This is a genomic window from Leucobacter salsicius M1-8 (genome assembly GCF_000350525.1).
GTDB classification, from domain to species: Bacteria; Actinomycetota; Actinomycetes; order Actinomycetales; family Microbacteriaceae; genus Leucobacter; species Leucobacter salsicius.
This window is the reverse complement of record NZ_AOCN01000012.1, coordinates 1-57,671: the sequence shown is the minus strand read 5'-3', so window position 1 is coordinate 57,671 and position 57,671 is coordinate 1. Positions and strand designations below refer to the sequence as shown.

Sequence of the window (57,671 nt, the reverse complement as noted above, 5' to 3'; positions counted from 1 at the left end):
GACGGCAACCGGCCCGAGCCGCTCGCGTGCTCTGAGTGTTGCGGTGAGATTGTCGGGCCTCGTCGACGTCGTTACGACTGCACCGGGTGCGTCAAGGATTGCCGGAATGACGATGTGGAGACCTTTACCTGAGCGCGGTGGACCGATCAGCAGGATCGAGTCTTCGACGCTGGCCCAAATCTGCTTGCCACGTGACCGGCCCAGCAAGTAACCCACGTCCTCGGGCATTGGCTTCTCCAGCGAAGGACGAAGCGTGGCAGCGCGGTGCAAGAGCGACTTCGCGGACGCATTGACCACGACTTCGTGGCTCGTGGCAGTGCCCGCGAGCTTGTGCGGATCGGCATCCGAGGCTCGAGAATAGCGACGCCACCTCATCCAGGTCCAGCCGATCGCGCCACCGAGTCCAAGAAGTAACGTCATCGCCACGGCCCAGTAGATGATCGCGTTGAGCGCGGGCGCTTGGAGCGCTGCCGCCGGGTCCAACGGATCAAAGAGAACGTTGACACCACCGGCAATTCCGACATCTGGTTGCGTTGCCCCAGTGAGGAAGGCAGCAATCGAACCTGCTGCTCGCAGGACTACGGCAACACCAAAAACAGCGACAAGTGCAATCATCAAGACATTGGTCAGCTCATCACCGAGCCCACGACCCTGCGCGTGTGGAGCGCTCATAACGGCAGCCGTTCCGAGATGATCACGCCCGAGACGCGTCCAATGAGCATGATCTCTGAACGGTGATCCGCCAACTGGCTCAAGTCGACGAGCCCACGAGCCTTTCCATCAGCGGATCCCTCGGCGCTGGACACTTCCAGCGCAACGGTGACGTCTTCGCCAGGAATGAACCCGGACCCGGTAATCTCGAACAGCTGACGCGCTGGGCGGTGCCGCGCTCGCCGCATCGAACTGGGATGCCCGGCATCGACGGCGGTGCGTTCGTTTTCTGCCGCATGAATGATGTCGGTGAAGACGGAGCCGTCAAACTCATGGACTTCGATTCGGACTGTCCGCGTCCGGTGGGCGGAGATCGAATCGAGCAGATCCCCAAACCGTGCCCTGATCCAAGGAGGGTCTGGTGTCAGAGGTGGGAAGTCACGACCGTCGTAGCTGACGTCCATGGTGCCGCGCTCATCGACCGTGACGACGGCGAGCGGAAGGTTGACGTGTGATTCAGAAAGTGTTTCGACATGGATGTTGCGATCGCTCATGCCACAGAGGTGTACTTCCGCGCACGCTCGCTCAATTGTTCAAACCACTAGTTTTAAACCCTAGGGGATTGCGCGCGCGAGATCAGGTCGTGTGCGTGTTCAGGAGGGCGAGGAACTCGTCCGCCATCCCGAGCTGTTGGGCGAGCTTCTCGCGTCGCTCCTGTGCGTCTTGACGGAAATCAGCCAGGGTGCGGCGGGCACCTTCCGGATCAGTGCTTGATGGCAAGGCGTTGTGGAGGGCGTGTAGCAGGTCCCCCATCTGCTCGAGCGAATATCCGAGAGGCTTCATGCGCCGGATTAGCATCAGTCGGTCGTAGTCGTCTTCCGTATACAGGCGAAATCCGCCCTCAGAACGGCCTGAAGGCGTGAGGAGACCTATCTCGTCGTAATGGCGGATCGTGCGCAGTGAGAGACCTGTGCGTTCCGCAAGCTCGCCGATGTGCATCGTTACAGGTTCAGGCATCATCCATACTCCAAACTCGCGTCAACCCTCACGTTACGTTAGTGTTTGTGAGTGTACTCCGCTTATCAGGGTACCTTCCCGCCCGTTTCTGGGCCCGCGCGATCACGCGAACGCAGACACTATCCATGCCTTCACGACGAAGGCACCCACCCCAAACACGGAGGACCCGCATGGCCTTTGCCGTATCAACCGCAGACGAGAAAGTCCGCTACCGGCCGGAACCCTCAGTGCTCACCGCGCTGAAATCGCCCCGCCTCTTGACTCGTGAGGCTCTCGCCGGTCTCGTGGTCGCACTCGCCCTCATTCCGGAAGCAATCTCGTTCTCGATCATCGCAGGCGTCGACCCAAAGGTCGGATTATTCTCCTCGTTCATCATGGCGGTGACGATCGCGTTCGTCGGTGGAAGGCCCGCCATGATCACCGCCGCGACGGGTGCAATCGCGCTCGTCATCGCCCCGGTAGCACGCGACTACGGGATGGACTACTTCATCGCGACTGTGCTTCTGGCCGGGGCGCTGCAAGTCGCCTTGGCCGTGTTCGGGGTCGCGAAGCTTATGCGGTTCATTCCGCGTAGCGTCATGGTCGGCTTTGTGAACGCGCTCGCGATTCTGATTTTCATTGCACAGCTGCCACAGCTCATCGACGTACCTTGGCTGGTTTACCCGCTCGTCGCGGTGGGCCTCGTGATCATGGTGTTCATGCCGAAGATCACGAAAGTGATTCCTGCACCGTTGGTGTCAATAGTGATCGTCACAGCTGCAGTAGTGGTGTTCGCCATCAATGTGCCAACCGTCGGCGACCAGGGCGAGCTGCCCCGGAGCCTCCCGGAGTTGTTTATTCCGAACGTGCCACTCACCTGGGAAACGCTCACGATCATCGCCCCGTACGCCCTCGCGATGGCGCTTGTCGGACTCATGGAGTCGCTCATGACTGCGAAGCTCGTTGACGACGTCACCGACACCCACTCGAACAAGACCCGCGAATCCTGGGGGCAAGGAGTTGCGAACATCGCGTCAGGCATGTTCGGCGGTATGGGTGGCTGCGCGATGATCGGACAGACGATGATAAACGTGAAAGCATCGGGAGCGCGCACCCGCATCTCGACTTTCCTCGCAGGCGTATTCTTACTGATTCTCATTGTCGTACTCGGTGATCTGGTCGCGATCATCCCAATGGCGGCACTTGTTGCGGTGATGATCATGGTCTCGGTTGGCACATTCGATTGGCACTCCATCAAGCTCTCGACGCTCAAGCGGATGCCAAAGAGCGAGACGACTGTTATGGTCATCACGGTTGCGGTGGTGGTCGCGACCCATAACCTTGCGATTGGGGTCATCGTCGGGGTGTTCGTCGCCGCGATCATGTTTGTGCGCCGCGTCGCGCATCTCGTGAACGTGGATCGTGAGGTCACCGAACAGTTCGACGTCCAGACCGCGCACTACACAGTTGAAGGGCAGTTGCTCTTCGCCTCAAGCAACGACCTCACCACCCTGTTCGAATACACGGATGATCCGGAACGTGTCGTGATCGATTTGTCGAAATCGCATATCTGGGACGCCTCGACCGTCGCAGCACTGGATGCGATCGTCACGAAGTATGAAAAACACGGCAAGAGCGTCGAGATCATTGGGATGAATAAAGCCACGACCGAGTTCCACTCCCGACTGTCGGGCGGACTAGGCGCGGGCCACTAATTGGTAGCAGGGGGCGATGGTAGCCTGAACGTGATGTCTTCGAATCCGTTCCGCTTGGTCTTTTCACCGGCCCAGTGGGTGCTGCCGCACCCGGGTACAAACGGATACATCTCTTCCTGGGGTGCGATGTTGTCTGGCACCACTCCCGCCGTCAGCGCAGCGTAATCACGGCTCGGCAGCTTTCGCACGCCTAGCGACGATGGCACCACTCTCGTTCGAGTCGATCATTCCTGCCTACGAACGACCCTGGGAGAAGCATGACCCCCGCACCTGAAACTACAAAGCACACATTTCCGCGCTACGGCACCTTCACCGAAGCCCGACGCATCGGCGCGCTGCTGCGCAAGGAGACCGTCGGCGGAGTCTTGCTCGTTATCGCGGCACTGATTGCGATCGTCTGGGCTAACTCACCCCTTGCGGATTCCTACTTCGCATTGCGCGATTTTGAAATCGGCTATGAGCCCTGGCATCTCCGATTGACCTTGGGGGCGTGGGCAGCAGACGGGCTGCTTGCGATCTTCTTTTTCTTGGTAGGGCTCGAGCTCAAGAAGGAGTTTGTCGCTGGCGACCTGCGCCGGTTCCGCACGGCAATCATACCGATCGCCGCTGCCGCCGGAGGGGTTGCTGTACCCGCGCTCATCTATGCCGCGATCGTGTGGACTCATCCTGAACTCCGGCAAGGGTGGGCGATCCCCACCGCCACCGATATCGCGTTCGCGGTGGCAGTGCTCGCGATCATTGGCTCCCATTTGCCAGCTGCGCTCCGCATTTTTCTGCTCACTCTCGCCGTGGTCGATGACCTGCTTGCGATCAGCATCATCGCCATTTTCTACACCGATGACGTCGCCTTCGTGCCACTGTTGCTCGCGTTCGCGGTGATTGTGGTCTACGGGTTCATCGCGCAGCGATATCGGGGATTCTTCGGGGTGCGCCCGTTTGCAGCATGGCTGATTCTGCTCCCCATCGGAGTGGTCGCGTGGGCACTTATGCACGCCTCTGGGATCCACGCCACCATCGCAGGCGTCCTGCTGGGCTTCACGATTCCGGTCCTGCATCGCAGAAGAGATTCCAAGCTATCTGCAGACCGTGTCGGGCTTGCTGAGGAGTTCGAGCACCGATTCCGGCCACTGTCTGCCGGTGTCGCCGTGCCGGTGTTTGCATTTTTCGCTGCAGGCGTTTCTGTCGGAGGGTGGGAAGGTATCCATGCCGCGATGACCCATCCCATTACCTTCGCCATTGTCGCGGCTCTCGTGCTCGGCAAGCCACTCGGGATCGTCACAACGACTTGGATCATGACGAAGACCATGCGCACCAAGCTCGACCCTGAACTGCGATGGATCGACATGATCGGTGTCGGACTCCTCGCAGGCATTGGGTTCACCGTCTCGCTCCTTGTCGCGGAACTCAGCTTTACCCCCGGCTCAGTCGAGCACAACTACGCGAAGGTCGCGATCCTCACCGCTTCCGTGCTCGCCGCCGTACTCGCGGCGGTTCTGCTTGGAATCCGCAACCGCCAGTACGGGCGCATCCGACACCGTGACCGTCTTGACGCGAACCAAGACGGCATCCCTGACGTCTATCAAGATGGCTCGGGTGCGCAGCCGAGAGGCTGATACTCGTACTGGCAATTCGAGATTCTCATCGAGAGGCGCTCCTGAGCTACTGGGTTGGCTGAGGTGCCAACCTGCGGGTAGCCGCCGCGAGCACAGACATGACCGGACTGTAGTAGGCCCATCGGCCGCGCTGCTGTCGAGTGACGAGTCCGGCCTCGACGAGTTGCTTCATGTGGTGTGAAACCGTAGGTTGCGAGAGTCCGATTGGTTCCGTGAGGTCACACACGCACATCTCGCCGCTGGCGCTCGCAGTAATGAGTGAGAGCAGCTTCACTCGTGTCGGGTCGCCGAGAGCCTTGAATACTTTCGCCAAATGCTGGGCATCCACATCAGTCACGACATTGTGGTCAAACGTCGCGCAGCAACTTGACGACAAAACTGGAGGCGCAGCATCCTGCAAATTGTTCATATCACCATTCTGCCCAACATATTGACAGTTGTCGATGTGAGGCGATAGGTTTTTCATATCGATGAATGTCAATGGATGGAGAAATGTAATGCACGAAGTCGTCGTGATTGGAGCAGGACCCCAGGGGCTCGCAGCTGCTGCCCATTTGCTGGAGCGCGGAGTTGAACCACTGGTGCTGGAAGCGGGCGATGGCCCGGCCGTAGCAGTATCGGAGTGGGCGCACGTGCGCTTGTTTTCGAAATGGTCTGAAGTGATCGACGGTGCGAGTAAGCGTCTCCTTGAGGCAACTGACTGGATCGAACCCGCTGAAGGCTACCCGACGGGGGCACAGTGGATCTCTGAGTATCTCGCGCCCCTTGCCGAGACACTTGCGGAGCGGGTGCGTTACGGCGTTCGCGTGACAGGAGTCAGCAAGAAGGGGCGGGACCGCTCGGTAGATGCAGGCCGGTCAGATCAACCGTTCACCATTCATGTGGTGAATTCGGATGGTGGAGAAGAGCGAATTGAAGCTCGATCCGTAATTGATGCTTCGGGAACCTGGAATACACCAAGTCCAGCGGGTGCGGACGGTCTCCCCGCATTGGGAGAGCAAGCTGTCGCGGCAGCAGGCATCCTCAGTTACCTGATTCCGACGCCAGAGGATGCCCGTGCGCTCTCGGGTAAACACGTCGTTGTCGTTGGTAATGGTGCGTCGGCGAAAACAGCCATTACACAGTTGGCTCGGATCGCCCGGCGCGATCCTTCTACCCAGATCACCTGGGTGCTGCGCCGCGGTATAGTCGGTAATACGTTCGGCGGTGGCACTGCGGATGAGCTTCCAGAGCGTGGCGCACTTGGCCAGCTTGCAGAAAAGTACGTCGCTGACGGGCTCGCGGACCTTGTCACGGGATTCAGGGTTGTAGAAGTGAATCGTGACGGTGATCGTGCGATTTTGGTCGCGGAAGACGGTCGGTCGCTTGCCCCAGCAGACCAGATCATCGTGCTGACCGGGTTCCGCCCTGACCTGTCGATTTTGTCGGAAGTTCGATTGGAGATCGATCAGCGTCTTCAGGCACCCGCACGTGTGGCGACCGAGGTAGATCCCAATTTGCACTCATGTGGATCGATCCGTGCCACTGGTGCAGCGGATCTTGCCCACCCTGAAGAAGATCTCTACATTGTTGGCGCGAAGTCCTACGGGCGCGCCCCAACATTCTTGGCGCTGACGGGATTCGAACAGGTGCGCAGCGTCGCCGCGGCATTAACGGGCGACCTTGTGGCTGCACAGCGCGTTGATCTTGTGCTGCCGGATACGGGTGTGTGTGGTGGTGCTGGCTTGTTTGATGCTCCTGAGGAAACGTCGGGCGGTAGCTGTTGTGCAACCGCTCCTGCACCGATTGAGCTTGTTACCTCACTCAACCGCTAATTCCCTTGGGGAGTGACGTCTTCCGTTTCCAATCGTCTGAACTGTGCCGGGGCAGTGCTCATGTTACTGAGCCCCACCCCGGCGCAGCGCTAACTAATCGAGTAGCGACGCCACCAACTCTTCGATGCGCAGCTTGATGTCGTCACGAATGGGGCGCACTGAGTCAATGCCCTGCCCCGCGGGGTCATCAAGCTCCCAGTCCTCGTAACGCTTGCCTGGGAAGAATGGGCAGGCATCACCGCAACCCATCGTGATCACTACGTCAGAGTCCTGCACAGCCTCAGTGGTAAGCACTTTGGGTTGCTCGGCGGTGATGTCGATGCCTTCTTCGCGCATGGCGGCGACGGCTGTGGGATTGATCTGGTCGGCGGGCATCGACCCGGCGGAGCGTACCTCGATGCGATCGCCAGCGATGTGGCGTAGGTATCCCGAGGCCATTTGCGAACGCCCGGCGTTGTGCACACAGACGAATAGCACGGAGGGCTTGGTTTGAGTGGTCATTGAAGTTTTTCCTTATGTGGTGAGCGTGTCAAGCAATGTGTGTACGCGGGTGGCGAGGTCGTCGCGGATCGCTTTGGCACCGTCATCAGAGGCGAGTGCAGGGTCTCCCACTGCCCAATCCTCGTAGCGCACACCGGGAATGATGGGGCAGACATCACCGCAGCCCATGGTGATGACGACGTCTGCGGCACGCACCGCGTCATCGGTGAGTGGCTTTGGAAATGCTGTTGTCGCATCTTTGTCACCCTCAATTTCTGTGAGGAGCGAACGTACACTCGGGTGCACATCGACAGCTGGGTTCGATCCGGCCGAGCGAGCGATAACGGTGCCACCCGACAACTGATTCATGAGGGCTGCCGCGAGCTGCGAACGCCCGGCATTCGCAACACATACGAACAGCACCTGCGGAACAGAAGTCTCACGGTCACGCATCAGGTCAGCAAGACGTTGTCTCGCGAAGCGTTCAGTGAGGGGAATCATGTGTTGGGTAAGTTTCGCAGACCTGACGAGACCCGCATACGATTCCCGTACGATCGCGGTTACCAGGTCGCGATTCAACTCGGAAAGTTCGTCGGCCAGTTCATCCGCGAGCCGCGTAACGCGAGCATCCATAGTGCGCAGCGCGACAGTGCGATCCTGTTCGCTCTCAACATCTTCAAGGAGGGTCGCCGGTGCAAAGGAATCTAGCAGCGCGGTGACAGCATTTTTGCGAGATGCGACGACTCGATACCAGACCCAGGTGCCACGACGTTCTGAGGCGAGCAACCCAGCGTCCTTCATGACTTTCAGATGGTGAGACACCGTGGGCTGCGACACGTCAGTAAGCTCAGCAAGATCGCACACGCACGCTTCACCGCGGGGGTCTGTGGCGATGGCAGAGAGCATTCGCAGGCGGAGTGGCTCAGCGAGCGCCTTGAGTGTGGTTGCGACAGAGGAAGCGGCTGCAGCTCCCATCGCGTGCTCCACTGTAGGTGTGCATATTTCTGGGTTGCGGAGCGCGGTGTCCGGGATCATGACTTGCTCGTTTCAGTCGCGTATGGGTCAGTCTTAAACCAAACTCTCGCCAGCCACAGGGAGACGTACACCAGGCCGACGAGCACCGGCACTTCAATGAGGGGGCCGACCACACCCGCGAGCGCCTGGCCAGAGGCAGCACCGAACGTGCCGATTGCGACTGCGATCGCGAGCTCAAAGTTATTGCCTGCTGCGGTGAACGCAAGGGACGTGGATCGGGCATAGCCGAGACCGATCGCTTTACCAGCGATCATGCCGACAAACCACATAATGGCGAAGTATGCGAGCAGTGGCACCGCGATACGAGCAACATCAAGCGGGTTATTTGTGATTGCTTCGCCCTGGAACGCGAAGAGCAGCACGATGGTGAAGAGCAGGCCGTAGAGCGCCCACGGGCCTATCCTCGGGAGGAACTTCGCTTCGTACCATTCGCGGCCGCGACGCTTCTCGCCGACCCACCGCGACATAAACCCTGCAAGCAGTGGGACGCCCAGGAAAACCAGCACATTGAGCGCGATCTGCCACACCGAAACGTCGAGGCCCTGAGTGTCGAGGCCGAGCCAGCCGGGGAGTACCGTGAGGTAGAACCAGCCGAGCACGGAGAACATGACGACCTGGAACACTGAGTTCACCGCGATCAGTACCGCGGTTGCGTCGCCGTCACCGCATGCCAGGTCGTTCCAAATCACGACCATCGCGATACAGCGAGCAAGCCCAACGATGATGACACCGGTGCGATACTCGGGGAGATCCGCGAGGAAGATCCATGCAAGGGTGAACATAAGCGCAGGGCCGACGAGCCAGTTAAGCACGAGCGATGAAATGAGCAGCTTTTTGTCCCCGGTGACTGCTGCGACTTTGTCGTAGCGGACCTTCGCGAGCACGGGGTACATCATGACGAGTAGCCCGAGTGCGATGGGCACGGAGATGCCACCAACCTCAAGTCGTGTCAAGAGTTCGGAGAGGCCGGGGATGAAACGGCCGAGCAGGAGGCCTACGATCATGGCTAGCCCGATCCAGACTGCGAGCCACTTGTCGAGAGCCGACATGCGCTTGGGTGTCACCCGCGACGGAGTTGCCAAGGTATTCGTCACGAGAGCAATTCCTTAATCTTTGCCGCGATAACTGGTCTTGGGTGTGCCCCGATAAGCACATCGACTCGCTCTCCAGCCTGGTAAAAACCGAGGGTCGGAATCGAAATGACACCCGCCGCAGATACGGTGGCAGGATTCGCATCCGCATCAACTTTGACAATCTTCACTTGGCCCGAAAACTCGGCTGCTAAGTCTTCAAGCACTGGTGCGATCGCCTTGCACGGGCCGCACCAGGTCGCCCAGATGTCGACAACAACAGGGAGACCTGACTGGAGCACTTCGTGTTCAAAGGTGTCATCGGTGACGTTGACGATACTCATATGGCACTCTCCAGAACGAGATCCGAGCGTTGTTCAGATGGGATGAGGCTTGATAAAAATTGCTGTGCATCCTGCGCTGCGGCGCATCCTGTACCTGCAGCGGTGATCGCCTGCCGGTAAGTGTGATCGACCAAGTCGCCCGCCGCGAACACGCCTGTGAGGCTCGTTCGGGTGGATGGATGCTCAACTTTCACGTAGCCGTCGCTATCGGTTGCCACCTGCTCTGCGACAAGCGCGGATCGTGGGTCATGGCCGATGGCAATGAATACCCCCGTCACATCTAACACTCGTTCCGAGCCGTCAACCGTGTTCTTGAGCCGGAGTCCATCGGCCTGCTCCTCGCCAAGGATTTCAGCCACTTCGGAGTTCCAGGCAACTTCAATCTTGGAGTCAGCGAGCACTCGATCGACCATGACCTTTGAGGCGCGGAACTCATCACGACGGTGGACGATCGTGACCTTTGACGCGAATCGCGTCAAAAATAGCGCCTCTTCCATCGCGGAATCACCGCCTCCAACTACGGCGATCTGCTTCTCGCGGAAGAAGAATCCATCACACGTGGCACACCACGAGATACCATGGCCAGAAAGACGATCTTCCTCGGGCAAGCCGAGCTTGCGGTACTCGGACCCCATCGCCAGCACTACAGCACGAGCGGCATAGGCCTCACCGTTACCGGTCTTGATCGTTTTGACGGCACCTTGAAGGTCGATGCTTACAGCATCGTCGTTGATGATTCGCGCACCGAATCGCTCGGCCTGGGCGCGCATCGCATCCATCAGGTCTGGGCCCTGAATCCCGTCGATAAAGCCGGGAAAGTTTTCGACCTCGGTTGTTGTCATCAGCGCGCCGCCCGCAGTTACGGATCCTGCGAGGACTACCGGAGCAAGGCCCGCACGTGCTGCGTATACCGCGGCCGTGTATCCAGCAGGTCCGGAGCCGACAATAACTAGCTCTACTTCTTGAATCGACATGTATCTATATTGGCAAACTTCGATACATGCTGCAACCTCGTGTGACGAAATTCACTGACTCGTTAGGTGGTGTTCAACTATAAGGTTGCGGGTGCGCCATGGCCCCGCTGCGGCTAGCGAGCGCGCAACGCTTCACGAGAGGAGCGCTGGGACGCGGAAACTCCACGCCGCCGACGATCCGTGGAATCACGCGCGTGATGGCGATTGTCGGGATCTTCTCTGAGGTTCCAGCCAAAGCGTCAGCTCATAGGTCACCACTTGCTGACTGTTCATCTAGGACTGTATAGTTCAGCACATGCTGACTATTGCTTCTCGTGTGGACGTGATGAACCGGTTGGGTCGCGCCATGGCTGATCCGACGCGGTCGAGGATTCTGTTGACATTGCTTTCGGGACCAGGATACCCAGCGGAGTTGGCGCGGGAATTGGAGCTGACACGGACGAATGTGTCGAACCACCTGGCCTGTCTGCGCGGGTGCGGGATCGTGGCCGCTGAGCCCGAGGGCCGCAAGACTCGTTACGAGATCGCCGACCCTCACCTGACGGCGGCATTGACGGCACTGGTGGATGTGACCCTTGCAGTCGACGAGCAGGTTCCGTGCATCGATCCGGCCTGCACTGTTCCCGGTTGCTGCATCACCGTGGACACCGCTGAGGCAGCCCATTGAGCGCGTCGTGTTGCGAGCTGCCCAGCACAACAGGGGCTGAGACGGAGGAGATGGAGCGCCCATGGTGGCGTGATCTAGCGATCCTGATTCCACTGGCTTCTGGACTTTTCTTCATCGTGGGCCTGGTCACCGAGTGGACGACGGGGAATAATCCGACCGCTGAAATGGTGGCGTTGGTGCTGTTCTGGATTGGGCTACTGCTCGGGGCATACACGTTCGTGCCCGGGGCGCTGCGGGGTCTATTCACCAAGGGCAAGCTCGGCATCGCGCTACTCATGACGATCAGTGCCGTTGGGGCGGTGATCCTCGGGTATGTCGAGGAGGCCGCGGCGCTGGCGTTCCTGTACTCCATCGCCGAAGCGCTCGAAGACAAAGCGATGGATCGGGCCCGGTCCGGCCTTCGCTCTCTGCTCAAGCTGGTACCCGAGACGGCGACCATCCTTCGCGCTGGCATACCTGTCGAGATTCCTGCACGAGAGATCCGGGGCGGTGATGTGTTGCGGGTGCGGCCCGGTGAACGCATCGCAACCGACGGCACGGTCGCTCGGGGTGCGAGCAGGCTGGACACCTCGGCGGTCACTGGGGAATCTATCCCCGTGGAAGTTACCGCTGGCGATCAGGTCGCGGCGGGGTCGATCAACACCTCCGGGTCACTGGAAATCACCGCCACCGCTGATGGCACAGACAACTCGCTGACTACTCTCGTCGGGCTCGTGGAGCAGGCGCAGCAGGACCGAGGTCAGCGCGCCCGCCTCGCGGACCGCATCGCACGCCCACTTGTACCGGGCGTGATTATCCTCGCTGTGCTCGTCGGGACGATCGGGTCGTTGTTCGGTGACCCGGAGACGTGGATCATTCGCGCTCTGGTTGTGCTTGTCGCGGCCTCCCCGTGTGCACTCGCGATCGCGGTGCCGGTCACAGTCGTTTCCGCGATTGGTGCCGCGAGTCGCTTTGGAGTGATATTCAAGAGCGGTGCGGCGTTCGAACGCTTTGGCACCTTGCGTCGTATCGCTGTCGATAAGACCGGCACCCTCACCCGCAACCAGCCTGCAGTCACCGCGGTCGAGGCAGCCGACGGTGTTTCCCGCGAAGAAGTGCTCGCCTGGGCAGCGGCCATCGAGCAGCACAGCACCCATCCACTTGCAGCCGCTATCACCGCCGCGGCCCCGGGTACACCCGCCGCATCCGGGGTGAGCGAAACACCCGGCCACGGCGTCACCGGCCATGTCGACAGCCACAAGATCACCGTCGGGAGCCCCCGCTGGATCACCCCGGCCGGTGACCTCGCGAGTAGGGTCGCGGCGATGGAATCAGACGGTCAGACCTGCGTCATGGTCACCCGCGACGGGCACACTGTCGGTGCGATTGGTGTCCGCGACGAGCTCCGGCCCGAGGCCGCCGAAACCGTTGCCTCACTCCGTGACCTGGGGGTCGAGGTAATGATGCTCACTGGCGATAACTCCCGCACCGCGAACGCTCTCGCGAAGATCGCTGGGATCGCTGACGTGCGCGCGGAACTACGCCCCGAAGATAAAGCCCGTGAAATCACCGACTCAGTGAAGCAACAGCCGACAGGCATGATTGGTGACGGTATCAATGACGCCCCCGCGCTGGCCTCGGCCACCGTCGGCATCGCAATGGGCGCAACCGGGTCGGATGCAGCCATAGAGTCTGCCGATATCGCCTTCACAGGTCATGATCTTCGCCTCATCCCACAAGCGCTGCGCCATGCGCGTCGCGGGCGAAACATCATCAACCAGAACATCGTTCTGTCTTTAGCGATCATCGTCGTGCTGTTGCCACTGGCGATCACCGGTGTACTCGGTCTTGCCGCCGTCGTCCTGGTTCACGAGGTCGCCGAAGTTTTTGTCATTGCCAACGGGTTACGCGCTGCCCGTACCCGACGACCGCGCCTATACCCGATCGCATCAGAGCAGAACCGCAATGCAAAGACCACACCCGAAGTGAAGAACGAAGGAGTGGATGCATGAAGGTTCAGGTATTACATATCGAAGAATGCCCCAGCTGGGAGGAGGCCGGGGCACGGGCCAGACAAGTACTCGACGGTGCAGGTCTGGCGGATGTGGCTGTTGAGTTCGTCGTTATCCGCACGCCAAACGAAGCAGCGAGTACTGCGTTCGCTGGCTCGCCAACTATCGTCGTCGACGGTGAAGACCTGTTTCCGTCCGATGGACAGACCACTTCGCTCGCCTGCCGGGTCTATTTCACTGAATACGGCCTTGCCGGAACGCCCACCCGAACGCAGATCGAGCGAGCACTCCAGAATCACCTGTAACTGACATAGAGGAGAATGAGAGCCATGCGAGCCGGGGTCGAGTGGATGGAGCGATTCCAGGTGCGGCTCTACTTGGTGGCCCTCCTTGTTGGACTTCTCGTCTGATTTGGCCTGGTTAAAGTTCCGATCTTTTACAAGGATAGGAACACCATGGCCAAGAAATACGAACCCGAGTTCCGTGAGCGCGCCCTCCGCATGCTCACCGAAGCTCTACCCGAACACGCAAGTCTTCATGCGGCGAGTAAACACATCGGCGGGCTCCTTGGAGTCTCGCCCGACACGCTTCGCGTCTGGCATCGCCAAACCCAGGTCGACGCTGGCGCGAAGCCCGGTGTCACCACCGATATGAATGAAGAGAACCGTCGGTTGCGCCGCGAGAATGCGGAGCTTCGGAAAGCGAATGAAGTTCTCAAAGCTGCGAGCATATTTTTCGCGCAGGAACTCGACCGGCCACGATCGAAATGATCCGATTCATCGATAAGTATCGTGATCGTTTCGGGGTCGAGTTCCTCTGCCGCACGCTACGTGCGGCAGTCCGTGGTTTCCTCACCTCACGCGGGTATCGGGCAGCGAGGAACCGGCTGCCTTCAGCTAGGCACCTCCGTGATGAGATCCTCATCCCGGAGATCACGCGCCTCCACCACAAGCATTACGGCGTGTATGGTCGCCGCAAAATGCATGCCCTATTGCGGCGTGAGGGCTGGGAAATTGGCCGTGACGCCTGCGAGCGGCTCATGAAGATCGCTGGAGTACGCGGCGTGCAACGCTCGAAACGGGCATTCACCACGAAGAGCGACCCGGCGGACCGGCTGCCAGGTGATCTCGTGAATCGGAACTTCACTGCGGCAGCACCGAAGCGGTTGTGGGTCGTCGACATCACCTATGTTGCGACGTGGTCTGGGTTCGCGTACGTATCGTTCGTGACCGACGTGTACTCGCGCAGAATCGTCGGCTGGAATGTCGCTTCAACACTCAAGGCCGAGGTATTGCCGTTGCAAGCGCTTGAGATGGCGGCCTGGCAGGCCGGTGGTGATCTCGAGGGGTTGGTGCATCACAGCGACCACGGCTCGAATTATATGTCGATGGTCTACACCAACCGGGTCGCAGAGCTCGGCGCGGATCCCGTCAACCGGGACAGTCGGCGATAGCTACGACAATTCGATGGCTGAAGCAGTGAACGCGCTCTACAAAGCCGAATTGATCAGGCAGCAGGGGCCTTGGAAAACGGTCGAGCAGGTCGAGCTTGCGACGTTGGAATATGTGTGGTGGTGGAACAACGAACGCCTTCACGGGGAGCTTGATATGCGTACCCCTGCAGAGGTTGAAGCGGCGTACTACGCTGTCACTGAACCGTTGCCCGCACTGACGATGTAACGGACAACCATGTCGGAACTTTAGTCAGGCCAAATCACTCCTGAGCACTCACGCCTGTGCGCTGCAGATGGAGAACTGATGCTCGCGGCCATCGGTTCAGCGCTCGCCCCTGGCGGGGTAGCGTCGTCATCCTTTGGTGGTGGTCAGTCTCGGGGCGAGGCTCTGGATGCGGTCGGCGATGTCTTCGAAGGCCGCATCGAATGCAGCATCGGACCCGTCGCGCACGGGGTCAGGCACGGACCAGTGCACCCCGCCCGTGCCGGCGAGTTCTTCGTGGGCGGTGTCGCAGACGGTGACCACGAAGTCGTCCGCCTCGGCCACGTCCTCCAGTGCGCGCGGCCGGGTGGCGCGGAGGGTGAGGCCGTGCCGGTTCGCGGCGGCGATCGCGCCGGGCTCGATGGCGTTTGCCGGGTGGGTGCCGGCCGAGGCTGCCGGGATGTCGCTGGCGTCGTGCCAGAGGGCGGCGGCGAGCTGGGAGCGGGCGGAGTTGCCGGTGCAGACGAACACCACCCGCCGCACCCCGAGCCCCGGCGACGGGGTCAGCCCCGAGAACGCGTCGGGGGCGAGGTGCAGGTAGGTGCGGCGCCGGTCGGCCTCAGACCGAGTGCGCACCAGGAATCCGGCGTGCTCGAGCTGGTTCAGGTGATGCGCGAGCAAGCTGGACGAGATTCCCAGCCCGGCTTGCAGCTCGACCGGGGCGACATCGCCCAGGGTCAGTAGGTCCATGATCCGCAGTCGCACCGGATCGGCCAGCGCCGCATACCGCGCCACTCGCCCCGTCAAGTCAGTTCGCTCAATGTTCATTACCTCAATAGTGACTGAGCAATGTATCGTCGTCAAGGTGAACCACGAAACAAGCGCAAGATCGACCTCCTCGCCGCTGTGGCGGCGCGCGATCGCCGAGTTCCTCGGCACCGGACTGCTGGTGACCGTCGTGGTCGGCTCCGGCATCGCCGCCCAGCAACTCTCGCCAGATGACGTCGGCCTGCAGTTGCTGGAGAACTCGCTGGCGACCGCGCTCGGCCTGACCGTGCTCATCCTGATCTTCCAGCCCGTCAGCGGGGCGCACTTCAACCCGGTCGTCACCCTCGCCGACCGGCTCCTCGGCACCCGACACCGGCCGACCGAGATCACCGCGTACCTCGTCGCGCAGATCGCCGGAGGGATCGGCGGGGCGGTGCTGGCGAACCTGATGTTCGACGCCCCGACGACGATCGCCACGACGGATCGGTTCTCGGCAGGGCATCTGCTCGGCGATGTCGTCGCCACCGCAGGCCTCGTCCTGCTGATCTTCGCCCTCGCCCGCACCGGCCGCAGCGCCCTGGTCGCCCCCGCGGTCGGCGCCTACATCGGCGCCGCGTACTGGTTCACCTCCTCCACGTCATTCGCCAACCAGGCCGTGACGATCGGCCGGATCTTCACCGACACCTTCGCCGGCATCTCCGCCGCCCTCCGCGCCCGCGAACTCGACCCCAGCACCGACGTGACCGTGGTGGTGGCGGATGAGTATCCGAACTTCTCCATCTGCGGCATCCCCTACTACTTCACCGGCGAAGTCCAGCCGTGGCAGTCGCTCGCGCACCGCACCGCCGCCGACCTGGAAGCGACCGGGATGAGCCTGCGGCTCAACACCTTCGCCACGGACATCGACGTCGCAGGGCGGCGCCTCACCGTCCGCACCCCTGACGGCCGCACCGAAGACATCGGCTACGACGAACTGATCGTCGGCACCGGTGCCCTCCCGTCCCACGCTGGCATCGCCGGCCTCGACCAGCTCACCCCGGTAGACGGGGTGCATGTCATCCACTCGATGGGCGACACCTTCGCCCTCGACCACGACCTCACCGCGCGGCAGCCGCAGTCCGCGATCATCGTCGGCGCCGGCTACGTCGGCCTTGAGATGGCCGAAGCCTTCATCACCCGCGACATGACGGTCACCCAGCTTCAACGCGGCCCCGAAGTGCTCTCCACCCTCGACCCCGAACTCGGCACCCTCGTCCACGACGAGCTCACCACGCATGGGGTCGAGGTCGTCACCGGCACGACCGTCACCGGCATCGAGAAGACCCCGGCCGGCCTCACCGTCACCGGCACCCGCGCCGGCCAGCCATTCACGCAGACCACGGACCTCGTCCTCGTCGTCGTCGGTGTCCGGCCGAACACCGAACTGCTCGAACGGGCCGGGGCACGCCTCGGCGCGGGACGCGCCGTGGTCGTCGACGAGCACATGCGCACCGGGCTCCCGCACGTATGGGCCGCCGGCGACGGCATCATCACCCACCACCGCCTCCTGGGCCAGACGTACCTGCCCTTGGGTACCACGAGCCACAAGCAGGGCCGCATCGCCGGAGAGAACGCGCTCGGCGGCAACCGGGCCTTCCAAGGCTCCGTCGGCACCCAGGTCGTCAAAGTCTTCGACCTCGTCGCCGCCCGCACCGGCCTGCGCGATCACGAGGCGATCGCCGCCGGATACACGCCCTCGACGATCGCGGCGGCGGCCGACGATCACAAGCGGTACTACCCCGGCGCGCACCCCATCCACTTCCGCATCACCGGCAACACCCGCGATGGCCGATTGCTCGGCGCGCAACTCGTCGGCAGGCGCGGCACCGAGGTCGCCAAACGCGTCGACACCTACGCCACCGCCCTCTACGCCGGGCTCACCATCGAGCAGATCACCGAACTCGACCTCTCCTACACCCCACCCCTCGGCTCCCCATGGGACGCCGTCCAGGTCGCGACCCAGGCATGGGAAGCGCAAAACCGCCTCGCCGCGACCCCAGCCTGACCCGCACGAACTCACGGGTCCAGATACGCTGAAACAGCACCTGGACCCGTGAGTTCCCACCATTTCAGGGTTCACGAATCGTGAACTTACGGGAGTCGCCAGTCATCCTGGTGGTGGTATCGAAGAGTTCCAGTTCCCCGGGATGCAGTTGGTGCTGGCATACGAAGGAACGGTCCTTGATGCGCCAAAGTCCTTGGCCCACACCGAGCCCGGGCAGGAGCTTCTGCTCGGTGCCGGTTAGTCCAAGTGCTTTCGCCGTGGCTCCGAGCTGGTCGGACTCCTGGCGGTAGATGATCCGCGTTTCGGCGTTCGCGAGCAGGCTATTGGCCAGAGCTCGCATTGCGGATCCTTGATCTCCGACGTTCTCCAGATCGGTCAGCTTATGGAAAATGAGCATGTTCGCGATTCCGTAGTGCCTCGCCAGCCGCCAGTGAGCATCCATGCGTCGCAGCAACGCCGGATGAGACATGAGACGCCATGCTTCGTCATAGATACACCAGCGCTGGCCGCCGTTCTGGTCGAGCAGCGCGGACTCCATCCAGGCCGACGAGCACGTCATGAGCACCGACATCAGCGTCGAGTTCTCCGTCACCCGTGACAGATCAAGCGAGATCATCGGCAGCGTCGGATCGAATGTGACGGTCGACGGGCCATCGAAGAGCCCGGCGAGATCACCCGAGACTAACCGCCGCAGTGCGTGCCCAACGAGACGTCCGTCTTCGGCGAGACGCCCATCGAGATCCGCTTCCGAGGTCGGGGCAAGGATGTGGTCGACGACCATCGGAAGGATCGGTACATCGTTGCTGCGTACGACCTCAGTCAGCGCTGTATCGATCGACGTGTGTTCCAGCGGAGTGAGAGGTCGCGTCAGAACTGTCTCCGCGAGTGCACCGATCAGATCGCGTCGTCGCGCGGAGACGGTGGCTGACCAGCTCTCCTCACTCATACCTGTGGGCCGATAGCCCTCGTCGAGAGGATTCAGCCGGGTAGAGAGTCCGTGACCGAGCACGATTGCTTTGCCGCCGACGGCTTCGGCTACCGCAGTGTGCTCACCCTTCGGATCGCCAGGAACGTAGACACGACGGCCGAACGGGAGCGATCGTGTGTAGAGGCTTTTGGCCAGACTGGATTTTCCGGAACCGACGATGCCCGCGAGCACGAGGTTTGGCGCGGTGATGAGGCCGCGTGCGTAGAGCACCCATGGGTCGTAGACGAAGGACCCACCAGAGTACAGGTCCTGACCAACGAAAACCCCGTCAGGTCCGAGGCCGCCTTCGGCTAGGAATGGGTACGCGCCAGCGAGGGTTGCCGACGTGTCTTGATGCCGCGGTAGGCGAAGCTTTCCGGAAGAACGCAGCTGGGCAGTGCCAAGCTCTCCAGCTGCCGGGAGATACGTGGCGGCCCGACGTTCTGCCAGTTCGGCGGCGTACTTTGCGCGGGCGGCCTTTCGCTCCGACTGCTGCTGCTCAGCCTGTAACTTCGCGGCAGCCTGACTGCGCTGCCTGCGCACGCGCCGCTTCTCAGATGCTGGAGCGACGAGGACCGACGTGTGCAGGCGTTCGGCATCAACGTGGCTCATAGTCCCAGGCCCCTTTGCTGCTTGATCGCCGTGATGCTGGCGGGCTCGAACCATGACGTTTGCTGCTGCTCACGCGTCGGTCTCGATGCCGACGGGGCACCAAGGGTCCGTTTGTCATCGGGTAGCCGGTCAGCTGGTGCAACACCATGGAGTCGGTACAGGGCGACGTGCTCGAAGCTGTGGCTGTAAGCGAGATGGCAGTCGCCATCTCGTACCTCACGCTCAAGTGGACCGCTCGGCGGAACGTCGTAAACGTATCCGTTCTCCATTGCCGCGCTTGTGGTTTCGTCACCGAAGTCCCAGGATTTCAGATGGTCGAGCCCGGCAAGAGCGCCGTCTCTGTCGATCATGTCGAGAACCTCATCTGCCTCTGGGCCTTGCAGGAAGACGACACTGATCCATCGAGCAGCCTGGGGTACGTTTGCGGCTGGGTCGTCGCGCCAAGCAACGCGGCTCGTAGCCGCTGCCGCTGCGTCGAGTCGCTCTTCTGCCTGGTCGATCAGGCTCGCGGCCTGATGGAGTTCGTCGGCGGACGCAAGAGCGTCCTGTGACCCGATGGTGTGGTCACCATGATCACCAACCGCGCGCGGCCGATTCTCGACATGGGCGGTGGCGAGCTGATCGAGCACCTGTTTGAGTGATCGCACGCCTGACAGCAGGTCGCCGAGCACCCCGTACAGATCCTGTGGATTCTCGAATGAACGAGTAGCGTGCGCGAGCCCGCGCAAAGCTTCGGATACTTCCCCGGCATCAGCGCCGGGGTCATAGAACGTGGGCATGGTGACCTCCTGGAGTTATGGCTGCAGTTGCCAACCAGGTGAGCGACGACACCCGAGGCAGTGTCGGAAGCGTTGGATACCCTTGAACACATGAGCTTTGGTGCAACTGTCCTCCGCGTAATGATCGCGTCGCCGTCAGACATCCCCGATGCCCGCGATGCTGTCGAAGCCTCGATCAACGGTTGGAACAATGCAAATGCAAAGAACAAGCAGATCGTGCTGTTGCCGTGGAGATGGGAGAGTTCCTCTGTTCCAGTCCTGGGAGACCATCCACAGTCGCTGATCAACTCTCAAGGCGTTGACGAGTCCGATATAGTCTTCGCCTTATTTGGCAGTCGATTGGGCTCTCCAACCCCAGACGCAGTCTCCGGAACCGTCGAAGAGATCGAACGGGCAGTCTCCAGTGGAATGCCGGTACACCTCTACTTTTCGACGGCCTCGCTACCGAATGATGTGGATACACGCCAGCTGGATGGCCTCCGTGAGTTCAGGGCTGAAGTTAGCCAACGTGGCCTGCTGGGCGAGTTTGCGACCGCAGCTCAGTTAGGACATGAAGTTTGGAAGGCTATTGAGTTTGATATCGCTCAGCTGGATCTCGAAGCACCAACACTGATTTCTTCGAAGCGTGGCGTTCAACTTACCGCTCAGCCGCAACAGGAGCGTGAGGTTAAGAGCTTCGACAACAAAGGCAAGCCTCGATACTCGAACAGGCACTGGATTGAGATCACTAATACTGGTGACGAAGACGCACACGAGGTCACGTTTGAGACGGTAGGTGATAACTCAAGCATGATGCTGGGTAACGACAGTACGCCAACAGTGATCCATGCAGGCCAAACCCGACGACTCACCGTCATGCACCACATGGGTGGAGGCGACCCGGATGTTCTTCGAATCCGCTGGAACGAGGACGGCGAGCTGAAGGAACGAGACTTTCACGTCGGATAAGGGATGCTTCAGACGGTGCGGCATAACGGCAGTGCCGCCGCGGTGAACGCCTGAGCCTGCTGGCCGACGAGGAGACGAGTCTCACACGATGCCTGGATGGCGGCCTGCTCGATCGCGGCGACGGCTGCGTCGAGTTCGTCAGCGGTCCGTGCGGAAACTGAGATGAGCCCCGTGTAACGCAAGATTCCGTGTCCCGCGGTGAGGTCGGCTTCCTGCTGGAGCACATCCTGAAACTCAGCGGTCTGCGAGGCATCCTCGATCTGGCCGATGCGCTGGCGCTGAGCCGCGTCTGAGATGTACTCGGTCTTCTTCTTGCGGATGTCGCGTGCTGCCTGATCCGACCGCATCGGAGTGCATAGCAGCGAGAAGGAACGCTGGATCCCTGAGGACAAAAGCACCGGCGCTAGGAAGCCGGGATAGACCATCGAGCGGGGCCACTCTGAGATCCACAACACCGCATGAAACGCCGAGTCTGTGCGTAACCTTGACCATGACTCATTCACGGCGACCGGCCCCGCGGTGGCGAGTGACTGGCCGAGTTCACCGTGGCGTTCGAGCGTCGCTGCGATTGCGGGGTCATACGCAGAGCGCAAGATCACAGCGATCTCGCCGCACGACAACCAATCCGACGGAGCGAGGTCGGCTGATCGTAGCGCAGCGATCAACGTGGACATCTCTTGGCGAAGAACAGCTGCAGCACCGCGAATGCCGCCACCGGCAGTGCGGATCTGTCGTGCAGCTGCGTGCATATCTAGCGAGAGGGAGAGTGTCGTGGCGTGGCGCTCACCCGCTGGCCCGGCGCGCTCAATTAGTTCGGCGTACGTCGTTGACGCCCATGAATCATTGGCGTTGCCATGTGATGCCCACCATTCAGCGAGCCCGGTGCCAGAATCTGGCAGCGTGCGCTCAAGTATTTGCAGCATCGAGAGTCGACCAGACCTACACACGGTTGCGAGCACACGACCCCAAGAGCTGACGCGCCGATCCTGCTCGCCGGGATCGAGGAGCACGAATGCTGGATGCGAGACGGCAACGATGACTGTGAGAGTGCTCGCGGTCGGGTCATGAACCATCGCGGCGCCAGTGATCGGATCCTCATACTCACGCAGCCGCGCCATGTCGCCGGGTAGCGCGAGTGAACCCGCAGGCCGTGGCCTCACAACGCGTCGCCGATAGAGCAACTGGCCACCGGTGCTCTTCCAGAGCCACCAGAAAACAACGGGAATCCATTCGACGATTGCCCGTCCAGAGATCCGGATCCACACCGTCGCCGCGGCGGAGAGCCACACGGGTGCCGAGAACGCGATGAACATGCCGCCTCCGGCGTAGAACGCCCACACCAGTGAGCCGACGCCAAGTCCGAGTGCGATCAGCTGCGAGAGTGACAGGCCAAGCAGGACGCCGCGTCGCGTCAGCCGGGAGAACTTCACCGGGACGAGATCACCGGCTCGTTGATCGTCATAGTTCTTCGACATGGTGGGCTATTCCTTTCCTGCCGTGCGCGGCTGTGGAGGCTGGGTGCTGGGCGGTGCAGGATCGGTTCGGGGCGCGGGAGGCTGAGGCGTTGAATGAGGTGCGGCGGAAGCCGCGGCCGGTCCATCCGCACCAGCGGTAGCTGATTCGGCCGTCCCAGCAACAGCGCCGCCGAGCTGAGGTCCGGCAGTCGCGGCACCTTTGATGACCTCCGCGCCGATAACGACCGCTGCCGCGGGGCCGGCAGCCGCGGCAGCACCACTGGCCCCCGCGCCGGATCCTGCACCTGCACCGGCAGCTGATCCGCTGGATGTCGCTCCAGTTGAAGCAGAGGTGCTGGGCGCACCGGTTGCTGCGGGGGTGGCGTTCGGCGTCGCACCGCCGCCGGAGCCACCATCGAGCACCTTCTTGACTCCGTCGCTCTGCGGTTTCGACGGCACGGGAACGGGCCGGTTCACGGCGCTCTTTGCTTCTTGCTCGCTTCCCATCGCGTGGTAAAGATCGAAGCCGAGGAACGAGATGAACCGGTAGACCATGTATGGCGCGAAGGCTGCAATGAACAGCAGCACGATGCCTGAGATCGGTTCAGTCACGGAAGACAAATCGGCCTCAATCGGCGTTGAGACCTGCGTGATCGCGATGAGGAACACGACGACGAGGACGAGTTTGGAGATGATGAGCGCGACAACGAACGCGGCCCATTTACCGATCCATCCGCGGGTGACATCCCAGGCCGCTCCAGCGAATGCGATGGGTGCGAGCACGATCGCGACGAGCAACAACGCTTTACGGATCAGGAGCGAGAACCAGACAATCGCGACCGCACAGATCATCAGCCCGGCGAGGAAGATCGTAACGATCGCACCGACGCCTGGGGCCGCGATGTTGATTGTGGTGAGCCCGGCGGTGAGGAGCGCGATCTTGTCGCCCATAGTTTCGGTGGTTTCTCCTGCCGCCTGGACGACACCGATGCACAACTGATCCACGATCTCCAGAGCAGTTGCCGTCAACATGATGACGACGAAGGAGCCGAGAACGGCTTTGGCTGCGCCGAGTGCTGCGCGTGAGAGCGCGGCGGGCTCCCGTCTGATGAGGCCGAGGACGAGTTGGAAGCAGAAAAACAGCAAGACGATGAAGACACCGATGCCAAAGAGCAGGTTGTAGACGTCGAGGTAGCCCTCGGATTGGACGTCCACGAGGGTCGTGCTGTCAAAGACAGTCCACATGGCTTCGATGAGCCAGCCCGCGGCTTGACCCATCGTGGAGGCGAGCCAGTCAAAAGGGGCCGACACCAAGGTTGCGGCGCCTTCGCCGACGGCATCGCAGACGTTGGATATGACGGGGATATCGCAGACACTCATCGCAGGCCTCCCTGAACTAGTGGGTGGTGGGCCTCAGACCTGCTGTCCGACGTTCCAGAAGAAATTGATCAAGGTCACGGATGCGCCACAGATGACTGCCGCACCACACGAGATGAGTACGCCGAGCTTGCCGCGACCTGCGAGATGCGGATTGGACGAGTTCGATCCGAACCCCCACACGATCGCGGAGATAATCAGCGCGAGTACGGAAAGGATGAGCCCGACAGTCATGACGGCACCGACAATGGTGCGCAATTGCGCGATCCCCGGCAGACCGGAGTCATTCGGTGTGATGTCGATGTCCATCGGCAAGACTGCGGCGATGGTCGTGATGAGTTCAAACACGGTGGCTCCTTGGCGTGAACACCGCCGACGGCGGCAGACGAAACATGGTCGAGAGCCAGGTGCACTATCGGTGCCGGGTGTTCCAGAGGCTGCGGAGCCCACCAACTTGGTCAATCGAATTAGTCAGTGGCAAGCAGTAGTGTGATGTTACTTAGCCGAAGTCGGTTCTTGTTCAGCAGCTTGGAGCTTCATTTGGAAAAAGACTTGTTCGCATCTCATCAGATATGGGGAGCGCTGAAAGATATCGAATCCGCACTTACCCAGATTGACGAGCTCGGAGACGCCGTCATTTCATCAGAACTCGATGAAGTTCGACAAGTTCGTGCCTACGCTGTTGCGCTTTCAGAAGCAGATCAACTGTTCCTTATTGGTGCACCCCTCCTCGATGAGCTGAACGCCGCTTGGTCTCAAGTCGGCACGAGTTTGAACAACTATCTCCAGAACCCTGCAGGTCATAAATCGCATCTTGACAACGCAACTGGACCGTATCTCGACGCGGTTCGGAGTTCTCTCTCGCGGTTCCCACGGGCGGATGAGGCCGGAGCAAAGAAGGCAGCTGCTACCCGAGCGGCATCGGCGTACCTGAGTCAACTTGATGAGTCTCGGGAGCTATTAGCAGCTCAAATCCAGGCGCTGAAAAGTGATCGCGATCAGATGATCGAGCGGCACAAAGTCGAACTGGAAGAGCAGACCATTGTTGTAGAGAATCTACGTTCTCAAATATCTGCTTTAACTTCTCGAATTGGTGAGGACGAAACCCGGATATCAACGGCACTCACCGAGTCAAACGAGGCCTTCAATAAGGCTCAAAGTGAGCGCCAAGAGCGCTTCGGAAAGTGGCTTGAACAACAAGAAGAAAGATTCGATGAGGAAGCGCGCCCGCAGTATGAGAGCATAATGGCTGCTGCGAACAGAGCTGATGAAGCTTTGAAGGAAGTTGAAGAACTGAGGACGAGCGTCGTCAACGTGTCTAACATCGCTTCCGGAGATATTCTTGGGGACGAATACAAGAAATCTGCTCGTTGGGATCGAGTCGCTGGGTACATCGGTTACGGGGTGGGCATACTTGCGGGTGCGATGGGCATTTGGATTCTTCTTTTTGCCTTCGGTGACGCGCAAGCCGGGCTCGAATGGCCCCAAGTAGCACTCAAGCTTGGGTTGACTACGGGTATCGGGGGTGTTGCTGCTGTGGCGTTCAGATTCGGCGGCCAGTCTCTCTCACGTGCGACTGCGTTCAAGCGGCAGGAGCTTGAACTCCGCGCGCTAACTCCGTTCCTTCAGGGAGTCCAAGGTTCTGATGAAGCGAAGCTTACTTTCGTGCGGCAGGCCTTTGGCCGGGCGTGGGTTCCAGAACAGAAAGCTGACCAATCATCCGATTCGACCCCAAACGCGGAGCTAGTCAAGTTGGTGCAAGCTGCAGTCGAGGCCATCGCGAAGACCTCAAAATAGTGATCACGAGAGACATGTTTCGCTGCCTAGCTAACAAGAGTCTTGAGTTATAAGCTCGCACCGACGCTAATGAGCCAGTTCAGCCAGGTCACACCGCCGCCTGCGAGGATCGCGGCGCCCAGAGCTACGAAGACCCCCGCGCGTGCCTTAGCAGCGACCGCGGGGTTGCCGCTGGAGGTCGAGATGGCCCAGATGATGGCGCTGACGATGATCATGAGGACGGCGACAACAAGGATGATCGTGAGCATCGCTCCGATGACAACCTTGAGTTCACCGATGCCGCTCATGCTGCCGAAGTCTGGAAATACATTCATGACGTGCCTCCTGTCATCGCAGAACATCCAGCACCAGCGGTCGCCTCTGGGAGATCAGCGGCATCGTGATCGTTGAGCCATTTCGCCGCATCGATCGCCTCCGCATAGGTGCCGCCTGGACGGACTTCAAAATGCAAATGTGGTCCGGTTGAACGCCCCGATGAACCGACATCACCGATGTGCTGGCCGGCGATGACACGGTCTCCGACCGTGACGTGGATGCCGGTTTCCCACATGTGCGCGTACGCGGTGGCGACGGTAGTGCTGTCGATGTGGTGTTCGATGACGGTCAGCCCGCCCCAACCACCGGAGAACTCTGCGACGGTCACCACTCCATCCGCTGCAGCGAGAATCTGAGTTCCGTCGGCGGCCGCAAGATCGGTACCGGTATGGAAGGCGTTCTCGCCGGTGAGGGGATCGACGCGCGGACCAAAGTCACCCGTGTGAACCCAGGTGCCTTCCGGCAGCGGAAACACGACACGAGAGGTTTTCGTCACCGCGCCAGGTGATGGTGCTGGGGGAACCGCCGGTGACGCCGTCGCTGACGACGTCGAGGCACCGCTCGTGAGCGTTGCGAGAATCTTCTCGGCAACGGGTTCGTAGTTGTTGTACCGATCCGGGTACGCAGACACCTCGACAGCTTGTGCGGCTTCGCCCTTGCCCATGCTCTGCCAGCCGGGGATATCGAGCAGGCCGCGAGGCGATGGATAGTTGGGCCCGGACGATCCACCGAAGAAAGCAGCAACCTGATATTCGGGGTCCATCAGGTCGGCGACAGATCCCCAGCCCGATTGCGGGCGCATTTGAAACAGGCCGAGCGAGTCATGATCGGATCCATTTCCATCGTTCGGGTAGTCCCCGGATTCCGGGTAGGTGCCCGTGTTCGCGAGCTGCCGCAGCGTTGACTCGGTGAGAGCGGCCATGATCGCGATCTGCACTCCATCGCGTGTGACACCTTCGATGCTTGAGCCCACGGTGATGATCGTTGCGGCATGCGTCAACTGTTGCTTGTTGAGCGTGAACGTCTCCCCATTAGCAGTTGTCACCACGAGAGAGTCCGGCACGTTACCGAGCGTGAGACTTGACGATGAGAGACACGCAATAGCGGCTGGATTCATCACGAGACCGACGGTGACGAGCCCCAGCGTCGGTGCGAGGAACATGAGCGCGACGACTGCGATCGCGAGTTTCTTCATCATAAGCCGGGCCTCCTAACGCAGCGGATTATTCAGCTGTGACAGCCGCAAGACATGGCAGGTGTCTTTGGGCGGGCAGGCGATGAAAATAGTGAAAGCGACCTGTTGGTCGGCACTGACCTGGTCACCATTCCAGTCGCCGGAGCGATGGCGGATTCCCTCGATCGTGAACGCTGTGGCACCTTTGGGGAGCTGGCCTCGTTGAGCTTGCGCAAGCGCGTCGGCCCAGGCATCCGGCACGTACGCGGAAGTGATCTCCAAGTGTTGCTGCGTTGCGTACTGGCGCAGTTGCGTCCACGCATCGTGCGTGGGTAAGTAGGTTGCAAGATCGGCTGCGAGGCCGGGCTGCTCCGTGCCACTCGGGTCCGCAACGTCGAGGATGACCTCGGTGTAGTCCAGCGGAAGGAATCCACTGCCGGTGTCCCAGGTAAACAGCGTCGTCGCGACGCTGCGTGCAAAGATCTCGGCATCGGTGCTGTGGGGGATTGCCGGAATCCGAGGCGCCGGTCTATCAGGGGTATTCGAGGGGCCAGGATCATGTTCAGTAGTTGGTGAGACCGGGCCGGTTGACTCACCGTGCCCACGGGAACCGGCGATGAGTCCGGAGACGCCAACGCCGATGACGAGGAGCGCCACGACTGCAGCGGCGATGAGGGCGACAACGGTGCGGCGGGAACGAGGGGCGGTCAGAAGCTTCATGCCTGGAAGGTGCGCAGCGTTGGCCGCGCATCAGATCGCTCGGAGGTTCCTTATCTCCATTGGCTGCTCAGCGGTATCAACGTTGGTATCGAGCGCTGTTCGGAGTCGCTCCGCGAAGTCTGAGGTCGCATCCACTGCCCGCAAGAACAACTCGACTTCAGCAGCACTCAGTTTGAGAGCGAGGTCGTCGACATCAAAGTGACGCCACCACCCATCGAGCTCAGTCCAGGTAACAACGAACGCGCGAACTGGCCACGGCTCGTCGTCGTCCGCACGATTCGTCTGCGGACTCGGCGAAGAGCGGCGCTTGGTGCGCGGCGTGCTCTTGAGACGCGCCAGAGCTTCTTCCGCCAGCTTCGCGACATGTTCCTCAGGTGCATCGGAGTCCGCCTCCGCGACAAGCTGGCGGGCCCTCAGATAACTCGGGTGTACCGGCCCGCCTGAACCGATGAGTTCGAGCTCGGCGGCAACTCCCACACGAACTGTCTCTGATTGATCTTGGTCCTCAGCGATCTGCTGCAGGTAGTTGATCTTCTCGAGCGTGGTGTGTGAAGCACCATCGGGGATCATCGCAGCGGCCTGGGCGCGAGATTGTCCCGGTGATTCTGACGGTGGCGCAAAATTTGCTGCACCGTCACTTCCCGGCTGATTTTCGCTGCTGAAACGCGACGCTTCTTGCCGACGAGCAGCATCCTCAGCCATCAGCGCCTTGATCTCCCGATAGAGCGCTGCACCCTCCAGCTGGGTGAGCGGCTTGTGCAGCATGTTGTCATCTTGTTCAGCAAGCAGGTGCGCGAGATCTCCCGAGATACCTGAACGCACCCAAACCTTGACGTGCTGCCAGCCGAGTTGTTTGATCGCGGCCAATCGTCGCGCACCGCATACCAAGATCCCGTCGGGCGTGACCGTGATCGGTTGGAGCAAACCGTCACGTTCGATCGAGGCAGCAAGAGCATCGAGGTCGCCGAACCCGGTGCGGTGACGGCGCCCGACGCGGATCGAGTCGACCGCACGGTCCAACTCGATGTGTCCGCCGTCCCGACTCATTGGTTGTTCCCGTGGGTGGGGACAGACATCGCGATAGCCGTGACCAAGTCATCGTCGCTGAGGAGTGTTGCGAGCGCTTCACCAACGAGTATTCGGAGAAGGATGCCTCGTCCGGTGCTCGTCGCGCGATACGCGGGATGGGGGTGCCCGAGCAACACCTGCAATAGCGCCGACCAAGAGTCGGCGGGCAAATCGAGCAGTGCCCGGGCGTGCTTGTCTCGACGCAGCAGTTCGTACGCACTCTGTCGAGACCCGGCACGTGCCACCGCACTGCAAACGTGTTCGATCGCCGCACGGGCAGTGCTTTCGGGCCAGCCCAACGTTGTAAACAGAGTGATCGACGCGTCGATTGCGCGGCGAGCAGTGTCAACATTTCGGGTAACGTCAGGGTCATCGTCTTCAGCGACCGAGTACCGGTCCACCACGTGGAATGCCGGGTGATAATCGGCCAGTGGGTTCTCTCGGTCGGCAAAGCGCTCCGGGTCATGGAACGCAGAAATATGGGGTCGACGTGCTTGATGGGTCGCGCAGAGCAATCCCTGTCCCCGCTCTTCGGCGATGCAGGTGACTTGAACACCGCGAGTTACCACGGCCCAAGGATCAATCGCCTCACGAGCGGATCGCGTCCTCATGACGTCGAAAGCTGCTGACGCTGCCTCCCACGGATCGAGGCCATGCTTGCGAGCCAATGCCGCGTACTTTTCTGCGGCAAATGCGGCGAGTTCAGCGGCGACGTGGTCGTGCTTCCAGGCATGTGAACCCGAGCGGTGCAGTCGATGCAGGAGGGCGCGGAGCCCTTCGCTGGTTGTGTAGTCCTCGCGAGGTTGTGACGCTGAGTGGCTTGAATTGGTCATGGTGTGGGAACCTCCTGGCAAGCAGGTGCGCGCCCGCTCCCCAGCGGGTTCTTAGGTGTCCGTGAAGTGCCCATGAGAGGTCTTGACCAACGATCAGTGCGTCCCGATCGCGCCTCGTTCAGCACCATGACGGGAATTGCCATGGCCGAACGCGGATAACGGTGGGAGGTGCCGGGCTCGGTCTGCGATGCCGCGGGCGCTCGCCGCAGTCACTTCAAATGTGCGGCGCCGGAGTTCGGTTTGGAAGTTGATCCCTGCCCCGGCGAGGCGCGAACTCCCGCGTGCGATCAGGTCAGTCGGACGCACCCATTCGACTCCTCGGCCTCGGTAGGCTGAGGGATCGATTCCAGCACGAGGGCGTCGACGCTGAACGCTCGCGGCCTCGACAGCTTCTGGCAAGAGAGGATCGTCTGTCAGATGACGATCGGTGCTGGCAGTCAAAGCTTCCTTCTCTATCTCGTTCATTTTGGCTCCTCCTCGGATGTTGTTGCGGGGGAGGGCTTGAGGCCCTCAACGGTGAGCGGGATGTTGGCGAACCAGCGCCCCACGGTGGAAGGGTGCACATTCAGTTCGCGTGCGATGGCCTTGTTCGACCAACCGGCATCGCGCAACGTCATCGCAGAGCCTTGGGGTGAGGTCTGAATGGCTGACGTCTCAGTGCTTTCGGCTGTTTCAGTAGTCGCGGGAGTCCGGATAAGGAGCACGGTGAGATGCGTGATCGCCAGCAAGACCACGGGCGGAACTGCGGCGACCGCAGCGGCAAGAAGGCTCGGCACATCGGCATCCGCGGCGACTACGGCATGGATTGAATTCGCCGTGACCGATACGGCTGCCGCACCAGCGAGTAGTGCCCAGGGATACCAGGCGGCGCGGGCCCCGGCCAGCGCGACGACGGCGACGGTCGAGACGACGATGACTCCGTCGACAATCAGTGGCCATGCCCATGCTTGGCCATCACCAATTCCAGACCGTGCGGCAAGGTCTGCGAGCGAGGTGAACGACAGCCAGAAGGCTCCCGCAGCAATGAAGACGGTGCCTGCCACAGCTGTCGATACTGCCCACCGTCGTCCGTTGAAGTCACTCATGACAGCGCCCGAAAGGTTGATGAAGGCGGCGGTCGGTCGTGTGAAGTTGATGCGCTGGCTCGTATCGACTGCTGCGGAGGGGCGCCCTGCACCGCTCGGTAAGCTGACCGCACGGTCGTCGTCGTTTCTCGGTGGCTGAGGCCTGCCCGCTCAGCGGCGGGACTCAGTGCTTCGAGCGCTTCGACTGTCGGCACTCGCTGTTCAGCCATTTTGCAAGCGGCCCAGAAGAGTCCATGGTTGCGTTCGCCTTTTTGGCGCCGCGCAACCCAAGCTGCGAGGCGCTGCACATCGACAGGCTGTTGTGCTGATCGCCCACTTTGATGCGCCTCGTTACGTTGTGGTGGATCGAGATAGTCACGGAGTTGCTGCGAAGCGAGCGCACGACCTGGTTCACGAGCCAACTGGAGTGTCTCGTATTGCCATGATTGCCCGTCAAGCACGCGTAGCGAGGGAGGGACGATGACGTATCCGCCATCACCGCGAAAATCGATTCCCGCCCGCGCAGATTGCCACGAGCGTTGTTCGATATTCGGGTCTGCGGGGAAATAGAGATGTAGCCCACCGGATGGAGTTCTGACCGCAGCCTCCCAGCCGCTCAGCAATCCCGCGCGCCAGGCGCCATCGAGGGCGTCGTAGCCGTTGACAGAACCGTGCACGTCTACATCGACGACAACGAGCCCAGAGGTTGTGCCGGTCGGCATCCCGATATTTGCGGACGGAATCGCAGTCCACCAGCGACGAATCAGCTCAGGATCGTTGCGGGCCGAATGAAATCCGCCCGCAACGACGGGGCGCTTCCCACCCGCGGCACAGGGGAACACGGGGAAGCCGGAGTCGGCAAATGCGAGTGCGCCCTGTTCGAGCGGCATCCCGCGACCAACGTGATCGAGCGCCGTAGTGAACGCTTTCGATGAACTCATCGCATTCCCCGCACGTCTGCCAGCGCCACCTGTTTTGGGGCAGCTGTAGCCGAAGGCGTGTGTGAAGCGCTCGCACGCTGAGCTGCCGCGACGTTGCGATGCGTCGATTCCCGCTCGATACCCGGAGGGGTACCGTCGCCGGTCATGGGGGTGTCGAGCTGATCGAGAATCCTGATGGCGGTGGCACGTACTCTCTCGCCGGTGGATTTGATCACGTCGACGGGTTCCTTCCCATCGACGTGTGCCGACCAAGAGGCGACGTAGGGGATTGTGTACCCCGAGGTGTCCATGCCATGCGCTGCGCCGATCATCAGTGCGACAGATTCTGCTTCGACCTCGCCGATGCCACGGTGCAGTCGAGTATCGGCATTCTCAGGGTCGTGCATAAGCACGTGTCCCAACTCGTGCGCGAGCGTCTTCACCCTTGCTGCAGCATCCATGTCGGCGCGCACGAGCACGCTCTTCTCGGTGTAGTTCGTGACGCCATTCGCCCCGTGAATTGACGGTGTATCGGGCACATCGCCCAACGAGAATCCCGCGGCTTCAACCTGTTTCGCGAGCCCTTCCCAAAGCCCGGCGGGTGCTTCGCCCTCAAGCAAAGTCGGGGCGGGTAGCTCAGGAAGTGGATCGCCCGCGGTCTGAGAGGCATCCCACACGTAGGCCGGGCGAACGCCGATCATCTTTGATCGCACCGCCTCACCTGGCCGAGGTTTCTCGAACTTCTTTAGTCGCCTCCATGAATCTGTACTTGCTGGCGTGGCAGAAGCGAAGCGGCCGGTGACGGGCGCGAGGATCTGATACCCGGGTTGCCCCTTCTGCACTTGGCGGCCGAGATCTTGCCATTGCTTGTATCCGGCGACGTAGGTCGGCATCGGATCAGGCACAAACCCCTGTTCGTGGGCCGCCTGATGCTGCACCCAGATCAGCAGTGTGTTGTTGAAAGAACGGCTTCGAAAGTTGGCCGCGAACGTCAAGGCCCGCTTCCAACCGTCACCAGATACGAGTTCTTCGACGGCCCCCGCGAGCTTTTCGTGCAGCTCATCGAGCTTTGCGTCTCTGGCGGCTTGGCGATCCTCGATCGTGGCCATAACTGGATCTCCTCTCTGACGTTCCGCGCGGCGAACTCGTGCGGCAGTACATCTGAGAGGTGCGCGTGGGTGTCCGGATCGGCGACAGAGTAACCGGCTTTTGGCATGGGTGAAGCGCATGGTGCACCTCCTCGGCGCAGAGACGGGTGCACACTCAACACCCGTCGTTGAGCATGCCCAAAATCCTGTGATCTACTGTCTAACATCACATTTGAGCATGCGCAACCCTTGATTTGAGCATGCCCAAGAGGTACATTGATCATGCGTAATCACCTCAAGAGGTGACGTTTGACCATCGCCAAACCCATCCCGAAGGGAAGGGCACTATGCAACAGACCGAAGATCAGAACAAGGCCGCGGCCGAGCTTCTTGAGAAACGTCTGCGTCTGCTGCTCGACGTCAAAGCTGCCGAGACCGGCGCTGAACCGTCGTTCTCGGAGATCGCCGCATTCTTGAGAGAGCGCGGTACGAGCCTGTCGCGATCCCGCTGGACCTACATGATCAACGGGCACCGAAAGGTCGATGACGCTGAGGTGTTTGCGGGGCTCGCCGAGTTCTTCGACGTTGACATCGACTTCATCACCGGTGATAGCGATGCCTCAACGCCCGAGAAGGTGAAGGCCCAGATTGATCTTGTGCGTTCGATGCGGGCAGCAAAAGTGAAATCGTATGCGACGCGTACTCTCGGTGATCTTTCGCCGGAAACGCTTCGGGCGATCACCCAATTCTTGGATCAAGAGATGACACAGTAAGCGAGCGCCACCGGTGTCGCTCACAAGGCTGGCGCCGAGGATGCTTCCGAAGCAGATAGTGAGCACGCAGTGAATATCGAACAGACCGTAACGACCGCAGTCGCGAGCTTGCAGCTGGGCGAAAACTTCACGTTCGCCGCACTCACCGATGCTGTACAGCGGCAACGAGGGCGAGAGATCCGGGTCACTGAACTCGCGGAGCTAGGCGAAAACGACGGGCTTTGCGCGTTGCTGTTCTATGGCGAGGATCAAGACTTGATCCTCCACGCCCGTACAGACTCGGTTCTTCACAGTCAGCAGTTCGTGCTGCACGAATTTGCGCACATCATCCTTGGACACTGTGAGGGCGACGGCTGCGCGCTCAACGATGTAGTTCACAACACGCTGTTCCCTGATATTCCCGCGTCTCTGCGCTCCCGCGTACTGGCACGAAAGGACGTTGAATCAGAAGACGAGATCGCCGCTGAAAGCTTGGCTGATCGCCTGGCTGCGGGTATCCGTGGATCAGCGTTTGCCGAGACGAGTTACACAGAGATATTCGGTTGATCCAGGTGCTTGTCGCAAGCGTCATGTGGACGCTGGTCGCAAGCCTGCTCATTCTGCGTCGAGGGCGTACTGACCGCAGCGTCACCTACGCTGCCGTTGCCATCGCATTCGCGATGACGCTCAATGTCGACGACATCTACCTCGCGATCGATCCCGCACTGAGTGGAACGAACCTCGTCACCGTTGCGAGCGATGCTTTGCTCATGACGGGTCTCTTCTTTCTGGGCCGGGGCGTGATGAGGGCAGGGGACTACCGGCCCCAACCGGTCAAGATCGCCGTCGGGCTCCCGGCGCTCGTCGTTGCACTTACCTGCGTCGCCGTACTGTTCTTCTTCATCGACCGCGGCGAGACGACCACAGAGTTCATGCGTGATCTTGGCGCTCATCCCGCTGCTGCGATCTACTCGATTACCGTCTTCGCGTACTGCGGCATTGTTGTCGCCGCCATGCTCGTGCTGGCCGTGCGGCAGTTTCGACTCGCTTCAGGCGTGTTTCGAGTGCCCGCGATGCTGCTGGCGGTCGGAGCTGGTTGCGGTATTGCACTGTGTGTCAACGTGATTATCATGGACGTCGCACACGTCACCGGCGCACTGAGTGTCATGTATGCGGTTGATCCCGCATACGGGCCGCTCATGATCGCGACGTTCCTGTTTCTTTGTGCTGGCTTCATTGCGCAGCCTGCGATGCGCTCGCTCCGGCAGCGTCTGCGTGATGTGCAGACCGACGTGCTCGTCGCCCAGCTCGACCCGATCTGGCGTGATGCAACCAGCCTCAGACCTGGTCTCAGCGGGAGCCACCCTACTCCGGGAATTCTCGAAGAACCCGAAGCACGATTGCATCGCAACATCGTCGAGATACGTGACGCCATGATCGATCCACGGGTGACCTTCGCCATCGACGACGCTGAACGCACATTGCTCGAACGAGCTGAGTCCCATTTGCTGGGATTGAAGGCGCCGAAAATGAACCGGCGCAAGACCGACGACGTTGAGACCAAAGCGGAGTCGTCGTGAGGGCCAGGCGCGCTATTGGTGCATGTCTCTGGGGTGGCACTGCGCTGCTCGGCGCGGGCACAGCAGCTTTGGGGTGGGTTATCGCCCGCAAGCTCACCGCACCAGTGGGCCCGCGAACCTTCAACCTCGTAGTTCGCGACGTTGAAGACGACGACGGTGCGCTCAGGATCGTACTCGACCGCACGCCAGACACCACCGCCGAAGGTCTCTACAATCTCTGGTTCGAACGAGGCGGGTGTGTGCAGCTCGGTAGCGAGATGCAGGGCCGCGGTCCAAACCGAATCGCCCGTGCGGTCACCGGGGCTGCTAACTACCTCAACGTTCAAGTGGGTGACAGCGTCTCGTGGAGCGGCGTCTACTTTGCTACTCCAGCGGATGCGGGGCTCGAAGCTCATGACATCATGATCAACACACCGTCGGGGTACGCACCCGCATGGCGAGTCAACGGAAGCTCGTCCACGTGGGCAATCCATATTCACGGTCTTAGTAGCCCCCGTGCAGGCACGCTGCGCGGTGTGCAAGTTGCAACACAGCTTGGGTACACGTCACTCGTCTTGAGCTTCCGCAACGACGGAGAAGGCCCAAGAATCGGCAGCGGTCGCTCAACACTTGGAGCAACCGAGGTAGACGACGTCGAAGCAGCGATCAGTTATGCGGTGCGTCGTGGAGCTGAGCGGTTCGTGTTGTTTGGCTGGTCGATGGGCGCCGCGATCGCGCTACAGCTCGCGCACAGGTCGGACTACGCGAAGCTAATCGCCGGTCTCGTGCTTGACTCGCCCGTGCTCGATTGGGGCGAGGCGATTAAAGCGAACTGCGCACGAAGCGGGTTGCCCGCAGCTGCAGGCCATCTCGCGATTCCTTGGTTGGCGCTTGAGCCGCTTGCTCGCATGGTTGGGCTGCCGAGCGGGATCCCGCTTCGGGAGTTTGATTGGGTGCAGCGGGCAGAAGAACTCGCTGTCCCCACACTCATCCTTCACGGCATCCGGGACAACTCAACACCAGTCGATACAGCTAAGGCGCTGCACGTTCAGCGCCCCGACGTCGTCACTCTCGAAACCTTCAACGCAGACCACACGCTTAACTGGAACGCTGATCCCAATCGCTGGCGCGAGGCCGTGACCGATTGGCTGCAGGTCGGCCCCGTACGGTCAGGAAACTTGCGAACTTAGCTGTCTGGCCTGTGTCACCTGTTCGGTCTTGAGATAGCGAAAGCTCTGTGGAGGTTCCAGACCTAGGTCATGCCGAAGCGAATCTAGCGGCAGCGGTTGATCCCATGAATCCGGGCAGTCAACTTCTAGAAGTGTCGATTGATCGGACCCTCTGAGGTAGTCATCGAGAGCACTCTCGTCTATGCCGATGGCCGCACCATGCGAATCCCAAACACAATCGGAGTCGATTTTTATTGTCCGTTTGAGCCTGACGGTGCCAAGAATAGCCTTTTCAGGAGAACTTGAGTACAGCACCACGATGGTTCCGGAAGGTACAGCAGGAAACTTACGTCGGACTTCAATAGTTTTGCGTCCTTCGAGGATCGCGCGAGCGTGTCGAGGCTTGATTGACAAGAGTAAGGCTCGGGTCATTGCTCGGACCACCGAGGCTGAAGCCGCATCACATCATCGAATACACCGGGCTTTGCTCGGCGCGTGGTGATTTTTGAAGTGGTGACTCCGTGTTTCGTGAGTATCTCGTCGAAGGCCGTCCTATTGACGGGGCTTTCGAGCAACTGTGTGTCTTCTACTCTCAGGACTGACACCTTTCCATTCTTTGCATATGACTCAATCTCGCTTCTTCGTAAGGTTCCGATAGCACGGTACTGCTCAATTGCATTTTCGGTTGAGAGTATGGCGGCGTCAACCACGCGAGAGTGCGCAACGACCGCACGAATGGCTGAAGCTGGGCTCGCTTTCGGATCCTTAGTTACGTACCACAGGACACGCGAAGGAACTTCCCAGTCACCTCTCGGCGAGGAAAAATAGACGACTTGACGCGTCAGGCCAAGTGCACGCTTCGCACGAGTGTTCAGGAGAGTGTCATTGTAGCCAACGAGTTCCCGTGCGTATTTGGGTTGGATTGGAACGATGTTGACGGGGACATCGCGCTCGATGAGTACTTGCGGCCAGTTGGATCGCTCGTAATCACTGACTTCAGTCGCAGTGAACGTTCTTGCTGCGACCTCAGGCGGGGTGGCCCAGGACAATTCGACGCTCGGAACTGCACCCAAAAATCCATCGGTGGTCAATGCGGACCGCAGCACGGGTGAGATCGCAGAATCTGTGACCGTGATGTGACTGCAGCCCTCATCTAAGGCGTGTGCGCGAAGGTGACGTACCAGCTGGAAAGCGATTGTCTCGCCAAACGGACCGCTTCCAACGCGGAGGACGGGGACGTTAAGCACACCGTCGAGTATTTCGGTCGCGAGCAGTGCCCAGAACCGTGACCTGTCATCGACGAGTGCCTGCAGCTCGGTCGTTGCAGGCCTAGCGAGGACTGCCTGTAACTGCTTGCGGAAGTAGGTGGCTTTCTCGTTGGAGGTGCGTTCTAAGAAGGCATCTTCGAGCTTTTGGGGGAGTGCTGTTACAGCTTCCCATTGGAGGCCGACGGATTCGAGTTGCTCTGAACGGAATCTAAATGGCGGTGCTGGCGGCATCAAGCGTTGGATGAGATCGACTGGGCGTAGGACCTCAAGTCCAAACTCTCCTTCGATCCACGCAGAGGTGGCATTCAATAGGTTTGAGTCCCGAGTCACGAAAAAATCGGCACCCGCCAGGATTGCGTCAGCAAGATGCTTTGCATCATCAGAGAGGCTAAAGTCACTCGTTGTCAGTTCACTCGGCATCCGTTCGAGAAGTTCTGCGGCGGTATCGCGCATGGTTTCCTCTCGCCGGAGCGTTACGAAGCCGCCTAAGGACTCCCGCACGCGGTCGCGCTCGCCCTCCGGTTGCAGCCGATTGACGTCCGATGTCACTTCAGGAGAGATTGTGAATTCGACCTCGCCGGCGACCCAATCTGCTTCGAGCCCGAGCGACTCTCGTCGTTCGGGACGCTCTAGCGCAGTGGAGCTAAACAGATCTATCACGACGTTGGAGTCGAGAACTGCTTTCGGCTTGACAGAGTCATACAGTGCGCTCTCAAATAGGTCGAACTGACCAATTGAGCGCGTCCAGATGGTGAGCACTGAGCCGGTTGCTGCGCGTCCAGGACGTTGGGCTGTGGGAGCCATATCGAGCGATCGCCAGAAGTCGTCGAGGCCATAGTCGGTCCGACAATGTGCGGCGATAATCGTTCGAGAAGGGTTCGCGTCAATGACAGCATCAACCATTCTTCTTGCCAGTCCAGATCTTCGCGCGGTCGTTCCAACGCAGACGTGAACTAACTTGATTACGTGCTGACGCGGAGTGCTGAAGAGGATGTATCCGGCAATTTCATCGTCCAAGAAACCAAGGATGAGTTGCCCTTTGTCTCCGGCGGCTTCAAACGCTGCATATGGCAAGTGGCCGAGGGTTGCTTTGCTTTCGCGGTGGAGCTGCACAATGGCTTGAAACTCTTGTTCACGCGCCTCGGCGAGAGGGTCCCAAGTTCGCGTTGACAGGCTTTGGGTTTGTGGCTGACCTGTCATTTCGGGCCTATCTTCCATCCACAAACTCGTGAACTATGAGGGACGTTCATCATGCTTCCACTGTCCACTTCAGATTAAAAATGTGCTGCCGGTCGTCGGTACCTTTCAGCGCCTGTTCGATCATGTCGAGAAATTCGTCGGCCTTGCTCCTGAGCTGGTCGCGCTCAATCTTGAACTCGTCGTACAGGTCGTCGGCTCGACGAGCGAGACGCTGCGCTTCTTTACGACATTTCAGTCGCGCGGTGAGGTCTTCGGTCCGGCGCTCTTGCGCGAGTGCTTCAGCCCGGTCCTTCTCAAGCTTGCGCGTATCGGCGTCGTACTTCGCCTTATGATCCTTCAACCGTGACTCAATCAGGTCACCTTGCTCAATGCTAAATTGTGCCGACCTGTTCTGTACCTCGCCGCTGAACGCCTCTGCCTGCTGGACGAGTGCGGGCTGGAGGTCACTGACTTCTATGTCTTCGGTGCGTTCGATTCGCACGCAAGAGAGATCGAGGATCTGCCCAATTTGTTCTGCATCAAGCATCAGGCCGCTGTCCGATCGGCCTGCGGCGAGAATATATGACTCGGTGACGGTGTCTTCGCCAGCTTGCGTAGTGAACGTGAGTAGTTCGGCAGTTAGCGTTCCGTGTTCGCCAACGAGGTCACGCACGGCGGAGGCGACGCGCTCAGACTGATTGATCGAAAAGACAAGTGACCGCTCCGGAGTCTCCTCAGTGAGAGCGGACTGCACCACATACTGACCAAGATCGCTGCCGTAACGGTACTGGTGCGCGCCAGGCTGCGGTTTCGACTTGAAGAAGTAGCGGCCAACGGGGATCCCGTTGGCTGGTGCTTCAGCAAGTGTGAAGTTGTAGCCATCGGCATCGAACGTGGCGAAGGGATCCAGCTCGTGCCGCGTGACCTGCAGCAGCAACCGTTCAAAGGTGTTGAGCACTGCACCTTGCTGGGCATCGTAACTCTTGAGCTTGTCCTGAACGTTCGGGTCGAGATTGTCGAAGACGCGGGCGCGGGCCGACTGCATCTCGTGGCTGATCTCGCTCTGGTATTCGCGTTCCAGCGCGTCGAACGCCGTGTTGATCTCGTCCGCCGTTTTGCATCGTTCGAGGATCTCAGCGATTCTCTTCTCAAAGTCGAGACCGTCCTCGATTGTCCCGAGTACTTCGTCTGAAGCACCAAATACTGACTTGAAAAGATTGAACTTCTCGTCCAGTAGTTCGAGGATGCGTTCTTCGGCGAGGTTTCCCTGATTCGAGAAATTCACGACGATGACATTGTGCTGCTGCCCGTATCGGTGCACACGGCCAATACGCTGTTCGACGCGCTGCGGGTTCCACGGCAGATCATAGTTGACCAGCATCGAGCAGAACTGCAAGTTGATGCCCTCGGCGGCGGCTTCAGTTGCGATCATGATCGTGCCACGCTCACGGAACTCATCGACGAGTGCCTTGCGGCGATCTGCGGAAGGGATGCCTGTGATGAGGTCAGAGCCCTCGTTGGCCTTCAACCATTCGCGATAGGTCTCTGTCGCTTCGGGCGAACTGTTGGAACCGTTGAAGAGCACCAGACCGTCACCGCGCCCGGCCTCCCGCAGCGACGCGGCAAGATACTCCTGTGTCTTCGTGGAGTCAGTAAAGATAATCGCTTTCTGTGGTGCGCCGATCTCCGCGAGTTTAGCGAAGCCTTGGTCGAGCGCATCCAACAGCTTTACGGCCTTCTGATTGATCGTAATCGACCGGGCAAGATGTGCGTATGCGCGAAGCTCATCGACTTCCTCCGCCGTCTCCTTGCGGGCGTCCTCGGCAACAGGTGACGGCGTCAGGCTGAAGAGTGCCGACTCAGTGTCTTCAATCTCCTCATCGGTCATATCTTCGTCGACGAGCCCCCCACGGTTGTCACGCCGCCGACCGGACAGCATCTCGGCTTCGAGCCGATTCGCGATGCCCTCGAGCGTCGAGGCAACCGCATAGGTCGATGACCCCAGACGTTTACGGAGGATGAGTGCGGATAGGTGCCGTTGCGACTTGGCGAATGCGTAGAGGAACGGCCGCTGCAAGTACTCGTTGACTTTGTTGTATAGATCTTGCTCCGCGTCCGAGGGCATAAAGCCGAGGGTGAGTGGCATTCGCTCGGTGAACCGGATGTACTTCTGCGCGTCGCGTCGCAGGGTACGTTTCGCGATGTGTGAGATTCTCATCGCAAGGTCGTCATTGCCGTAATCCTCGGGGTGATCGACGTAGCGTTCCTTAAACCCCTCGATCGAGTGGAAAAACTCAGGGTCAAACACTGACACCAGGCCGAAGAGCTCCTCCAATCGGTTCTGCAAGGGCGTGGCTGTGAGCAGCAGAGATTTACTTGCAGAGCCGATCACGTCCGACACCGCTTGTGCGATCTTCGCGTCGCCCTTCCAGAACGAGCGCAGCCGGTGTGCTTCGTCGGCAATCACCAGATCCCAATGGCGCGCCAGGTCGTCGACATTTCGCAGCACGAACTCATACGAGCAGATCAAGACGCTGCCCGCCAAACCGGTTCCTGGTTTCAGCAGATCGCGCTTGTTCTTCGCGTCGAGCAGCTTCGCCGGGATCGCAAACTTCTCATCAAGCTCCTGTTGCCACTGCTGGCGCAACGAGGATGGCGCAACGATCAGAATCCGCCGCTTCCGCTCCGCCCAATACTGGCAGAGCACGATTCCGGCTTCAATGGTCTTTCCCAACCCGACTTCATCGGCCAGGATCACACCGGGAGACGACGAAGTTTGAAGAGCGAACAGCGCCGCGTCGATTTGGTGCGGCTTTGGCTCCACTTGCGCATCAAACAGCAACCCGGCAAGACGCCCCACATGGTCAGACGCATACGAACGTTCCAATTGGTGCGCGTAGAACTTCGCTTGGTGCGCGGTCAGCGGTGTCGCCATTTCCCCGCCCTACCGGTAGTCGCCTGCGAGGTCAGACTCGTACAAGGCCTTCGCGTCATGATGCTCGCGGATGGCTTGCCGTACCTGGTCCCGCTTCAAATCGAGCACGCGGTAGACGCCATTCGTTTCGGCGACAGACTCGACCCGTCGGAACGCGTCACCCCATTCTTCAACGAAGTCCGCGAGCCCGCGCAGCTTCGGCATCGCATCAGAGAGGTGATGCCCGTGCGGGTCGACGAGGTCGACGACGATGCCGTTCTGTCCTTGCCCGAAGAACACGAAATCAGGACGCAGTGACTTCCAATTTCGTGAAGGGTCCTTGTATGCGATCGCCAATGATTCCTTCACTGCACGGTCAGGGTTACGCCACCATCCGACATACCCGCTGCGTCCAGACTCGACTGCGAGAACACGCTGTTCCCAACCGTTGAGTTCAACCGGGAATTCACCGCTGTCGGTGACCATGAGGTGATTCCGGTACGACGGAAGGTCCGTTTCGCTACCGTCAGCCTGACGAATCTTCATCTCGGTCTGCCCGGTCTTCGGGCTCACAAGATTGATACGTTCAGGCTCGGTCGACATGCCTTCGAGTCGGTCGTACTCTGCCTGCTTCTCGTCGCTGAGGTTCTTACGATCAACACGTGTGTCAGTCAGCCACGTGCGGGCAAGTCGATCTGCTTCCGCTTCGACACTCGCGACGATGTCGGGCACCAAGCCGATAGCTGCCACCTCGATGTATGCCTCAAGCAGGTCATCTTCGATTGCATCCTCGGGCACAAGGTAGTCGACGTACGACGAGCATAGTGCTGGGCTGAGATGGCGCTCGGCGACCTTGTACGCCTCCATGATTGCGCGTGGGTCAGCCGCAAGCTCAAAGGAAGAGTTCACCCAGAGCCCGCCACCCAGTCGGGCCCGCAGCTCCTCACCTGACATGGTCAGCACGTCTTCGCGCGCCCGATCCACCTGCGCCTTGTACTGCATTGCACGCGACTCGACCACGCGATCCAGCTCATCGTTCGATTTGCGGACGGCCTGGTCAATGACTTTGTCCTTGGTGAGGGCTGCGGCAAGCGCGGTGAACCGCTTGATCGGCTTGCTGCGATGCTTCGGAATAGTCACGGTCGGCAGCGACTCAAACTTTTCCCACACTTCGACTGGCAACTCTTCGTTGGGGTGCAGCAGCACCGGGTCGAACAGCACGCGGCGTCCTTCGCCGCCGCCGCTGTCACCTTCATCGTCCTTCGAGGTGGCACCGTGCATCAACATCTCCGCGACGCGCTTCGCCGTGTCACGATCGAAGTAGGGCAACATGCAGTCGACCGAATTCAGCACCTCATTGCCGGGGATGCGCCGAGCGAGGGGAGTGCGGATCATGCGGCCGAGCAGCTGGGTGATGTTCGTGGGGTCAGACGCCGGGCGGAACGACACCAGCACCTCGGCGCGCGGACAATCCCACCCTGTTGAGATTGCGGACTTCGCGATCAGCACGCGAATGTGCTTCGAATCCTGCACGCGCTGCGGCTCAATGTACGGCACGGTATAGCCACCGACCTTGAGATCCTGGTGCTCACCAAACACATTGGCAATCGCTTCGTTGCCCAGTTCAGGCCACGCCTCGAGGATCGCGTCGATCGTGCTGACGAGTTTGTCGTCACTGGGTTTGTCGGCCATCTGCACGACTAACAACGGAACGACCGAATCGGCTTCCTCCTGCTCGCGTGTGTATTCGTCCCACGCGCGTCCAGCTTCACGAATCTTCTCGACGGCGCGACGAAGTAGTACACCCTCAAACGCACCCGTTTCAGCGGGAATTGACAGAACAATATCGTCTTTGAGTAGACCAGATGCCTGCACGAGCGCAGAATCGACCTGCACGCTCGGCAACGCGGAACGCCCCGTGACGGCTTTCATTGCCTGCTCGAACCGGTCGACCGTGGCCGAGATACCAAACACGATCGGGATCGGCGGAATAACTCCTTGCCCGTTGATGAGCCGCTGCACAATTGTCGCCCGATCACGCTGCGGTTTCATGCCACGGTGTGCCTCGTCGAGCACGAGGTACAGGGTGAGGTCTTTGTTTTCGATCGTGTTGATGATGGTGTCATAAATGTTCGACTGCATCTCATCCGGCGCAGGCGTCAACTCATCAAGCGTGGCTGTCGGGTCAAGCTTTGCGCCCGCACCCTTCACCAAGTTTGAACTCTTACTCAGCTTCTGCGTGTTCAAGAAATACACGTGACCCGGCTGGAACGACGTGTCACGGAAATCATTCGTGATGAGCTTGAGCCGCCAATCCAGCTCGCTCGACGCCGCCTGAATGCGTGCACGCGACTGCTCATTCAGCGAAGGATCGTCTGAGAACCACAGGATCACCGCGCCGGGGTCAGCCGGGAAATCGAACTCATCGGAGCCCGTCACAAGCGCCTCAATGACCGCAGCTGCCATCACTGTCTTGCCCGCACCGGTCGTGGCCGATAGAGAGAACTGCGACAGTGATCCGTAGCGATGGTACATGTCTTTGGCTTGCGCAAGGTTGCGTAGCACGTCCCCGACGGCTTCAGCTTGGTAGTCCTTGAGTGTGTACCGCATCAGAAACCTCGCCCCTGATTAATCTCGAAGTTCTGCAGGTATGACTCGTACAGTCGAACGACATGAAGGTCGGAGCGAAGTTCACGGCACACCATCTGGAACGCAGCATCGTCATCAGCCACGACGAACACCGTGTGAACAGCTTCGGCACCGCACATAGCGTCAAAGAAGCTCTCGGCATCATCGATGTTTTCCAGCACCGCGTACACAGCTGAGATGTCCCAACCGCGATCACCGAGGTCATCGATCAAACGACCGGTTGCGCCGGCTCGCAGCCACAACATCGGGGCGATACGTTCGAATGCTCGGTGGTGGCGTACAGACAGCGGTGCCTCATAGGTCAGCGTGAAGAACGCAGCGTTCTCCTCGAAACCCTCAGCCATCGGGAACTCGTCCGTGAACTTGTACTCACCCTTGATGGGCTCGCCGTCAGGAGTCTTCCCAGTGATCGCTGCACGGATACGCGGCTTGGTGATGTAGTCGCAGATGCCCCAGCGCTCCCACTCAGTATCTCCGGGGCGGAGACTTTGCTTGCGAAGTTTTCCCTGTTCTTCGGCGCTCACCTCGTTGTTCGTCACCGAAATACACTGGCGACGGCCATCGTCCTGTTTGTTAAGGCGCATAATTGCATGAGCAGTGGTGCCGGATCCGGAGAAAAAGTCCAACACTACAGCGTCAGGTTTTTCCTTAACGAAAAAGCGGAGAGCGTCCTCGACGGCGAATAGTGATTTAGGGAACGGAAATTTTCTATCGGGCAGTAGCGCCCGAATAATGTTTGATCCGCCCGCTCCAGCGTTATGTGAAACCTGGTTCCAAACGGTGACAGGGTTCAGTGTGCGTGCTATGGATTCCGATTGTTTGAGAATCAGAGCACCATTTTGATCACTGCCAACAACCTCAAGCTCACCACGAGCAAGGCGTTGCTTCTCAGCATTTCGTAAGTATGAAACTGACCATCTGCCTTTCGACGCAGTGTAGGATCCCAGCTTCACAGTACCTTCAGCAAGGCCAGTCCGGGCCGTTTCTGAGCTAATTTGCCAGCAGCCCTCACCATTATCTGAACGAATTGGCCAGCAGGGAACTAGGCCCGGTAGGGGAGGCGTGACAGCCTTCGGGTCTTCGCCAAGTGGCAGATAGTCTCCAATCGAATGGATTCGTTTGCTCTCTTCGTCGATCCAGAAGGGATAGAACTGCTTGACACCGTCTTGTCGACGGGAGTTGGTGCCGCTCCGCAGAAGACGCCGCCATATGTCAATCCGCTTCCCTTCGTATGCTTCAGCGGGGGTTAGCATGTTGCCGCCGTGCGGTACCACCGTCGATGTCCCTAGGAATACGAAGTAAAGATATTCATCTGCGCGATAGAACTGGTTTTTGCGAGCGACCCCGCTCGGGTTGATGACGCTAGAGATCATTTGGATACTTGCTTCCGGGAACGTCTGCTCCAGAAGCATTCCGAGCCGCAGATACTCCTTCTCGTCGATGGTGACGATGAGTACCGAATCATCCGGGTTGAGTAGTTCGCGCGCGACAAGTAGACGGCGTTCCATGAAGGCGAGCCACTTGGAGTGACGGTAGTCGTCATCGCCCTCGACATAATCGTTGTTGTACTTCCAGTCGCGTGCACCTGTGTTGTACGGTGGATCGATGTAAATTGCATCGACCTTGCCCCGGTGCGTGTAGGTGAGCATCTCCAGCGCGTGAAAGTTCTCGGCGTTGATTACGGTGTGGAACGGCTTGTCACCACCGCGTTCGACACGGCCAGTCTCGACGAGGCCAGGGTAAATTTTGTCGTCGAACTCGGCAACCACAACGAGGTCCTCAATGGGAGCGGTCGTGTGCTCGGGAGCGTCCTTCACCAGCTCAATGAGTTGCGCGATTTGCTGTCCTGCAAAGTCGGTCTCGATTGAATCGACTCGCCACAGGCGAGAGTCGCCCTTTGCGGTCTCGCCGCGTGGCTGAAGCACGCGCACCTTTGCGCCGCGTCGTATTGGCTGACCGGGCAGCTCAACGGCTTCAGGCTGGTGGCGTTCAAAGACCAGTCCGAAGCTGCGTCGCTTCGTGAGCGCACTGATCTCTTTCTCAAGGTCGGCACCGAGCTGAGCATCGGTGCCGCGCACCTGGCGGAGCAGGTCTGTGAGTCGTGACATCCGTTATTCGTTCTCCTGTGTTGAGGCGCCGCCTTGGCGTACCCATTCGTCTACTTCGCTTGTTTGAAACTTCCAGAGCCGACCGACCTTGTGCGCGGGCATCTGCTGGGTGCTGATCCAGGCGTACACGGTGTCCTTGGAGACGCCAAGATGTACGGCGATCTCGTCAGCACCCAACCAAGGCTCAACCATGATCCACCCTCAATAGTTCGTACGGTCAAATAGCTCTATGCCGGACTTTACCGGATCAAGGCTGATTAGCGCAGGATTGGGCGGGCTTCGAGTTCATTGGACAAGTCCAACGCAGAGGGGAATAACCAGGACTCGCTTTGTGCCGAATGTCCCACCGAACATTTGGATGAATGACATAGATTCTTCTGCTCCTATGCGTGGAAGTGCCAACGGTTCTCCTGTTATGCATGGCTCGGGTATCCAATGTGGATGCCGCTACGAGAATCGTAGGTTGCACCCCTGACATTGCTGACTCGCGGCTTGTTCAGGATGGTCAACCTGATGCAATCACCGATCTACCACGCGTCTTGCAGATCGAGGTCGTGACCACTCGCCGGTGTTTTTGAAGTGACCGATCCTGCTTGTTCACCTCCTCCTTGATGGAGGGAAGGTGGGCCGCAATGACGGTGTCTCTGCGAGTGATGTCGGGGGGTGACGGCTACAAGTACCTGCTCCGCACGGTAGCTGCGGGGGACGGTGACCGAGACCTTTCGAATCCGCTGACGAGATATTACAACGCAGACGGTACGCCACCGGGACGATGGATGGGAAGCGGCCTCACCGCGCTTGGAGGAGGCCAGCTTTATGAGGGTGAGAAAGTCACCGAGGCGCAGCTTCAGCTGCTAATTGGTATGGGACGTGACCCGCTCACGGGCGATCCACTTGGGCGGGCGTACCCGGCGTACAGGTCGGTGGCGGACCGCGTCGAGGAGCGAGTTGGCGCGCTTGATCCGGATCTGGGTCCGATCTCTCGGGGCCAAGCGGTCGCGGCGATCGAGGTTGAAGAATCTGAGCGCGGCACACGGCGAGCGGTGGCCGGATATGACTTCACCTTCTCGATCCCGAAGTCTGCATCAGTGTTGTGGGCCGTTGCCGATGCGGGAACGCAATCTCTCATCGTCAACGCACACCATGAGGCGGTTGCAGAGGTGGTTGCGTTCATGGAGCGCGAGGTTGCAGCCACGCGCGCTGGTGCAACCCCTGGGGATGGTGCCGTTGCGCAGGTCGAGGTGCGTGGGTTGATCGCAACAGCCTATGACCACTATGACTCGCGTGCGGGCGATCCCCATCTTCACACGCACGTCGTCATCAGTAACAAGGTGCAGACCGTGCTCGACGACAAGTGGCGAAGCTTGGACGGGCGCCCCCTGCACGCTGCGACGGTGGCGCTCTCAGAGTTTCACGAGGCGGTGTTCGCTGATCACCTCACGAGACTCTTCGGGGTTGAGTGGGAAACGCGGGATCGGGGACGGGACCGCAATGTGGCATGGGCTATCGCGAAGGTCCCTGAACAACTCGTGTCCGAGTTCTCGTCACGTTCGCGGCATATCAACGAGGAGAAGGATCGCCTTATCGCTGCGTACGTCGAGAAGCACGGCAGGCAACCTTCCAGTGCGACGATCATCAAACTGCGTGCCCAGGCGACGCTCGCCACAAGACCAAAGAAGGAGATCCATTCGCTTGCTGACCTCACCGCTCAGTGGAGGCAACGGGCGGGCAACATCCTTGGTGTCGATGCAACCGGCTGGGCACGTGAGGTCACCGCGAACCAGACGCCGTTGCTCCTGCGCGCCGATGACCTGCCGCTGGATGTAGTTCGTGGGCTGGGGGAGAGCGTCGTAGCCACAGTCGGGGAAAAGCGTTCGACATGGCGCCGCTGGAATCTCACTGCCGAGGCTGCCCGGCAGACGATGAGGTACCGGTTCGCCAGTACGCGTGATCGTGAGGCGATCATCGGCATGGTTGTGGCTGCTGCTGAGGCTGTGTCGATTCGACTCACGCCGCCCGAACTGGCATCCAGTCCTGCCGTCTTTCGCAGGAGCGATGAATCGTCGGTGTTCCGGCCGAAGAACTCCACGGTGTTCTCATCCGGTCAGCTGCTCGATGCCGAGGAGCGACTGCTTCAGCTCGCGCACACAACGACGGGACCGACGGTATCTCTGGAGACGGTCGAACGCGTCACACGGAAGCCTGACCGCGAGGGCTTGGTGCTGGGGGAGGACCAAGCAACGGCGCTGACGGAGATCGCCGTCTCAGGTCGTGTCGTTGACTTGCTCGTCGGCCCAGCTGGTGCCGGGAAAACGACCGCGATGAACGCACTACGCCGGGTCTGGGAAAAGGAACACGGCCAAGGATCCGTTGTCGGACTGGCACCGTCGTCGAGTGCGGCACAAGTGCTTGCCGAGGATCTTGGGATCGCCACGGAGAACACGGCGAAGTGGTGGCAGAATCACCTGCGAGAAGGTGAGACATTCCAGCAGGGCCAGCTCGTCATCGTCGATGAAGCGTCGCTTGCTGGAACGCTCTCCCTGGACCGAATCACTCAGCTTGCCGCAGAGGCCGGGGCGAAAGTGCTACTCGTCGGCGACTACGCACAGCTCCAGGCGGTCGACGCAGGCGGCGCCTTCGGGATGCTCACGCACGATCGTGATGACGTGCCCGAACTTGTCGACGTTCACCGGTTCGCGCACGACTGGGAAAAGCGCGCGTCACTCGACCTCCGGCATGGACACACTGAAGTCATTGACATCTACGACGAGCAGCAACGCATCGTTGACGGAGACACTGAGGAAATGATCGATGCGGCGTACGCCTCCTGGCGCAGCGATCTCGTCGCGGGGCGCGCAACGGTTCTCGTCTCAGACTCCAATGAATCGGTGACCGCACTCAACAACCGAGCGCGTACCGATCTGATCCTCGACGGCACCGTTCACGGGTCGCGTGAATCCGAGCTGCATGACGGGACGCATGCGGCATCCGGTGACATCGTCATCACGCGCCGCAACGACCGTCGTCTACTGGCAGGGCGCGGTTGGGTGCGCAACGGAGATCGCTGGAACGTCATCGACGTTCGACGCGATGGATCGATGCTTGCTCGACGCGCTGGAAACTCTCGGGGGACCAGCGTACTTCTACCAGCTGATTATGCAGCGGAGCACGTCGAACTTGGCTACGCCGTGACGTCCTTCCGTGCGCAAGGTCTCACCACCGACACTGCCCACGTGCTCGTCGACTCGACCATGACTCGGGAGCACCTCTACGTGGCGATGACTCGGGGTCGTGACGCCAACGTCGCCTATGTCGCCGTCGATAGGCCTGACACTTCTCACGATGGACCACATCCTGGCGAGAACGACGAAGTCACCGGCCGCAGCGTTCTCGCCGGAGTGCTGCAGCACGTTGGTGCTGAACTCTCCGCGCATGAAACGATCGCCGTCGAACAAGAATCTTGGGGGACGATCGCGCAGCTCGCTGCTGAATACGAGACGATTGCCGCGGCGGCGCAGCGTGATCGGTGGGCTGCTCTGGTGCGTGCGTCTGGTCTCGGCGCTGAGCAAGCTGCGGAAGTGATCGAGTCGGATGCGTTCGGCCCTCTGGCCGCCGAGCTGCGCCGTGCGGAAGCCAACCACCATGACCTCGCGGTTCTGCTCCCACGTCTGGTGCGAGCACGCGACTTCGCTGACGCGGATGACATCGCTGCGGTGCTGCGGCATCGGCTCACCACTGCTACAGCGCGCCCTGCCGGAGCGGGACGCACACGCGGGGCGCCGAGGCTCATTGCCGGGCTCGTACCCGAAGCAATGGGACCGGTCGCTGATGACATGCGTCAGGCACTCGATGAACGGCGTGACCTCATCGAGGAGCGAGTCGATGTAGTTCTTAACACCGCGGTCGCTGACTCGGCGCCATGGATTGCAGCTCTCGGTGCCGAGCCCGCAGACCCGCAGTGCGCCGCCGCCTGGTATCGTGCAGCGTCCGTGATCGCCGCCTACCGCGACCGATATCAGATCACGAGTGCCGCGATATTCGGAGCCTCGCCCGATTCCACAACGCAGAAGGTCGATCACGCTCGTGCGGAAGCCGCTCTCCGAGTCATAAGAGCTGCTCGTGCCCCTCGAACTCAAGAGCACGAACGGGAACGGGTGCGGGAAACGCGCGGCCTCCGTTTGTGAGACTTGACGAATCGGAAGCGTCGTTGTCCCTTCGGCCGGTAGCAAGACCATTGCGAGCACAGGCTCGACCTGGGTGGAGTTGCTGGGCCACCTTGATCGGTCAGCGGTTTGGTACAGCTAGGCAGTATGCACTGGTGCCAGTATCTCCGGGTTCAGCTCGTGGCGGCGGAGTAACTGGGCGTTCAGGGCAACGATGATCGTGGACAGCGACATCAACACTGCGGCGGCGGCCGGTGGCAGGTTGAAGCCGATGGGAGCGAGCACACCAGCGGCCAGCGGTACCGAGATGGCGTTGTACGCGGTCGCCCAAACGAGGTTTTGCACCATCTTCCGGTAGGAGGCGTGTGAAAGCTCGATCGCGCTCAGCACGGCACGCGGGTCGCTCGACACCAGAACGACGCCCGCCGACTCGATCGCGACGTCGGTACCCGCGCCGATTGCAACACCCACGTCTGCGCGAGCAAGAGCAGGGGCATCGTTCACCCCGTCGCCAACCATCGCAACCTTGAAGCCACGCTCCTGCAGTTCAGCGACCTTGGCGGACTTGTCCCCGGGGAGAACTCCTGCGAACACTTCGTCGATACCGAGATCGGTTGCGACCGCGTCCGCAACCTGTTGTGCGTCACCAGTGATCATGCCAACCCGGATGCCACGACGGTGCAGTTCATCAATGGCGGCACGCGATTCGGGGCGAATGACGTCCTCAAGCGAGAATGCCCCCTCGACGCGGCCGTTGATGACCGCGAACAGGACGCTCGACCCGGTCGATTCCCAATCGGTGACCTCGGCCTGGATGCGTTCGGGCACGGACAGGTTGAGTGCGGCGAGGAGCCGGGGCCCACCAACGCGAACCTCGGCGCCATCGACGGTTCCTGAAACTCCGACACCCGGCTCGGAGCGGAACTCGGAGATCGGTGGAATCGGCAACCCGTCGCTGTGTTCGTTTGCCCATGCGACGATCGCGCGAGCAACAGGGTGCTCACTCGGTGATTCCGCCGCGGCAGCCAGCCGAAACACGCGCTGAGGGTCGGTGCCCGGAACGGCTGTGGCTGCTGCAACGGCGTGGCGTCCCTCCGTGAGAGTGCCGGTCTTGTCAAACATCACCACGTCGATGCTGCGCATCCGTTCCAGCGCCAACCGGTCCTTCACCAAAACGCCAGCGCGGGCAGCCCGCTCTGTCGCGATCGAGATCACCAAAGGAATCGCGAGCCCGAGTGCGTGCGGGCAGGCGATGATCAGCACCGTCACCGCGCGGGTAATGGCGTCGGCAGGGCTGCCGACGATGAGCCATACCACTACGGTGATCACGGCGGCCGCGACGGCGAAGTAGAACAGCAGAGCCGCTGCGCGATCGGCGAGGGCTTGGGCCCGAGTCGAGGATGCTTGCGCGTCCGCCACGAGTCGACGGATGCCAGCCAGTGCTGTGTTCTCGCCTACCGCGGTCACGCGCACTTGGATTGCTGAGTCAGTGGCAACGGTGCCCGCGGTGACGGTATCGCCAACGGCTCGGGAAACGGACGCCGACTCGCCCGTAACCATAGACTCATCCATGTCCGCGAATCCGGATTCGACAGTGCCGTCGGCCGGAACGCGTCCTCCCGCACGCACGAGCACGAGGTCACCGGCGCTGACATCGGCACTCGGGACCTGTTCCACGGCCCCGTCTTCATGGACCAACTCGGCGGTATCGGGCAGCAATGCCGCTAGCGCATCGAGGGCACTTGATGCCCCACCGAGTGCGCGCATTTCAAGCCAGTGACCCAGCAGCATGATGACCACCAGCAGGGCGAGCTCCCACCAGAAATCAAGATCGAGACCGGCACCAAGCGACGTGACCCACGACGCGAGGAACGCGACCGTGATTGCCATCGCGATGAGCAGCATCATCCCCGGCTGTCGGAGCGTAATCTCCCGCAACGCGCCCTTCAGAAACGGCATACCGCCGTAGAAGAAAATGACCGTGCCCAGAACAGGGGCAATCCATGTCGTCCAGCCGGTCTCGGGCAGATCGTAGCCGAAGATCATCCCGATCATGTGGCTGAACGCGACCACTGGAATTGAAAGAACGAGAGTCACCCAGAACCGGTTACGGAACATCGACACGCTGTGCCCCGCATGTGCACCCGGATCATGGTCAGCATGGGCATCATGTCCCTCTGAGCCGTTTCCATGACCCGAGCGAGCATCGTGATCTCCATGGGGATCCCGGCTGCCCGCGACGGCGTGCTCGGCGTGCATGCCGAGGTTTGCGTGTCCATTCGAGTGTTGAACGCCCCGATCACCGTGAATGGCGTGCTCGATCGGCGTGTCCGGCCGACCGTGGTCGTGGTCATCAGACGGGTGGTGGCCGTGATGGTCGTGGTTTGGTTGTTGCTTCATTGCAGATCCCGTCTATTGCTGGCTACGTCGCGATGGGGACGTCGGCCCGGTGGGTGCGAGATGGGCGTCGTCACTAAGGATTCGGAGGCACGTCGTTTCAAGTGAGCTGGAGCGTTGTGATGCAGGTTGCTTTCTCGTCGGCGGTGGAAAACGGGGTGGTGCCAGATCGGCCGTTGTATGTCACTTCGATCGTTCCCTGTAGGTCACGAGGAACCCAGAATCCAGCGAACCCGTTATCGAACGTCGCCGTGGACTCTGTGACGATCACATCGCCGGTTGCGTCGTCAACGATGCGTACTTCGATGTCCTGCCCCGACAGCTCGCCGCGGCAGGTCGTGAGGCTGTGGAAGAAGCACTCATGGGTCTGCTCAATGTATGGCGCTATCGACAAATATGTGACGTCATCCGGCATGTCCAAGACCACTTCTTGGACATTGTCTGTGAGAACGAGTGCGTCGGGGCGGACGGATGCGATCAAGTCTGATGGGCGATCGCTCACGTTCATTCGGTCGAGGCTGTCGATGATCTCCGGTGCCGACATGTCGGCGAGGCCGTGTTCGGCGAGCAGATCTGCCCCAGCTGAGCCCGGGTTCGTGTCAGGTGCGGAACAGCCGACCAGCACGAGGGCAAGAATTGCAGCGGCAGCTGTGGCGAGGATGGTTGGTCGTTTCATTTCATAGTCTTTCAGTGGCGGTCACGCTGTGCTCCTCGCGGGTTCACCACGAAGAGCACAGCGGAAGTCAACGTAGGGGTACGGTTCGGTGCGGGCATTGCTGAAAGCAACATCGCCCACACCGAACGGCGGGCTAAAGGCTCTGGAGGATCTCGCGCATTGTCTCGATCTCGATATTCTGAGCGTCGATGATGGCTTGTGCCGTCGCCACTGCATCCGGGTTCGTCCCCGAGTCAACCTCGATTTGCGCCATTTCGACCGCGCCCTCGTGGTGAACGATCATCTGCTCAAGGAACAGTCGGCTTGCTTCTGTCCCTGTCGCGGCGTCGAGTGCGGCCATGTCTTCCTCGGTCATCATGCCATCCATTTGGTCGCCGTGACCCATATCCATGCCGTCCGTCGAAGCCTGGGGCATGCCCCACGATTCGAGCATGCCATTGAGTGCGTCGATTTCAGGCTGTTGAGCCGCCTTGATCTCTTCGGCGAGGGAGATGACCCGAGGATCGATCCCATCCTTCGCGAGGATCACGTCGGACATCTCCACGGCCTGTACGTGGTGAGGCACCATCATCTGTGCGAACATCACGTCAGCGGAGTTGAAGTCTTCAGTCACGGACGGTGCAGTTGGGGACTGAGACGGTGGCGACTCGACAGGGCCAGTCGAGCATCCGGCCAGGACCAGACCAGCTGCGAGGATGCCAGGGATAACGAAAAGTGTTCGGAGTTTCATGAGTCTTTCCAAAGGGTCGGAGAATTTTGGGGTCGGCGAATTGAGGCGGCGCGCACGTGGCGCAACCTCAGAAGGCCGATCAAGTTCGGCTAATGGAAAGTTCCTGTGGCGACGGCGTCATCGGGCGAGGACCAGCCCGCACGCTCACGACGATTTCTATCGCACGCTCACGAAGCCTTTGGTTCATTGACAAAAGACGGGGGAGGAAGAAAACGAAGAACACAACGGTGCTCAGAAACGCGAGTATGCAGGCGATCTGTATCGCGTCAGATCCGCCGCAGCCCGCACTGCACGCGCCGCTAAGACCCGAGACTCCATCAGATTGGACTATTGAAGTTTGGGTACCGTGACTGGCGGCGACCAGTGTTGAATGGCTTCCAGCGGCAGCCTCGACGTGCACCGTGGATGCCGCGGTCGGCATACTCTCATGGCTCTGACCATGCCCGAAAGCGTGCATGAGGAAGGCGCACAGAAGCAAAGCGCCGATCGCGAAGATGGCGACGACGAACCGGCGAGGCTTCAGGTCGAACAGAGCCGAGGGGAGGGCACGTAGAACTGACATTCCATCACCTCTCCGACCTGTGCTTCGCAACTCAACTCCTACCTGCCATTCAACCATGTCGAGGCGATACTTCCCTGGGGTACCACCTGAGAATTCGTTCGACGTGGGGGCGCCACTGTGTCGATACGAGAACTCGAATAGATGCTGACGCATGGTCAGTTTCGCGGCACTTGATTCACCCGCAGCAGTTACACGCGGTCGGTGAATCGGGTCTCGACTAGAATTGAGTCCAATGACTCGATGACTGTTGGAACAATTACTGTTTCGCCGAGATCATCTCAACAGTTGCCGCGCCGTCTTTGGATACAGCACCTCGGAGGTGATGGAAATGGGGCCGAATGGGGACCACATGGGCTGGTGGGGTATGGGCTGGAGTTTGGTCTTCCTCGTCCTGCTCGTGGTGGGAATTGTCATACTGATCGTGGTTCTTGTTCGAGTCTTCGCCGCACGTGGGCCTCGACAGACACCTCATCGCATCGGGACCAATAGGGCTCGCGAGTTGCTCGATGAGCGCTATGCCCGTGGAGAAATTGAAACCAGTGAGTACGACGAGCGACGTCAACGACTCGACGGAGCACCTGACGCATGAAACCGATCACCCGTCGACAGGCGCTCCAGCTCGGGGCTGTGGGAGGGCTCGGTGTCGTTATTGGAGGGATCGGTCTCTCTCAGACAGGTCTTCCCTGGGGTGGGCGCGTGGCTGATGGTGATCTGCTGGTTGAGCCAGAGGTGTTACGCAGCAGCGGTGGTTTGCTGCAGGTGGATCTTGTCGCCGCTCGTCGCGAGGTGACCATCGCCGGACGACAGGTACAAGCCTTGACCTACGGGGGCACATTGCCGGGGAGAACCTGGTGGGTGCGACCGGGGGACACCATCGAGGTGCAGTTGCGTAACGAACTGGACACCCCAACCAACCTGCATACCCACGGGCTACAGGTTTCTCCCTCCGGGAATAGTGACAACCCCTTCCTCTCTATAGACCCTGGGCAGAGTTTTGGTTACCGGTTTACCTTGCCAGAGGATCACCCGTCTGGTGTGTGCTGGTATCACCCTCATCGGCATGGCTCAGTCGCTGACCAGCTATTCGGCGGCTTGTACGGTGCACTTATTGTCGAGGATGAAAAAATGCCGGTCAGTCGAGAGCGGGTGCTCGTCGTCTCCGACATTTCACTCACCGCTGGAGGACAGATCGCGACCGCCTCGGGCATGGACGTGATGATGGGCCGTGAAGGTGATCTCCTATTGGTCAACGGCCAGCACCGCCCACACATGTCGGCACGACCTGGGGAGCGGGAACGCTGGCGAGTGATCAATGCGTGCACTTCCCGTTACCTACGTTTGGCCTTGCCCGGGCAGCGCCTGGAGTTGCTGGGGATCGACGGGGGTCACGAACAGGCTCCCCGGGAAGTGCGGGACGTGCTCCTGGCTCCCGGTAATCGCGCCGACCTTCTCGTGAGCATGAGCGCCGGTAGTGGTGAGTTTCAGACACTGGGCTACGACCGTGGTGGAATGGGAATGATGGGAGGTCGAAACCTCTCCGGAGCTGAGGCCATTGCCACGTTCACTGTCTCCGGGCAAGAGACTTCTACGCCAGATACGGTGCCAGTTCGCTCGCCGGTTCTTCGGGATCTACGCGAGCAGCCTGTTGCGCGGCGGCGGGAGATTGCCTTCACCATGGGAATGGGGTCGATGATGCGCGGTGGCGGGAGCATGATGGATCTCGGATTCGACGGTCGTACTTTCGACATCGACCGAGTTGACCAACGCGTTGCTGCGGGAGCCGTGGAAGAGTGGCTCATCACGAACCCCACACCCATGGATCACCCCTTCCATTTACACGTATGGCCGATGCAGGTGATCGAGACGGACGGGCAACCGGTCAGCGAACAGGTTTGGCGTGACGTCGTCAATGTTCCTGCCCAAGGTCGAGTGCGGGTGCTCATCGACTTCGCTCGTCACCCGGGGCGCACCGTATACCACTGCCACATCCTTGATCATGAAGATGCTGGCATGATGGCCATCGTCGATGTCGGCTGACCAGCTGCAGCGGCGTTGCGGCCTGGCCAAAACCCACCGCTGCCGCGTAGTTTCCGTTACTTGATATTGCCGGATGCACCACGTATTGTTGAAGTAACACGGCAGGCTCGCTTCTCTAGATGAGACGCGAGCTTGTTCTTTTTCTACCTCAGTGCGAGACACCCAGGCTTGCCAAACGAGATTCTACGGAGACGGCAGAGGCACTCCTGGACTGGTGGCAGACACCAAATACCGATCTGCCAACTGCTTCTGATGGGTCGATGCGAGCCCCCACAGGCCTGCTGGCAACAATGACTGAAGCAGATTTTGACCTTGCCATCGAGAAGTCGGACACGACGACGGCTTTCAGAGTTCCCGCGTCGCCTGAGTGAGTTTTCGTTGCCCGGGGGACGACGCGCGACTACCCTTGAAAGTGTGCCAGCGACCGCAATTGCGACGTGGACACGAAGCCCATTTCACAGTGGCACGCTGGGGGCACGACAACTCCATAACTACCGATAATCCGCGGAATCACGCGGGTGGTGACTAATATTGGGACTTCTAGCCGAAAGGTAGGCCATCGGGCACTTGTCCGC

47 protein-coding genes and 3 pseudogenes (1 of these 50 running past the window's edge) are annotated in these 57,671 nt (G+C 60.3%); 18 read left to right on the top strand and 32 right to left on the bottom strand.

What is annotated here, in order from left to right; genetic code table 11:
- The 3 genes from C795_RS0104250 to C795_RS0104240 all read right to left on the bottom strand — a co-directional run.
- Positions 1-672: the beginning of a type IV secretory system conjugative DNA transfer family protein gene (locus C795_RS0104250; protein WP_017792517.1), read on the bottom strand. It extends 1,107 nt beyond the left edge of the window; the window shows 672 of its 1,779 coding nt (coding positions 1-672); the start codon lies at positions 670-672; the stop codon falls past the left edge of the window.
- Complete coding sequence (locus C795_RS0104245; RefSeq protein WP_017792516.1) at positions 669-1,205, bottom strand: hypothetical protein; 537 nt, start codon at positions 1,203-1,205, stop codon at positions 669-671. Before C795_RS0104245 ends, C795_RS0104250 begins: the two co-directional genes overlap by 4 nt.
- 82 nt (positions 1,206-1,287) lie before the next feature.
- Positions 1,288-1,668: a MerR family transcriptional regulator gene (locus C795_RS0104240; protein WP_033349092.1), complete on the bottom strand. Its 381-nt coding sequence runs from the start codon at positions 1,666-1,668 to the stop codon at positions 1,288-1,290.
- Between the two features lie 170 nt (positions 1,669-1,838).
- Between C795_RS0104240 and C795_RS0104235 the strand changes: the two genes are divergently transcribed.
- The gene (locus tag C795_RS0104235; protein ID WP_017792514.1) at positions 1,839-3,362 is read left to right on the top strand and encodes a SulP family inorganic anion transporter; all 1,524 of its coding nucleotides are present in this window, start codon (positions 1,839-1,841) and stop codon (positions 3,360-3,362) included.
- Between the two features lie 257 nt (positions 3,363-3,619).
- The gene (gene nhaA / locus C795_RS0104230) at positions 3,620-4,975 is read left to right on the top strand and encodes a Na+/H+ antiporter NhaA (RefSeq protein WP_017792513.1); all 1,356 of its coding nucleotides are present in this window, start codon (positions 3,620-3,622) and stop codon (positions 4,973-4,975) included.
- 46 nt (positions 4,976-5,021) lie between these two features.
- Here the strand turns inward: nhaA and C795_RS15175 are convergent, their stop codons facing one another.
- Positions 5,022-5,384, bottom strand: a complete 363-nt coding sequence (locus C795_RS15175; RefSeq protein WP_017792512.1) for an ArsR/SmtB family transcription factor — start codon at positions 5,382-5,384, stop codon at positions 5,022-5,024.
- An 88-nt stretch (positions 5,385-5,472) separates the two neighbouring features.
- Between C795_RS15175 and C795_RS0104220 the strand changes: the two genes are divergently transcribed.
- Positions 5,473-6,789, top strand: coding sequence for an FAD-dependent oxidoreductase (locus tag C795_RS0104220; RefSeq protein WP_017792511.1), 1,317 nt, complete (start codon positions 5,473-5,475; stop codon positions 6,787-6,789).
- A gap of 93 nt (positions 6,790-6,882) precedes the next feature.
- Here the strand turns inward: C795_RS0104220 and C795_RS0104215 are convergent, their stop codons facing one another.
- From C795_RS0104215 to trxB, 5 genes are read right to left on the bottom strand one after another with little or no spacing between them, the layout of a single operon-like run.
- The gene (locus C795_RS0104215) at positions 6,883-7,290 is read right to left on the bottom strand and encodes an arsenate reductase ArsC (protein ID WP_017792510.1); all 408 of its coding nucleotides are present in this window, start codon (positions 7,288-7,290) and stop codon (positions 6,883-6,885) included.
- A gap of 12 nt (positions 7,291-7,302) precedes the next feature.
- On the bottom strand, positions 7,303-8,244 hold the full coding sequence (locus tag C795_RS0104210; protein ID WP_017792509.1) for a metalloregulator ArsR/SmtB family transcription factor: 942 nt from the start codon (positions 8,242-8,244) through the stop codon (positions 7,303-7,305).
- Positions 8,245-8,300: 56 nt separating this feature from the next.
- Entirely contained in the window at positions 8,301-9,353 is a 1,053-nt protein-coding gene (arsB, locus tag C795_RS0104205) for an ACR3 family arsenite efflux transporter (RefSeq protein WP_198008429.1), read from the bottom strand.
- A gap of 41 nt (positions 9,354-9,394) precedes the next feature.
- Positions 9,395-9,718 carry a thioredoxin gene (gene trxA / locus C795_RS0104200; RefSeq protein ID WP_017792507.1) on the bottom strand — a complete coding sequence of 108 codons (324 nt, stop codon included), beginning with the start codon at positions 9,716-9,718 and terminating at the stop codon, positions 9,395-9,397.
- Entirely contained in the window at positions 9,715-10,692 is a 978-nt protein-coding gene (gene trxB / locus C795_RS0104195; RefSeq protein WP_026139436.1) for a thioredoxin-disulfide reductase, read from the bottom strand. The genes trxA and trxB overlap by 4 nt, the downstream gene beginning before the upstream one ends.
- 295 nt (positions 10,693-10,987) lie before the next feature.
- Between trxB and cmtR the strand changes: the two genes are divergently transcribed.
- The 4 genes and pseudogenes from cmtR (at position 10,988) to C795_RS16255 (ending at position 15,029) form a co-directional block, all read left to right on the top strand.
- Positions 10,988-11,359, top strand: a complete 372-nt coding sequence (gene cmtR / locus C795_RS15170) for a Cd(II)/Pb(II)-sensing metalloregulatory transcriptional regulator CmtR (RefSeq protein WP_033349070.1) — start codon at positions 10,988-10,990, stop codon at positions 11,357-11,359.
- 50 nt (positions 11,360-11,409) lie between these two features.
- A complete protein-coding gene (locus C795_RS15165) occupies positions 11,410-13,350 on the top strand; it encodes a heavy metal translocating P-type ATPase (protein WP_017792504.1) in 1,941 nt (646 codons plus the stop codon).
- Complete coding sequence (locus C795_RS0104180; RefSeq protein ID WP_017792503.1) at positions 13,347-13,655, top strand: DF family (seleno)protein; 309 nt, start codon at positions 13,347-13,349, stop codon at positions 13,653-13,655. Before C795_RS15165 ends, C795_RS0104180 begins: the two co-directional genes overlap by 4 nt.
- A gap of 150 nt (positions 13,656-13,805) precedes the next feature.
- Positions 13,806-15,029: pseudogene (locus C795_RS16255) on the top strand (IS3 family transposase).
- Between the two features lie 126 nt (positions 15,030-15,155).
- On the opposite strand, the gene C795_RS0104160 reads toward C795_RS16255, so the two are convergent.
- Entirely contained in the window at positions 15,156-15,833 is a 678-nt protein-coding gene (locus tag C795_RS0104160) for an arsenate reductase/protein-tyrosine-phosphatase family protein (protein ID WP_017792501.1), read from the bottom strand.
- A 37-nt stretch (positions 15,834-15,870) separates the two neighbouring features.
- Between C795_RS0104160 and C795_RS17745 the strand changes: the two are divergent.
- Positions 15,871-16,473 (top strand): annotated as a pseudogene (locus C795_RS17745) (aquaporin); the annotation flags it as partial.
- A gap of 39 nt (positions 16,474-16,512) precedes the next feature.
- Complete coding sequence (locus tag C795_RS17740; protein ID WP_232225433.1) at positions 16,513-17,817, top strand: FAD-dependent oxidoreductase; 1,305 nt, start codon at positions 16,513-16,515, stop codon at positions 17,815-17,817.
- A gap of 64 nt (positions 17,818-17,881) precedes the next feature.
- Here C795_RS17740 and C795_RS0104150 read toward each other — a convergent pair whose 3' ends face one another.
- Positions 17,882-19,396 (bottom strand): ATP-binding protein, encoded by a 1,515-nt coding sequence (locus tag C795_RS0104150; protein ID WP_017792499.1) that lies wholly within the window; start codon positions 19,394-19,396, stop codon positions 17,882-17,884.
- Entirely contained in the window at positions 19,393-20,175 is a 783-nt protein-coding gene (locus C795_RS0104145; protein WP_017792498.1) for a hypothetical protein, read from the bottom strand. The genes C795_RS0104150 and C795_RS0104145 overlap by 4 nt, the downstream gene beginning before the upstream one ends.
- A 90-nt stretch (positions 20,176-20,265) precedes the next feature.
- Here C795_RS0104145 and C795_RS0104140 point away from each other — a divergent pair, with 90 nt between their 5' ends.
- Complete coding sequence (locus tag C795_RS0104140; RefSeq protein WP_017792497.1) at positions 20,266-21,123, top strand: DUF4062 domain-containing protein; 858 nt, start codon at positions 20,266-20,268, stop codon at positions 21,121-21,123.
- A gap of 8 nt (positions 21,124-21,131) precedes the next feature.
- On the opposite strand, the gene C795_RS0104135 is transcribed toward C795_RS0104140, so the two are convergent.
- Genes C795_RS0104135 through C795_RS0104125 form a run of 3 tightly spaced genes read right to left on the bottom strand, consistent with a single transcriptional unit; the run spans position 21,132 to position 24,263 of the window.
- Positions 21,132-22,598, bottom strand: coding sequence for an SCO6880 family protein (locus tag C795_RS0104135; protein WP_017792496.1), 1,467 nt, complete (start codon positions 22,596-22,598; stop codon positions 21,132-21,134).
- A 6-nt stretch (positions 22,599-22,604) separates the two neighbouring features.
- On the bottom strand, positions 22,605-23,957 hold the full coding sequence (locus C795_RS0104130) for a hypothetical protein (RefSeq protein WP_017792495.1): 1,353 nt from the start codon (positions 23,955-23,957) through the stop codon (positions 22,605-22,607).
- 33 nt (positions 23,958-23,990) lie between these two features.
- The gene (locus C795_RS0104125; RefSeq protein WP_245190222.1) at positions 23,991-24,263 is read right to left on the bottom strand and encodes a DUF6112 family protein; all 273 of its coding nucleotides are present in this window, start codon (positions 24,261-24,263) and stop codon (positions 23,991-23,993) included.
- 231 nt (positions 24,264-24,494) lie between these two features.
- Between C795_RS0104125 and C795_RS0104120 the strand changes: the two genes are divergently transcribed.
- On the top strand, positions 24,495-25,751 hold the full coding sequence (locus C795_RS0104120) for a hypothetical protein (protein ID WP_157486955.1): 1,257 nt from the start codon (positions 24,495-24,497) through the stop codon (positions 25,749-25,751).
- Positions 25,752-25,798: 47 nt separating this feature from the next.
- Here C795_RS0104120 and C795_RS0104115 read toward each other — a convergent pair whose 3' ends face one another.
- From C795_RS0104115 to C795_RS0104075, 8 genes and pseudogenes are all read right to left on the bottom strand, one after another.
- Positions 25,799-26,065, bottom strand: coding sequence for a DUF6112 family protein (locus C795_RS0104115; protein ID WP_017792492.1), 267 nt, complete (start codon positions 26,063-26,065; stop codon positions 25,799-25,801).
- An 8-nt stretch (positions 26,066-26,073) separates the two neighbouring features.
- Positions 26,074-27,264, bottom strand: a pseudogene (locus C795_RS15155) (M23 family metallopeptidase); the annotation flags it as partial.
- 12 nt (positions 27,265-27,276) lie between these two features.
- A complete protein-coding gene (locus C795_RS0104105; protein ID WP_017792490.1) occupies positions 27,277-27,960 on the bottom strand; it encodes a hypothetical protein in 684 nt (227 codons plus the stop codon).
- A gap of 30 nt (positions 27,961-27,990) precedes the next feature.
- Entirely contained in the window at positions 27,991-29,007 is a 1,017-nt protein-coding gene (locus C795_RS0104100) for a ParB N-terminal domain-containing protein (RefSeq protein ID WP_017792489.1), read from the bottom strand.
- Complete coding sequence (locus C795_RS0104095) at positions 29,004-29,861, bottom strand: hypothetical protein (RefSeq protein ID WP_017792488.1); 858 nt, start codon at positions 29,859-29,861, stop codon at positions 29,004-29,006. The genes C795_RS0104100 and C795_RS0104095 overlap by 4 nt, the downstream gene beginning before the upstream one ends.
- Before the next feature lie 461 nt (positions 29,862-30,322).
- Positions 30,323-30,946: a DUF2637 domain-containing protein gene (locus C795_RS15150; protein WP_051053755.1), complete on the bottom strand. Its 624-nt coding sequence runs from the start codon at positions 30,944-30,946 to the stop codon at positions 30,323-30,325.
- On the bottom strand, positions 30,943-31,866 hold the full coding sequence (locus tag C795_RS16825; RefSeq protein ID WP_083879128.1) for a bifunctional DNA primase/polymerase: 924 nt from the start codon (positions 31,864-31,866) through the stop codon (positions 30,943-30,945). Before C795_RS16825 ends, C795_RS15150 begins: the two co-directional genes overlap by 4 nt.
- Positions 31,863-32,954: an ArdC-like ssDNA-binding domain-containing protein gene (locus tag C795_RS0104075; RefSeq protein ID WP_017792484.1), complete on the bottom strand. Its 1,092-nt coding sequence runs from the start codon at positions 32,952-32,954 to the stop codon at positions 31,863-31,865. Before C795_RS0104075 ends, C795_RS16825 begins: the two co-directional genes overlap by 4 nt.
- A 326-nt stretch (positions 32,955-33,280) precedes the next feature.
- On the opposite strand from C795_RS0104075, the gene C795_RS0104070 reads away from it, so the two are divergent.
- From C795_RS0104070 to C795_RS0104055, 4 genes are all read left to right on the top strand, one after another.
- Positions 33,281-33,706, top strand: a complete 426-nt coding sequence (locus C795_RS0104070) for a hypothetical protein (RefSeq protein ID WP_017792483.1) — start codon at positions 33,281-33,283, stop codon at positions 33,704-33,706.
- Positions 33,707-33,775: 69 nt separating this feature from the next.
- The gene (locus tag C795_RS0104065; RefSeq protein WP_017792482.1) at positions 33,776-34,252 is read left to right on the top strand and encodes a hypothetical protein; all 477 of its coding nucleotides are present in this window, start codon (positions 33,776-33,778) and stop codon (positions 34,250-34,252) included.
- A 5-nt stretch (positions 34,253-34,257) separates the two neighbouring features.
- Entirely contained in the window at positions 34,258-35,265 is a 1,008-nt protein-coding gene (locus C795_RS0104060) for a DUF6545 domain-containing protein (RefSeq protein WP_232225432.1), read from the top strand.
- Positions 35,262-36,434 carry an alpha/beta hydrolase family protein gene (locus C795_RS0104055; protein ID WP_232225428.1) on the top strand — a complete coding sequence of 391 codons (1,173 nt, stop codon included), beginning with the start codon at positions 35,262-35,264 and terminating at the stop codon, positions 36,432-36,434. The genes C795_RS0104060 and C795_RS0104055 overlap by 4 nt, the downstream gene beginning before the upstream one ends.
- Here C795_RS0104055 and C795_RS17815 read toward each other — a convergent pair.
- The 6 genes from C795_RS17815 to C795_RS0104030 are packed head-to-tail and all read right to left on the bottom strand — an operon-like array spanning position 36,414 to position 46,723.
- Positions 36,414-36,845: an ASCH domain-containing protein gene (locus C795_RS17815; RefSeq protein WP_157486954.1), complete on the bottom strand. Its 432-nt coding sequence runs from the start codon at positions 36,843-36,845 to the stop codon at positions 36,414-36,416. The two genes, C795_RS0104055 and C795_RS17815, sit on opposite strands and share 21 nt — an antisense overlap.
- Positions 36,842-38,881: a GNAT family N-acetyltransferase gene (locus tag C795_RS0104050; protein WP_017792479.1), complete on the bottom strand. Its 2,040-nt coding sequence runs from the start codon at positions 38,879-38,881 to the stop codon at positions 36,842-36,844. Before C795_RS0104050 ends, C795_RS17815 begins: the two co-directional genes overlap by 4 nt.
- A gap of 49 nt (positions 38,882-38,930) precedes the next feature.
- Positions 38,931-41,795 (bottom strand): SNF2-related protein, encoded by a 2,865-nt coding sequence (locus C795_RS0104045; protein WP_017792478.1) that lies wholly within the window; start codon positions 41,793-41,795, stop codon positions 38,931-38,933.
- A gap of 9 nt (positions 41,796-41,804) precedes the next feature.
- Positions 41,805-44,384, bottom strand: a complete 2,580-nt coding sequence (locus C795_RS0104040; RefSeq protein WP_017792477.1) for a DEAD/DEAH box helicase — start codon at positions 44,382-44,384, stop codon at positions 41,805-41,807.
- The gene (locus tag C795_RS0104035; RefSeq protein WP_017792476.1) at positions 44,384-46,531 is read right to left on the bottom strand and encodes a site-specific DNA-methyltransferase; all 2,148 of its coding nucleotides are present in this window, start codon (positions 46,529-46,531) and stop codon (positions 44,384-44,386) included. Before C795_RS0104035 ends, C795_RS0104040 begins: the two co-directional genes overlap by 1 nt.
- A 3-nt stretch (positions 46,532-46,534) precedes the next feature.
- Positions 46,535-46,723, bottom strand: a complete 189-nt coding sequence (locus tag C795_RS0104030; protein ID WP_017792475.1) for a helix-turn-helix domain-containing protein — start codon at positions 46,721-46,723, stop codon at positions 46,535-46,537.
- Positions 46,724-47,163: 440 nt separating this feature from the next.
- On the opposite strand from C795_RS0104030, the gene mobF reads away from it, so the two are divergent.
- Positions 47,164-50,715, top strand: coding sequence for a MobF family relaxase (gene mobF / locus C795_RS0104025; RefSeq protein WP_017792474.1), 3,552 nt, complete (start codon positions 47,164-47,166; stop codon positions 50,713-50,715).
- A 117-nt stretch (positions 50,716-50,832) separates the two neighbouring features.
- On the opposite strand, the gene C795_RS0104020 is transcribed toward mobF, so the two are convergent.
- From C795_RS0104020 to C795_RS0104010, 3 genes are all read right to left on the bottom strand, one after another.
- A complete protein-coding gene (locus C795_RS0104020; RefSeq protein ID WP_017792473.1) occupies positions 50,833-53,094 on the bottom strand; it encodes a heavy metal translocating P-type ATPase in 2,262 nt (753 codons plus the stop codon).
- A gap of 97 nt (positions 53,095-53,191) precedes the next feature.
- A complete protein-coding gene (locus C795_RS0104015; RefSeq protein ID WP_017792472.1) occupies positions 53,192-53,767 on the bottom strand; it encodes a CueP family metal-binding protein in 576 nt (191 codons plus the stop codon).
- 133 nt (positions 53,768-53,900) lie between these two features.
- Positions 53,901-54,497 carry a DUF305 domain-containing protein gene (locus C795_RS0104010; protein WP_017792471.1) on the bottom strand — a complete coding sequence of 199 codons (597 nt, stop codon included), beginning with the start codon at positions 54,495-54,497 and terminating at the stop codon, positions 53,901-53,903.
- A 427-nt stretch (positions 54,498-54,924) separates the two neighbouring features.
- Here C795_RS0104010 and C795_RS17665 point away from each other — a divergent pair, with 427 nt between their 5' ends.
- Both C795_RS17665 and C795_RS0103995 read left to right on the top strand, forming a co-directional pair.
- Entirely contained in the window at positions 54,925-55,050 is a 126-nt protein-coding gene (locus C795_RS17665) for a hypothetical protein (protein ID WP_269569945.1), read from the top strand.
- Between the two features lie 594 nt (positions 55,051-55,644).
- The gene (locus C795_RS0103995; RefSeq protein ID WP_017792468.1) at positions 55,645-57,096 is read left to right on the top strand and encodes a multicopper oxidase family protein; all 1,452 of its coding nucleotides are present in this window, start codon (positions 55,645-55,647) and stop codon (positions 57,094-57,096) included.
- Positions 57,097-57,671: the final 575 nt, after the last annotated feature.

What these genes read in the sequence shown, in the direction of transcription:
- C795_RS0104075 (WP_017792484.1), bottom strand. Translation starts at nt 32,954, where the DNA reads ATGGCCACGATCGAGGATCGCCAAGCCGCCAGAGACGCAAAGCTCGAT.
- C795_RS0104220 (WP_017792511.1), top strand. Translation starts at nt 5,473, where the DNA reads ATGCACGAAGTCGTCGTGATTGGAGCAGGACCCCAGGGGCTCGCAGCT.
- nhaA (WP_017792513.1), top strand. Translation starts at nt 3,620, where the DNA reads ATGACCCCCGCACCTGAAACTACAAAGCACACATTTCCGCGCTACGGC.
- C795_RS15175 (WP_017792512.1), bottom strand. Translation starts at nt 5,384, where the DNA reads ATGAACAATTTGCAGGATGCTGCGCCTCCAGTTTTGTCGTCAAGTTGC.
- C795_RS17815 (WP_157486954.1), bottom strand. Translation starts at nt 36,845, where the DNA reads ATGACCCGAGCCTTACTCTTGTCAATCAAGCCTCGACACGCTCGCGCG.
- arsB (WP_198008429.1), bottom strand. Translation starts at nt 9,353, where the DNA reads ATGTCGGCTCTCGACAAGTGGCTCGCAGTCTGGATCGGGCTAGCCATG.
- C795_RS0104045 (WP_017792478.1), bottom strand. Translation starts at nt 41,795, where the DNA reads ATGGCGACACCGCTGACCGCGCACCAAGCGAAGTTCTACGCGCACCAA.
- C795_RS0104140 (WP_017792497.1), top strand. Translation starts at nt 20,266, where the DNA reads ATGAGCTTTGGTGCAACTGTCCTCCGCGTAATGATCGCGTCGCCGTCA.
- C795_RS0104095 (WP_017792488.1), bottom strand. Translation starts at nt 29,861, where the DNA reads ATGACCAATTCAAGCCACTCAGCGTCACAACCTCGCGAGGACTACACA.
- C795_RS0104215 (WP_017792510.1), bottom strand. Translation starts at nt 7,290, where the DNA reads ATGACCACTCAAACCAAGCCCTCCGTGCTATTCGTCTGTGTGCACAAC.
- C795_RS15165 (WP_017792504.1), top strand. Translation starts at nt 11,410, where the DNA reads ATGGAGCGCCCATGGTGGCGTGATCTAGCGATCCTGATTCCACTGGCT.
- C795_RS0104135 (WP_017792496.1), bottom strand. Translation starts at nt 22,598, where the DNA reads ATGTCGAAGAACTATGACGATCAACGAGCCGGTGATCTCGTCCCGGTG.
- C795_RS0104035 (WP_017792476.1), bottom strand. Translation starts at nt 46,531, where the DNA reads ATGTCACGACTCACAGACCTGCTCCGCCAGGTGCGCGGCACCGATGCT.
- C795_RS0104070 (WP_017792483.1), top strand. Translation starts at nt 33,281, where the DNA reads ATGCAACAGACCGAAGATCAGAACAAGGCCGCGGCCGAGCTTCTTGAG.
- C795_RS0104105 (WP_017792490.1), bottom strand. Translation starts at nt 27,960, where the DNA reads ATGAAGCTTCTGACCGCCCCTCGTTCCCGCCGCACCGTTGTCGCCCTC.
- C795_RS0104150 (WP_017792499.1), bottom strand. Translation starts at nt 19,396, where the DNA reads ATGAGCCACGTTGATGCCGAACGCCTGCACACGTCGGTCCTCGTCGCT.
- cmtR (WP_033349070.1), top strand. Translation starts at nt 10,988, where the DNA reads ATGCTGACTATTGCTTCTCGTGTGGACGTGATGAACCGGTTGGGTCGC.
- C795_RS17665 (WP_269569945.1), top strand. Translation starts at nt 54,925, where the DNA reads ATGGCTCTGACCATGCCCGAAAGCGTGCATGAGGAAGGCGCACAGAAG.
- C795_RS0104125 (WP_245190222.1), bottom strand. Translation starts at nt 24,263, where the DNA reads ATGGACATCGACATCACACCGAATGACTCCGGTCTGCCGGGGATCGCG.
- C795_RS0104050 (WP_017792479.1), bottom strand. Translation starts at nt 38,881, where the DNA reads ATGACAGGTCAGCCACAAACCCAAAGCCTGTCAACGCGAACTTGGGAC.
- C795_RS0104130 (WP_017792495.1), bottom strand. Translation starts at nt 23,957, where the DNA reads ATGAGTGTCTGCGATATCCCCGTCATATCCAACGTCTGCGATGCCGTC.
- C795_RS0104100 (WP_017792489.1), bottom strand. Translation starts at nt 29,007, where the DNA reads ATGAGTCGGGACGGCGGACACATCGAGTTGGACCGTGCGGTCGACTCG.
- C795_RS0104030 (WP_017792475.1), bottom strand. Translation starts at nt 46,723, where the DNA reads ATGGTTGAGCCTTGGTTGGGTGCTGACGAGATCGCCGTACATCTTGGC.
- trxB (WP_026139436.1), bottom strand. Translation starts at nt 10,692, where the DNA reads ATGTCGATTCAAGAAGTAGAGCTAGTTATTGTCGGCTCCGGACCTGCT.
- C795_RS0104210 (WP_017792509.1), bottom strand. Translation starts at nt 8,244, where the DNA reads ATGGGAGCTGCAGCCGCTTCCTCTGTCGCAACCACACTCAAGGCGCTC.
- C795_RS0104020 (WP_017792473.1), bottom strand. Translation starts at nt 53,094, where the DNA reads ATGAAGCAACAACCAAACCACGACCATCACGGCCACCACCCGTCTGAT.
- C795_RS0104115 (WP_017792492.1), bottom strand. Translation starts at nt 26,065, where the DNA reads ATGAATGTATTTCCAGACTTCGGCAGCATGAGCGGCATCGGTGAACTC.
- C795_RS0103995 (WP_017792468.1), top strand. Translation starts at nt 55,645, where the DNA reads ATGAAACCGATCACCCGTCGACAGGCGCTCCAGCTCGGGGCTGTGGGA.
- C795_RS0104235 (WP_017792514.1), top strand. Translation starts at nt 1,839, where the DNA reads ATGGCCTTTGCCGTATCAACCGCAGACGAGAAAGTCCGCTACCGGCCG.
- C795_RS16825 (WP_083879128.1), bottom strand. Translation starts at nt 31,866, where the DNA reads ATGAGTTCATCGAAAGCGTTCACTACGGCGCTCGATCACGTTGGTCGC.
- mobF (WP_017792474.1), top strand. Translation starts at nt 47,164, where the DNA reads ATGACGGTGTCTCTGCGAGTGATGTCGGGGGGTGACGGCTACAAGTAC.
- C795_RS0104240 (WP_033349092.1), bottom strand. Translation starts at nt 1,668, where the DNA reads ATGCCTGAACCTGTAACGATGCACATCGGCGAGCTTGCGGAACGCACA.
- C795_RS0104040 (WP_017792477.1), bottom strand. Translation starts at nt 44,384, where the DNA reads ATGCGGTACACACTCAAGGACTACCAAGCTGAAGCCGTCGGGGACGTG.
- C795_RS0104010 (WP_017792471.1), bottom strand. Translation starts at nt 54,497, where the DNA reads ATGAAACTCCGAACACTTTTCGTTATCCCTGGCATCCTCGCAGCTGGT.
- C795_RS0104145 (WP_017792498.1), bottom strand. Translation starts at nt 20,175, where the DNA reads ATGCCCACGTTCTATGACCCCGGCGCTGATGCCGGGGAAGTATCCGAA.
- C795_RS0104015 (WP_017792472.1), bottom strand. Translation starts at nt 53,767, where the DNA reads ATGAAACGACCAACCATCCTCGCCACAGCTGCCGCTGCAATTCTTGCC.
- trxA (WP_017792507.1), bottom strand. Translation starts at nt 9,718, where the DNA reads ATGAGTATCGTCAACGTCACCGATGACACCTTTGAACACGAAGTGCTC.
- C795_RS0104180 (WP_017792503.1), top strand. Translation starts at nt 13,347, where the DNA reads ATGAAGGTTCAGGTATTACATATCGAAGAATGCCCCAGCTGGGAGGAG.
- C795_RS15150 (WP_051053755.1), bottom strand. Translation starts at nt 30,946, where the DNA reads ATGAGTGACTTCAACGGACGACGGTGGGCAGTATCGACAGCTGTGGCA.
- C795_RS0104160 (WP_017792501.1), bottom strand. Translation starts at nt 15,833, where the DNA reads ATGAACATTGAGCGAACTGACTTGACGGGGCGAGTGGCGCGGTATGCG.
- C795_RS0104245 (WP_017792516.1), bottom strand. Translation starts at nt 1,205, where the DNA reads ATGAGCGATCGCAACATCCATGTCGAAACACTTTCTGAATCACACGTC.